49 protein-coding genes and 2 pseudogenes (2 of these 51 cut by a window edge) are annotated in these 57671 nt (G+C 47.4%); 15 read left to right on the top strand and 36 right to left on the bottom strand.

The genetic code is table 11. The features are described 5' to 3' along the window. From pruA to nadE, 6 genes and pseudogenes are all read right to left on the bottom strand, one after another. Positions 1 to 1083, bottom strand: the 5' portion of a protein-coding gene (pruA, locus tag R5H20_RS02155; RefSeq protein ID WP_006640147.1) for an L-glutamate gamma-semialdehyde dehydrogenase. 465 nt of this gene lie to the left of the window's left edge; only the first 1083 of its 1548 coding nucleotides appear in the window; the start codon lies at positions 1081 to 1083; its stop codon lies beyond the left edge, outside the window. 24 nt (positions 1084 to 1107) lie between these two features. After that, positions 1108 to 2019 carry a proline dehydrogenase family protein gene (locus tag R5H20_RS02150; RefSeq protein WP_317907761.1) on the bottom strand — a complete coding sequence of 304 codons (912 nt, stop codon included), beginning with the start codon at positions 2017 to 2019 and terminating at the stop codon, positions 1108 to 1110. 356 nt (positions 2020 to 2375) lie between these two features. Next, positions 2376 to 3143 carry a nucleotidyltransferase domain-containing protein gene (locus R5H20_RS02145; protein ID WP_040348751.1) on the bottom strand — a complete coding sequence of 256 codons (768 nt, stop codon included), beginning with the start codon at positions 3141 to 3143 and terminating at the stop codon, positions 2376 to 2378. Next, a pseudogene (locus R5H20_RS02140) lies at positions 3140 to 3744 on the bottom strand (CatB-related O-acetyltransferase). The gene R5H20_RS02145 and the pseudogene R5H20_RS02140 overlap by 4 nt, the downstream one beginning before the upstream one ends. A gap of 104 nt (positions 3745 to 3848) precedes the next feature. Then, positions 3849 to 4406: a shikimate kinase gene (locus tag R5H20_RS02135; protein WP_006640143.1), complete on the bottom strand. Its 558-nt coding sequence runs from the start codon at positions 4404 to 4406 to the stop codon at positions 3849 to 3851. A gap of 122 nt (positions 4407 to 4528) precedes the next feature. Further along, positions 4529 to 5347, bottom strand: coding sequence for an NAD(+) synthase (gene nadE / locus R5H20_RS02130; RefSeq protein ID WP_006640142.1), 819 nt, complete (start codon positions 5345 to 5347; stop codon positions 4529 to 4531). 205 nt (positions 5348 to 5552) lie between these two features. Here nadE and R5H20_RS02125 point away from each other — a divergent pair, with 205 nt between their 5' ends. Further along, positions 5553 to 6872 (top strand): amino acid permease, encoded by a 1320-nt coding sequence (locus R5H20_RS02125; RefSeq protein WP_006640141.1) that lies wholly within the window; start codon positions 5553 to 5555, stop codon positions 6870 to 6872. Positions 6873 to 6874: 2 nt separating this feature from the next. On the opposite strand, the gene R5H20_RS02120 is transcribed toward R5H20_RS02125, so the two are convergent. The 3 genes from R5H20_RS02120 to R5H20_RS02110 form a co-directional block, all read right to left on the bottom strand. Continuing rightward, positions 6875 to 7513: a LysE family translocator gene (locus R5H20_RS02120; RefSeq protein WP_006640140.1), complete on the bottom strand. Its 639-nt coding sequence runs from the start codon at positions 7511 to 7513 to the stop codon at positions 6875 to 6877. Between the two features lie 119 nt (positions 7514 to 7632). Next, positions 7633 to 9252: an L-lactate permease gene (locus R5H20_RS02115; RefSeq protein WP_006640139.1), complete on the bottom strand. Its 1620-nt coding sequence runs from the start codon at positions 9250 to 9252 to the stop codon at positions 7633 to 7635. Positions 9253 to 9278: 26 nt separating this feature from the next. Further along, positions 9279 to 10232 carry an L-lactate dehydrogenase gene (locus tag R5H20_RS02110; protein WP_006640138.1) on the bottom strand — a complete coding sequence of 318 codons (954 nt, stop codon included), beginning with the start codon at positions 10230 to 10232 and terminating at the stop codon, positions 9279 to 9281. A gap of 516 nt (positions 10233 to 10748) precedes the next feature. Between R5H20_RS02110 and R5H20_RS02105 the strand changes: the two are divergent. Next, positions 10749 to 11953: pseudogene (locus R5H20_RS02105) on the top strand (nitrate/nitrite transporter). 46 nt (positions 11954 to 11999) lie between these two features. Here R5H20_RS02105 and R5H20_RS02100 read toward each other — a convergent pair. After that, positions 12000 to 13433, bottom strand: a complete 1434-nt coding sequence (locus R5H20_RS02100) for a YfcC family protein (protein ID WP_006640137.1) — start codon at positions 13431 to 13433, stop codon at positions 12000 to 12002. A gap of 158 nt (positions 13434 to 13591) precedes the next feature. Here R5H20_RS02100 and R5H20_RS02095 point away from each other — a divergent pair, with 158 nt between their 5' ends. Continuing rightward, a complete protein-coding gene (locus tag R5H20_RS02095) occupies positions 13592 to 14743 on the top strand; it encodes a M20 peptidase aminoacylase family protein (protein ID WP_006640136.1) in 1152 nt (383 codons plus the stop codon). A 43-nt stretch (positions 14744 to 14786) separates the two neighbouring features. On the opposite strand, the gene R5H20_RS02090 is transcribed toward R5H20_RS02095, so the two are convergent. The 16 genes from R5H20_RS02090 to R5H20_RS02015 form a co-directional block, all read right to left on the bottom strand. After that, a complete protein-coding gene (locus R5H20_RS02090; RefSeq protein WP_006640135.1) occupies positions 14787 to 15668 on the bottom strand; it encodes a glycine betaine ABC transporter substrate-binding protein in 882 nt (293 codons plus the stop codon). Then, complete coding sequence (gene opuAB, locus R5H20_RS02085; protein WP_006640134.1) at positions 15668 to 16513, bottom strand: glycine/proline betaine ABC transporter permease subunit OpuAB; 846 nt, start codon at positions 16511 to 16513, stop codon at positions 15668 to 15670. The genes R5H20_RS02090 and opuAB overlap by 1 nt, the downstream gene beginning before the upstream one ends. Continuing rightward, complete coding sequence (gene opuAA, locus R5H20_RS02080) at positions 16514 to 17773, bottom strand: glycine/proline betaine ABC transporter ATP-binding protein OpuAA (RefSeq protein ID WP_006640133.1); 1260 nt, start codon at positions 17771 to 17773, stop codon at positions 16514 to 16516. Between the two features lie 358 nt (positions 17774 to 18131). Beyond that, positions 18132 to 19226: a toxic anion resistance protein gene (locus R5H20_RS02075; RefSeq protein WP_006640132.1), complete on the bottom strand. Its 1095-nt coding sequence runs from the start codon at positions 19224 to 19226 to the stop codon at positions 18132 to 18134. A gap of 14 nt (positions 19227 to 19240) precedes the next feature. Beyond that, entirely contained in the window at positions 19241 to 20845 is a 1605-nt protein-coding gene (locus tag R5H20_RS02070) for a YceG family protein (protein ID WP_006640131.1), read from the bottom strand. Next, positions 20802 to 21071: a helix-turn-helix domain-containing protein gene (locus R5H20_RS02065; protein ID WP_006640130.1), complete on the bottom strand. Its 270-nt coding sequence runs from the start codon at positions 21069 to 21071 to the stop codon at positions 20802 to 20804. The genes R5H20_RS02070 and R5H20_RS02065 overlap by 44 nt, the downstream gene beginning before the upstream one ends. Positions 21072 to 21077: 6 nt before the next feature. Further along, on the bottom strand, positions 21078 to 21899 hold the full coding sequence (locus R5H20_RS02060; RefSeq protein WP_006640129.1) for an HAD family hydrolase: 822 nt from the start codon (positions 21897 to 21899) through the stop codon (positions 21078 to 21080). Next, positions 21896 to 23005 carry a cysteine protease StiP family protein gene (locus R5H20_RS02055; protein WP_006640128.1) on the bottom strand — a complete coding sequence of 370 codons (1110 nt, stop codon included), beginning with the start codon at positions 23003 to 23005 and terminating at the stop codon, positions 21896 to 21898. Before R5H20_RS02055 ends, R5H20_RS02060 begins: the two co-directional genes overlap by 4 nt. Further along, on the bottom strand, positions 22998 to 24320 hold the full coding sequence (locus tag R5H20_RS02050) for a phosphoribosyltransferase family protein (RefSeq protein WP_029419425.1): 1323 nt from the start codon (positions 24318 to 24320) through the stop codon (positions 22998 to 23000). Before R5H20_RS02050 ends, R5H20_RS02055 begins: the two co-directional genes overlap by 8 nt. Then, positions 24310 to 25500, bottom strand: coding sequence for an HpcH/HpaI aldolase/citrate lyase family protein (locus R5H20_RS02045; RefSeq protein WP_006640126.1), 1191 nt, complete (start codon positions 25498 to 25500; stop codon positions 24310 to 24312). The genes R5H20_RS02050 and R5H20_RS02045 overlap by 11 nt, the downstream gene beginning before the upstream one ends. Before the next feature lie 102 nt (positions 25501 to 25602). Next, on the bottom strand, positions 25603 to 26376 hold the full coding sequence (locus R5H20_RS02040; protein ID WP_006640125.1) for a TerC family protein: 774 nt from the start codon (positions 26374 to 26376) through the stop codon (positions 25603 to 25605). Between the two features lie 64 nt (positions 26377 to 26440). Beyond that, the gene (locus tag R5H20_RS02035; RefSeq protein ID WP_006640124.1) at positions 26441 to 27019 is read right to left on the bottom strand and encodes a TerD family protein; all 579 of its coding nucleotides are present in this window, start codon (positions 27017 to 27019) and stop codon (positions 26441 to 26443) included. 78 nt (positions 27020 to 27097) lie between these two features. Beyond that, a complete protein-coding gene (locus R5H20_RS02030) occupies positions 27098 to 27679 on the bottom strand; it encodes a TerD family protein (RefSeq protein ID WP_006640123.1) in 582 nt (193 codons plus the stop codon). Positions 27680 to 27709: 30 nt separating this feature from the next. After that, the gene (locus R5H20_RS02025; RefSeq protein WP_006640122.1) at positions 27710 to 28312 is read right to left on the bottom strand and encodes a TerD family protein; all 603 of its coding nucleotides are present in this window, start codon (positions 28310 to 28312) and stop codon (positions 27710 to 27712) included. Positions 28313 to 28717: 405 nt separating this feature from the next. After that, positions 28718 to 30610: a DUF2207 domain-containing protein gene (locus tag R5H20_RS02020; protein WP_254726479.1), complete on the bottom strand. Its 1893-nt coding sequence runs from the start codon at positions 30608 to 30610 to the stop codon at positions 28718 to 28720. A gap of 112 nt (positions 30611 to 30722) precedes the next feature. Then, positions 30723 to 31310 (bottom strand): TetR/AcrR family transcriptional regulator, encoded by a 588-nt coding sequence (locus R5H20_RS02015; RefSeq protein WP_006640120.1) that lies wholly within the window; start codon positions 31308 to 31310, stop codon positions 30723 to 30725. A gap of 153 nt (positions 31311 to 31463) precedes the next feature. Between R5H20_RS02015 and R5H20_RS02010 the strand changes: the two genes are divergently transcribed. Beyond that, positions 31464 to 32351, top strand: coding sequence for an ABC transporter ATP-binding protein (locus R5H20_RS02010; RefSeq protein ID WP_006640119.1), 888 nt, complete (start codon positions 31464 to 31466; stop codon positions 32349 to 32351). Further along, positions 32348 to 33160: an ABC transporter permease subunit gene (locus tag R5H20_RS02005; RefSeq protein WP_006640118.1), complete on the top strand. Its 813-nt coding sequence runs from the start codon at positions 32348 to 32350 to the stop codon at positions 33158 to 33160. Before R5H20_RS02010 ends, R5H20_RS02005 begins: the two co-directional genes overlap by 4 nt. A 48-nt stretch (positions 33161 to 33208) precedes the next feature. Here R5H20_RS02005 and R5H20_RS02000 read toward each other — a convergent pair whose 3' ends face one another. Then, positions 33209 to 34561 carry a C40 family peptidase gene (locus R5H20_RS02000; RefSeq protein WP_006640117.1) on the bottom strand — a complete coding sequence of 451 codons (1353 nt, stop codon included), beginning with the start codon at positions 34559 to 34561 and terminating at the stop codon, positions 33209 to 33211. A gap of 337 nt (positions 34562 to 34898) precedes the next feature. Here R5H20_RS02000 and R5H20_RS01995 point away from each other — a divergent pair, with 337 nt between their 5' ends. After that, on the top strand, positions 34899 to 35897 hold the full coding sequence (locus R5H20_RS01995) for an LLM class flavin-dependent oxidoreductase (RefSeq protein ID WP_006640116.1): 999 nt from the start codon (positions 34899 to 34901) through the stop codon (positions 35895 to 35897). Between the two features lie 53 nt (positions 35898 to 35950). On the opposite strand, the gene R5H20_RS01990 is transcribed toward R5H20_RS01995, so the two are convergent. Next, positions 35951 to 36379 (bottom strand): cell wall hydrolase, encoded by a 429-nt coding sequence (locus R5H20_RS01990; RefSeq protein WP_006640115.1) that lies wholly within the window; start codon positions 36377 to 36379, stop codon positions 35951 to 35953. Between the two features lie 159 nt (positions 36380 to 36538). Here R5H20_RS01990 and R5H20_RS01985 point away from each other — a divergent pair, with 159 nt between their 5' ends. Beyond that, positions 36539 to 37381 (top strand): sulfurtransferase, encoded by an 843-nt coding sequence (locus R5H20_RS01985; protein ID WP_006640114.1) that lies wholly within the window; start codon positions 36539 to 36541, stop codon positions 37379 to 37381. A 295-nt stretch (positions 37382 to 37676) separates the two neighbouring features. On the opposite strand, the gene R5H20_RS01980 is transcribed toward R5H20_RS01985, so the two are convergent. The 3 genes from R5H20_RS01980 to R5H20_RS01970 all read right to left on the bottom strand — a co-directional run bounded on the left by R5H20_RS01980 (position 37677) and on the right by R5H20_RS01970 (position 41039). Then, complete coding sequence (locus R5H20_RS01980) at positions 37677 to 39080, bottom strand: YcdB/YcdC domain-containing protein (protein ID WP_006640113.1); 1404 nt, start codon at positions 39078 to 39080, stop codon at positions 37677 to 37679. Between the two features lie 96 nt (positions 39081 to 39176). Continuing rightward, complete coding sequence (locus tag R5H20_RS01975; RefSeq protein WP_006640112.1) at positions 39177 to 40175, bottom strand: DUF1835 domain-containing protein; 999 nt, start codon at positions 40173 to 40175, stop codon at positions 39177 to 39179. Between the two features lie 90 nt (positions 40176 to 40265). Further along, positions 40266 to 41039 carry a glucose 1-dehydrogenase gene (locus R5H20_RS01970; RefSeq protein WP_006640111.1) on the bottom strand — a complete coding sequence of 258 codons (774 nt, stop codon included), beginning with the start codon at positions 41037 to 41039 and terminating at the stop codon, positions 40266 to 40268. 176 nt (positions 41040 to 41215) lie between these two features. Here R5H20_RS01970 and R5H20_RS01965 point away from each other — a divergent pair, with 176 nt between their 5' ends. The 3 genes from R5H20_RS01965 (at position 41216) to R5H20_RS01955 (ending at position 45033) form a co-directional block, all read left to right on the top strand. Beyond that, entirely contained in the window at positions 41216 to 42172 is a 957-nt protein-coding gene (locus R5H20_RS01965; RefSeq protein ID WP_006640110.1) for a trypsin-like serine peptidase, read from the top strand. 123 nt (positions 42173 to 42295) lie between these two features. Further along, the gene (gene glcD, locus R5H20_RS01960; protein WP_006640109.1) at positions 42296 to 43708 is read left to right on the top strand and encodes a glycolate oxidase subunit GlcD; all 1413 of its coding nucleotides are present in this window, start codon (positions 42296 to 42298) and stop codon (positions 43706 to 43708) included. Next, positions 43705 to 45033, top strand: a complete 1329-nt coding sequence (locus R5H20_RS01955; RefSeq protein WP_006640108.1) for a (Fe-S)-binding protein — start codon at positions 43705 to 43707, stop codon at positions 45031 to 45033. The genes glcD and R5H20_RS01955 overlap by 4 nt, the downstream gene beginning before the upstream one ends. A gap of 56 nt (positions 45034 to 45089) precedes the next feature. Here R5H20_RS01955 and R5H20_RS01950 read toward each other — a convergent pair whose 3' ends face one another. Further along, a complete protein-coding gene (locus R5H20_RS01950; RefSeq protein WP_006640107.1) occupies positions 45090 to 46805 on the bottom strand; it encodes a serine hydrolase in 1716 nt (571 codons plus the stop codon). 184 nt (positions 46806 to 46989) lie between these two features. Between R5H20_RS01950 and R5H20_RS01945 the strand changes: the two genes are divergently transcribed. Continuing rightward, complete coding sequence (locus R5H20_RS01945; protein WP_006640106.1) at positions 46990 to 47259, top strand: GlsB/YeaQ/YmgE family stress response membrane protein; 270 nt, start codon at positions 46990 to 46992, stop codon at positions 47257 to 47259. A gap of 125 nt (positions 47260 to 47384) precedes the next feature. Continuing rightward, positions 47385 to 49205 (top strand): oligoendopeptidase F, encoded by a 1821-nt coding sequence (gene pepF, locus R5H20_RS01940; RefSeq protein ID WP_006640105.1) that lies wholly within the window; start codon positions 47385 to 47387, stop codon positions 49203 to 49205. 35 nt (positions 49206 to 49240) lie between these two features. Here the strand turns inward: pepF and R5H20_RS01935 are convergent, their stop codons facing one another. Further along, positions 49241 to 50749 (bottom strand): amidase, encoded by a 1509-nt coding sequence (locus R5H20_RS01935; protein WP_006640104.1) that lies wholly within the window; start codon positions 50747 to 50749, stop codon positions 49241 to 49243. 112 nt (positions 50750 to 50861) lie between these two features. Here R5H20_RS01935 and R5H20_RS01930 point away from each other — a divergent pair, with 112 nt between their 5' ends. Beyond that, positions 50862 to 51314 carry a GNAT family N-acetyltransferase gene (locus R5H20_RS01930; protein ID WP_006640103.1) on the top strand — a complete coding sequence of 151 codons (453 nt, stop codon included), beginning with the start codon at positions 50862 to 50864 and terminating at the stop codon, positions 51312 to 51314. A gap of 40 nt (positions 51315 to 51354) precedes the next feature. On the opposite strand, the gene R5H20_RS01925 is transcribed toward R5H20_RS01930, so the two are convergent. Beyond that, complete coding sequence (locus R5H20_RS01925) at positions 51355 to 52482, bottom strand: type II asparaginase (protein ID WP_006640102.1); 1128 nt, start codon at positions 52480 to 52482, stop codon at positions 51355 to 51357. Positions 52483 to 52667: 185 nt separating this feature from the next. Continuing rightward, positions 52668 to 53834: a M20 family metallopeptidase gene (locus R5H20_RS01920; RefSeq protein ID WP_006640101.1), complete on the bottom strand. Its 1167-nt coding sequence runs from the start codon at positions 53832 to 53834 to the stop codon at positions 52668 to 52670. A 128-nt stretch (positions 53835 to 53962) separates the two neighbouring features. Here R5H20_RS01920 and R5H20_RS01915 point away from each other — a divergent pair, with 128 nt between their 5' ends. Together R5H20_RS01915 and R5H20_RS01910 are read left to right on the top strand one after the other, a co-directional pair. Continuing rightward, the gene (locus tag R5H20_RS01915; RefSeq protein ID WP_006640100.1) at positions 53963 to 55363 is read left to right on the top strand and encodes a YfcC family protein; all 1401 of its coding nucleotides are present in this window, start codon (positions 53963 to 53965) and stop codon (positions 55361 to 55363) included. Between the two features lie 644 nt (positions 55364 to 56007). Continuing rightward, positions 56008 to 57081, top strand: a complete 1074-nt coding sequence (locus tag R5H20_RS01910) for a DUF5105 domain-containing protein (RefSeq protein WP_040348762.1) — start codon at positions 56008 to 56010, stop codon at positions 57079 to 57081. Positions 57082 to 57118: 37 nt separating this feature from the next. Here the strand turns inward: R5H20_RS01910 and R5H20_RS01905 are convergent, their stop codons facing one another. Continuing rightward, on the bottom strand, positions 57119 to 57671 hold the end of the coding sequence (locus R5H20_RS01905) for a class I SAM-dependent methyltransferase (RefSeq protein WP_254726482.1). 1343 nt of this gene lie beyond the right edge of the window; the window shows 553 of its 1896 coding nt (coding positions 1344–1896); the start codon falls outside the window, past its right edge — the gene reads right to left on this strand; its stop codon occupies positions 57119 to 57121.

Raw genomic sequence — 57671 nt, 5'->3', positions numbered from 1 at the left:
AGGTCCCATGTAGACATCTGCACTGTCAGGAGCGCCGACCTTTTTCGACTCGGTGATTTCGATGACGCGCTTCAATACTTGGTCATAGACTTTTTCGTGAACGACCGCACGGGAACCTGCTGAACATTTTTGGCCGGCAAAACCAAAGGCAGATGTGAAAATCGATTGAGCCGCCAATTCAATGTCACAGTCTTCATCAACGACAACCGTGTCTTTTCCGCCCATTTCCGCAATCACCTGTTTCAGGTGGGTCTGCCCCGGCTGAACCTTGGCTGCCCGTTCAAAAATGCGGATTCCGACTTCTCTTGAACCGGTAAATGTGATCAGACTTGTTTTCGGATGATCAACAAGGTAATCCCCGACTTCAGCGCCGCTGCCCGGAACATAGTTCACGACCCCTTTTGGAAGCCCCGCTTCTTCAAGCACTTCGACGAACCGCGCGGCGATGACAGGCGCCGCGCTCGCCGGCTTCAGCACAACCGTATTTCCCGTAACGATCGGTGCCACTGTTGTACCTGCCATAATCGCAAAAAGGAAGTTCCAAGGCGGGATGACGACCGTTACGCCAGTCGGTGTATAGACGTATTGATTCCGTTCCCCTTCACGGCTGTTGACAGGTTTGCCTTTAGCAAGCTCAAGCATTTGCCGTGCGTAATATTCCATGAAATCGATCGCTTCAGCTGTATCCGCATCAGCCTCATTCCACGGTTTGCCCGCTTCTTTGACCAAGAGCGCCGAAAATTCATGCTTTTTGCGGCGAACTTTTGCTGCCGCACGGAATAAAACTGCCGCTCTTTCCGCCGGATCAGTGTATCTCCATGTTTCAAACGCCTTCGCCGCCGCCTGAATGGCCTTCTCGGCATGATCCTGCGTCGCTTTTGACACCGTCCCGACGACTTCATCTTTGTTTGCCGGATTGATCGAAACGATCTTGTCTTCAGTTTCGATTCTTTCCCCATCGATAACAAGAGGGTATGATTGACCCATCCATTCATTTACCGTATCCAGTGCTTTTTGAAATGCAGCCCGGTTTTCTTCTCTCCCGAAATCTGTAAATGGTTCGTGTTTGTAAGGTGTTGTCATTCTAAATCTCCCCTTTTTATCGTTTTACTTTTTGGTCATTCCTTTAAATGCAAATGCGATATTGGCAGGCCGTTCGGCAAGCCGTCTCATAAAGTATCCGTACCAGTCATCCCCGTACGGAAGGTATACGCGCATGTTATAACCCTCTTTGACTAATTCAAGCTGGGTTTTATTGCGCATGCCGTACAGCATTTGAAACTCGAAGCGGTCCTTTCCGATTTGGTGCTCCCTCGCAATTTCTTTGGTGAAATCAATCATCTTGTCGTCATGAGTTGCGATGGCTGTATAATGGCCGCTAAGCAGCTGCTTTTTAATGAGCTTTTTATAATTCTCATCAACATCCTTCTTATCCGGAAACGCCACCTGGGGCGACTCCTTATATGCTCCTTTCACAAGACGGAAGAACGGTTTGTACGGGTTTAACTCTTCCAAATCCTGTTCTGTCCGGTACAAATAAGCCTGTAAAACCGTACTGACATATTCGTAGCGCTGTCTGAATTCCTTAAACAGATCAAGCGTTTTCTGGCAGCGCACCTCATCCTCCATATCGATCGTCACCATCACCTGATGCTGTTCAGCGGTATCCAGAATGCCGGTCATGTTTTCTCTGACTAGATCAAGGTCAATATCAAGACCCAATGAAGTCATTTTTAAGGAAACATGTGACTCAAGCTTTTCCTGGGCGATCAGCTGAATGACCCGAATGCATTCTTGTGTGCGTTCCCTTGCCACTTCCCTGCTGTCCACAAACTCGCCTAAATGATCAACAGTAACAGTCAGCCCTTGCTCATTCAACTTTCTGATAATCGGAATCGAAGATTCAAAATCCTTTCCTCCGATAATTTTTCCAGTTGCGACAGAACTCCCCCAATTTCTCGCCAGGCGATTCAGGATGCTGCTTTTAGATAAGAATAAAAAAAAGTCCCTTGTTATCACTTCCATTATCACACCCCGCCATCTCATGAAATATTTCTTTATATTCTTAATTTTATAAGAGCTGAGGGCTGATTCACAATATTTCGAAAAAACAAAAAAGCTGACGATTTTTGTGTTTTTTCCACAATGTTTGACAACCGCCCGCATCCAAACAGAAACTTTCTTCCTAAAAACATTAAAGCTATACGACAATAGGATTAAAAAGAAGTTTTTCAAAAGAAAAAGGCGCAGATCGGACAGCAGCTGTGAATATAGCCATTATCTCCTTCTAATGAAAACGTTTTCTTGTATATTAAACCATTCCCGCTGACAACAAAGAAAAAACCCCTTAAGAAAATACTTAAAGGGAATATATTTTATGCCCACACTTCGTCAAGCGTTTCTCGAAACAGCCTGTCAAGAAGGGGAGTCAGATCTTCTGTATTCGGTTTGCTTGCTTTTGCCGCCGGCTGGAGCCGCTTCATCTCGTTTTTGATAAATTCCAGCAGCACAGGGTGCTGGGGCTCAAGCTGAAACTCCTGCCCCTGCTTTTTCCGTTCAAGCAGCTTAAGAATTTCCGTTTTCAGGCGTCCGTCTTCAAGAAGCTCAATCAGCACTCGAATTTCGATCGGAGGAACCGTCTGGCGGGTTTCAATCCACTTGCAAGCCAGCAGCGGACGGAGCACATAAAAATACTTCTTTATTTTCACCTGTTCCCGTTGAAGTTCACGGCGAACATTTCCTGAAGCCATATTTAAATAATGGTGCATGCAGGCCGGCGGAGAAAAAAACCGCTGGCGAAGCTTTCTCATCTTTTCCGCCAATGAAAAAGCTTCATAATAAACCATTTCCGATGAAAGCCATTCAAGAAGCGGAGGATTTGATTTTCGGAACAGCCTCAGCGCTTTTGTCAGCTCCCAGCCGCTGATGTCAAGAGATTCATGAATCGGGCGCTCGATGACATCCCGCTTTTCATCAATGGAGAGGTACCAGTCTTTTTGATGAACATAAATAAACCTGACATCGTAATCGCTGTCCTGCGAAGGAAAACCCCAGGCCCTGCTTCCGGACTCCACCGCAAAAAGGATTTTTACGTGATTCATATTTTCGATGTTCGCCAATTCTTCATTAATACGTTGCTTCAGAAAAGATCACCGCCTCTTTTCGTATGGTCGCGTGCGCTCAGATTCAGGTCGCCTTTCACAATGTCATCCAAATGTCTATTGATTTTCCCGATATCCCAATTCCGCCACTTGATGGCCGGCGAGGCTTCGATATTCTCATCGGAAAAACGTTTTTTTATTTGCCTGGCGGGGTTTCCCCCGACGATTTTAAGGAGGCACATCCTACTGAATTCGCCGCTATAACCGCTCCATCACCGATTGTAACGCCGGACACTATAACGGCATCCATACCGATCCGTACATCATGTCCGACTACCGTATCTCCTTTTAACGGCAGCTCATTCAGAGCCGGCGTGTGCCTTTCTCAGCCATGGCCGAAAATATTAAAAGGATATGTGGAGCCGTCCATTCGGTGGTTGGCTCCATTCATCATAAACCGGACGCCTGGGGCAATCGAACAAAATCTTCCGATGATCAAACGGTCGTCCAATCCCTTATAGTGATATAATACTTGCTCCTCAAAAGATTCGCCATGTTTTGCATCATAATATGTGCAGTCGCCGACGATGATATTCGGTTTGGTAATCGTCTGGCTGACAAACTGGACATGTTGATTTCCTATATCTTTCTTGGATCAGGGCCATTCACACCGATCGCTCCTTACTCAATCAAAAGGTCGCAGCTCCTTATTTTATATGAGAAATCCGGGCTTCATCAAACGTTTGTTTAAGGCTGATGCAGCTCCCAGTCAACCTTGAGCATGTCCACAATGTCTTCAGCCACTTCCTCCGGCTCCCGGTTGTCCGTCTCAACTCTTGAATGATGAAGAGCGTATATGCTCCTCCTCTCATTGAACAGCTGTTCCATTTCATCGATTGTACGATTATGCAGAACCGGGCGGTTTTCAATCAAGAGATCCAAGCGCTGCTTCCAATTCTCCCATGATACATCCAAGAAAATCACAATGCAGCTTTCCAGGCATTTCTTTCTGATGTCCTCCTGCTGAAAAGAGCCCCCTCCAAGAGAGACGATTTTGCATGTTGTGTTTTCACATATATTCATAATATATTCTTTTTCCGTTTTCCGAAAAAACGCTTCCCCTTTTTGTTCAAACATCTCGGGAATCGTCATCCCAAAGTCCTTTTCGATTTCCTGGTCGATATCGATAAAGTCCCTGGATAATGTCTTGGCCACAAGCTGTCCGATTGTCGTTTTTCCGACTCCCATAAACCCGATCAGCACGATATTTTTTTCGCTCGCACGAATGGCTCTTCTATCATTCATCTCTAGATTTCATCTCCTTGGTTAAAGGAATCACAAATTATATTTAGTATATGACAAATCAATGTGCAATGATATAACCGATATAAACAAAAGAGGCTGTGTTTTCACAGCCTCTTTCGAATTTATTTCCACCAGTCGTCAAACATGGAAGCCGGCACTTGGCGCTTATGTTCTGACGCAAGGTACCTCTTCCCGATCGCATCGGCCACTTCGCGGGAAACCGTTTTTCCTTCCAGAAAATCATCAATATCGTTATAAGTCAGACCCAGCTCTGTTTCATCAGCCTGCTGAGGTTTTTCATCCAGCAAATCCGCCGTCGGCGCTTTCGTATAGAGCCGCTCCGGGGCGCCCAGCTCCTCAAGCAAGCTGCGGCCTTGCCGTTTCGTCAGCCCTGTCAGCGGCAAAAGATCTGCTCCCCCGTCGCCATACTTGGTGAAAAACCCGGTAACAGCTTCTGCCGCATGATCTGTGCCGATGACCAATAATCCGTTTTGTCCGCCGATTGCATACTGGGCAATCATCCGCACCCTTGCTTTCACATTTCCTTTATGAAAATCGGCAAGCGACTCCCCTGTAACAGATTGAAATTGGGAGACAAAAGAGCTAACCGTTGACGAAATATCAAAAGCCAGCGATTTGTCAGGCTTAATAAATTGAAGAGCCAGCTGAGCGTCGTCTTCATCCTGCTGAACGCCGTGCGGAAGCCGGACCGCGATGAATTCCGCCTGCACTCCTTCTTCCCTCAGTTCCTCCACTGCAAGTTGGGCCAGTCTGCCTGCAAGCGAAGAATCCTGTCCTCCGCTGATTCCCAAAACAAAGCCTTTCGCGCCTGTTTTTTTCATGTAGCTCTTTAAAAATCCGACCCTCTTCTCAATTTCCTGTTTCGGATCAATAGAAGGCTTTACGTTCAGCTCCTGGATAATTTTTTCCTGCAAAGTCATCCGTCATTCCTCCTGATATAAGAGAATTATGTTTATTGTTATCTTTTGTCTGAATGAGCCGTTTAACTATGAGATCTCCTTTAACTATAGCACAGTTTTCGTTCTGAAGTGAATAACAAGGAGCGCACAATGACAGTTTCAGCGCCGCCGGAATAAAAGCGGTTCCTGCTGGCACAATAACGAGTAGGTTAGAGGAGTTGAATTCATGAAACAGCAAACGGCAAAAGGAAAGTTAAAATGGTGGCAGCTGTCATTGATCGGTGTCGGCTGCACAATAGGAACAGGTTTTTTTCTGGGATCAAGCATCGCTATTAGGAAAAGCGGTTTTTCCGTATTAGCCGCCTTTCTTCTTGCTGCACTTGGAACGTTTCTCGTTTTTCAGCAGCTGGCAAAATTGACGGCCGACCATCCTGTTGAAGGGTCTTTTTGCTCTTATGCCAGAGAAGCGTTCGGCGACTGGGCGGGCTTTAGCAACGGCTGGGTTTACTGGTCATCTGAAATGCTCATTATCGGAAGCCAATTAACGGCGATTTCACTTTTCACGCGCCATTGGTTTCAGCAGATCCCGCTTTGGGTGTTTGCTTCGATTTACGCCATTCTCGGATTGATCATCATTTTCACAGGACGGGGCAGCTTTGAAAAAACGGAAAACATGCTTGCCGTTCTCAAAACGGCCGCGATTTTGATGTTTGTCATCATTGCCATTCTGGCCTTATGCGGCGTTCTCCCCGGTGAAACACCGGATGCCCAGGTGCCGGACCGCCTTCATGAGCTGTTTCCTTTCGGTTTCATGGGATTGTGGACAGGCTTGATTTACACGTTTTACGCCTATGGCGGCATTGAAGTTCTGGGGTTGATGGCGGTTGATTTGAAAGACCCGAAAGAGGCGGGAAAGTCAGGCAGTTTGATGCTGATCACGCTTGCATCGGTTTATGTCATCTCCATCGGGCTCGCGCTGCTGCTTATTCCGGTCGGCGCCTTTACCGAACAGGATAGCCCGTTTATTACATCATTAAAACCGTTCAAGCTCGACTTGATCATGCACATTTTCAACGGCATTTTTATCATCGCCGGCTTTTCGACGCTGACCGCTTCATTATTTGCGGTGACGACGCTGATGGGGACAATGGCGAAAAACGGTGATGCACCGGCGTGCTTTTCTAAAAAAGAAAACGCCAAAGTATCATGGCCGGCGCTGGGGCTGACCGTGCTCGTGCTCGCTGCTTCGATCATCCTGTCTTTGCTTCTTCCTAAACAGCTGTATGAACATATGACAACGGCCGCCAGCTTGATGCTGCTTTACAATTGGATGTTTATCCTGTTTTCTAGCAAAAAACTGACAAAGCCGAAGCTGAAAGGGAACGTTCAAATTGCAGCGGCGCTGATCCTGATTGTCTTCGCCGTGTCAGGCACATTATTTGAGAAAAACAGCAGGCCGGGCTTTTTCGTCAGTCTTCTGTTTCTCGCTATTATCGCCGCTGTGACACTGCTGATGAAAAAGAAATGGACCAGCTCGCGGTCGTAAGATCAGCGGGCTGGCCGGATCAATTCCTGAATCCCTTGATAGCCGAAATAGCAGCCGAAGATGATTAACGTGATGCCGGCGATCCATGTCGTCACCTGGATCATTCTCGGGCTCAAAAACGTTCTGAATGTCCCTGCTAGAAAAGACATGGCCAAATCCCACAAAAACAGCCCGATTAAAATGCCCGAGCTGCATAGCAGCAGCTGATATGAAGCATATGACTCAATCGTCTTCGCAAGGATGCTTCCGTATATGCCGAGCCAAAACATGATGCTGAGCGGGTTGGATAGTGAAATCACCAGCCCGGAAAAGAAGGATTTGCGGTACGATTCCTTCTCCTTTTGGCCTCTCATCAGCGAGACTTCCTTGGCTTTGACCAAGCTTTCGATTCCCGTATAGGTCAGAACAAAAAAACCGAACAGCCATAAAAACGTTTTTAAAAATGGCATAGTCAGAAATTGAGCAACACCGAAATAAATCAGCACCATGTACACAACATCAGCTGTTACCGCCCCTAAACCAAACAGCCAGGCATGGAAAAAACCGCCTTTCATTCCCCTGTCAATCTGTGCCGCATTGACCGGGCCGACCGGTGCAGCCAATGACAAGCCTAAAAACACATAGCTGAGAAAAATGTTCAACATACCGCGCTTCCCCCTTCGCGATAACTTGTACAATGTATTCAAAAAAAGGGATGGTTAGAACATCTTCAAATCAAAAAGCCTTTTCCTTAATCGGAAAAGGCTTTTTTTACGCTATATCATCCGAGATTTGACAGCACAAGCGTCCAAATACAGATGATCAGGAGCAGAACGAGGCTGTATTTTACCGTTTGACTGAACAGCTTTGATTCCCGGCCTGTCTGCTGAACCGCCGCCGCGGCAATTGCAATCGACTGCGGGGAAATGAGCTTGGCCATGACTCCGCCCGCCGTATTGGCGGCAATGAGCAGCGCCGAACTCGTACCGATCTGTGCTCCGGTGACCGCCTGCAAATGACCGAATAAAGCGTTATTGCTGACAACTGATCCGGTGATGAATACGCCGATCCAGCCCAGCACAGGACTGAGGAATGGGAACACTCCGCCCGCTTTGGCAAGCGCCAAGCCGATGGAAGAGCTTAACCCCGCGTAGTTTGCCAGATTGGCAAAGCCCATTACAAAACAAATCGTAAGAATCGGCAGCCATAATTCACGGCTTGTGTCCTTCAGGCAGCTTAGGCCGCCCCGGATATCAATGTTTCGGCTCAGCAAAATGGTGATGACCACCGCGAGCAGAATGGCAGTGCCCGTCGCCGAAATCAAATCCAGCTTCAGCACGGCGTCAAGCGGTGCTGCTTGCGGGGAAATCGGCGGTGTTTTTAACACTTCCTGATGCAGAAACGGCATTTTGATCAAAAGCGTTGTTTGCTTCAGCAGGCCGCCGTCCTGGAAAAGCCCTTTAAAAGCGGGGAGGCTCCACAGGGCAATGACGCCGGTCAAGATGTAAAACGGAGACCATGCTTTCACTACCTCTAGCGCACCGTACTTGAGAGCCGGCTCCTGTTCGTTCCCAACTTCTCTATAAATACGCCGCGGCTGCCATTTTCTTAAGAACAGCGCGAGTGCTCCCATGCTGATAAGCGCCGCCAAAATGTTGGCGAGCTCAGGACCGAGCACAAGCATCGTAAACGTCTGCACTGCCGTATAGCTTCCGCTTACAACCAGAAGGGCGGGCAGCGTTTCTTTTATGCCCTTGAACCCGTCCAAAATGAAAACGAGCAGGAAAGGAACGAAAAAGGCGATGGCCGGAAGTGTTAAGGCCAATGTACGGGACAGTTCAAGAGGAGTCATATCCCCCATCTGCGCCCCCGTAATGACCGGTATCCCGATCGCGCCGAACGCACCGGAAGCCGCATTCGCGATCAAACAGAGGGATGCCGCTTTTAACGGTTTAAACCCGAGCTCGACAAGCAGTACCGCACTGATCGCAATCGGAACTCCGAAGCCGGCCGCTCCTTCCAAAAAGGCGTTGAAGCTGAAGCCGATCAAGAGCAGCTGAAGCCGCTGGTCGGATGAAATTCCGGCGATGCTCGCTCTGATCACTTTGAATTTTCCTGTCTTGACAGAAATCTTATAAAGCCAGACGGCCATCAGCACAATGTATCCAATTGGCCACAGCCCGTTTGCTATTCCGAGGAACACCGCGGAAACAGCTTTTGCCACCGGCATGTGAAAACAGAACACTGAAACAAGAAAGCTGACCGCAAGCGTTAAAAACGCTGCTAAAATCCCTTTCATTTTAAATACGGTCAGCGCAAGAAGAAAGAATAAAATCGGCAGGATTGCAACAAAAGCGCTGATATACTCATTCCCAAACGGATCGTAAACCTGCTGCCACATGTTCATCATCTCTCTTTTTTGTTGGATTAATTCGCAAAATGTGGTTTTAAAATCCCTTTCAACACGCCTACGCTATGCTTGAACTGCTCTTTTTCTTTTTCATTCAGGTTAAGCTCGATCACTTTCGTGACCCCATTACGGCCGACAACCGCCGGAACGCCGATACATACATCATCTTCTCCAAATTCCCCGCCAAGATAAGTGCTCACTGTTAAAATCGCTTCTTCATTGCGGAAAATGGCTCTCGTAATCCGGGCCAGGCTCATGGCTACGCCATAGTATGTCGCTCCTTTTTTCTCAATGATGTGGTAAGCGGCATTTTTCACATCGTCAAACAGTTCATCAAGTTCTTCCTGTTTGTAGTTCTCATTCTTTTTCAAAAGCTCGCTCACCGGAACTCCGGCGATATTCGCATGGCTCCAGACAGGAAGCTCGGTATCCCCGTGCTCACCGATGATATAGCCGTGAACATTATGGGCAGCTGCGCCGAAGTACTCGCTCAGCATGTAGCGGAACCGGGCAGTATCAAGTGTCGTACCGCTGCCGATGACCCGCTCTTTCGGAAGCCCGCTGAACTTCCATGTAGCATAGGTCAGAATGTCGACCGGATTTGTGGCGATTAGGAAAATACCATCAAATCCGCTTGCCATGACTTCGCCGACGATTCCTTTAAAAATCTTGAGGTTTTTTTCAACCAAATCAAGGCGGGTTTCACCAGGCTTTTGGTTGGCCCCGGCGCTGATGCAGACAACATCGGCATCTTTGCAATCATCATATGTGCCGTACCACGTTTTCACGGGATGAGGCGCAAATGCTTTACCATGGTTCAAATCCATTACATCGCCCATTGCTTTGTCTTTATTTAAATCAATGATCACTAGTTCGTCTGTGATTCCTTGGTTAATTAACGTAAATGCATAGCTGCTTCCTACAAAACCGGCACCAATTAAAACTGTACGATTGACTTTTTGGTTTGCCATTATTCATCATCCTTTGCCGTTAGTTTTAATTCTAAGTTGTTTGTGAAATTCTTCACATTTAGATTGTGCAATATTTCACATACCTTTTCAAGTCTTATGCATTTTTAATTGTGAATATTTTGTGTCTCTAATCATTTCTTCTCTAATTTTGTACAAATTCTGGTAGATATATGCCCTATTTTTAGATAAAACACCTAAATATTATAAATATTCATCCATGAATATCCAGCGGGTTGAAGGAAGGATAAACCAAGGCAATATCTGAAGGCTGTTCTCTCTCTCAACGGCTCTGCACTGGCGCCGGGCCGGTTGTGGCTGTTTTTTCATTCCCTTTCTCTCTCCCACCGGCTACCTGCTGCGGAATCGTTTATATCAGCAGCTGCTTAAGGCTTCCAGCGGAATAGTAATTTAAAAATTCAAACTTTTAGTTTGTAAGTAAAGCTAACAAAAATACTGTCAGCCTTCTTTCATTTTGTCATCATAAATTGAAGAATATGCGTATAGGGAGTGTTGCAAGTGAAATTGGCGGATTTGAGGAAGAGCGGACATGCTCCTTCCCTGTTGTCATCTTTTTTATATTTTGATGTCAGCTTTATGATTTGGGTCCTATTAGGAGCGCTCGGCGTTTATATCACGGCGGATTTTGACTTATCGCCTTCCCAGGTGGGATTGATTGTGGCCATCCCTACTTTGGCGGGATCGTTTTTCCGCATCATGTTGGGTATTTTTGCCGACCGCTTCGGTCCGAAAAAAACGGCCGTCGGCGGAATGCTTGTGACCATGATTCCCCTTTTGTGGGGATGGCTGTTCGGAGCGACGGTCGCAGAGCTGTATATCATCGGTATTTTATTGGGCGTGGCGGGAGCGAGCTTTTCCGCCTCCCTCCCCATGGCGAGCCGCTGGTATCCTCCTCATCTTCAAGGGCTTGCCATGGGCATCGCAGGAGCGGGTAACAGCGGCACCCTGCTTGCCACGCTGTTCGGCCCCCGCATCGCGGAGCATGTGGGCTGGAATGGCGTAATGGGTCTTGCCCTCATTCCTTTGACACTCGTTTTGATCAGCTATTTTTTGATGGCCAAAGAACCGCCGAACCAGCCTTCTCCCAAGCCTGTAAAAGAATACTTCGCTGTTTTCAAAGAAAAGGACACCTGGTATTTTTGCCTTCTTTACAGTGTGACATTCGGGGGCTTTGTCGGCCTTTCAAACTTTTTAAGTTATTTTTTTGCCTCACAGTATGCCATTTCTCCGGTCAGGGCCGGGGAATTCGTCACCCTTGTCGTGGCCTCGGGAAGCTGCCTTCGACCTGTCGGCGGATTGTCGCCGATAAAATCGGCGGTGTGCGCCTGCTGCAATTTTTATTTATCGGAGTTGCCCTTTGTATGTTCACGGTGAGCACGCTGCCGTCGCTTGCGGTTGTTACGGCCGCGTTGTTTATCGGTATGGGGTGTCTCGGCATGGGGAACGGCGCCATATTTCAGCTTGTGCCCCAGCGCTTCCAGCAAGAAATCGGGATGGTGACCGGTATCGTCGGGGCCGCAGGCGGAATCGGAGGTTTCTTTTTGCCGAATATTCTCGGAACGCTAAAACAAGTCACAGGCACTTATTCGAGCGGGTTTCTCACGTTTTCCGCGATCGCTTTTATAGCATTGGGCCTCCTTTTGTTCGTCCAAGCCGGATGGAAAAAGCAATGGAAAGCCGCCGGGAAATCCATTAGAATTTAATGCAAACAGCCGTTATGCCGACCGCCGGACATAACGGCTGTTTTGATTAATACGGACCCCAGCCCGTCATCACTCCGATACAAATGAAGACTAGTCCGATCACGAACCAGATAAATGCAAGGGGGATCATGAACCGGAGCCATTTCACATACGGAATGCCGCTTGCGGCCAGAACCGCCATCAAGACACCCGATGTCGGATTTATACAGTTGACGACGCCCTCGCCGAGCATGACGGCTTCGACAGCAACCTGTCTTGTGATGTTCATCAGATCGGCAAGCGGGGCAAGAATCGGAATAAAGACAACCGCCTCTCCTGAACCGGAGGAAATCAGAAAATGCAGGAGACCGCTCGCAATGTACATGCCGATCGCTCCAGCCGCCGGACTGAATCCATCCAAAAGACCGGCCAGTCCGTTCACAACGGTATCAAGGAGCTTCCCCTGTTCAAGAATGACTGAAATCGTCCGTGCCATGCCGACGATTAATGCGCCGTATACAAGACTTTGACAGCCGTTGATAAACGTTTTGGCAATATCGTTGGCTTTCATGCCTCCGATGATCCCTGCAGCAATCGAAATAAAGATAAACATGCCGGCCATTTGATTATCCGTCCAGCCGAGCTTCAAAGCGCCGTATAAAAAGCCGAGCAGCGACAGTCCCGCCACTGCCAAAATCAGCTTATGACGCCCGGTAAATGAGGCCTGCCCCTCATCCGCGTCACCGCCAAGCCCTTTTCCCGGAAACCAATTCGCACCAAGAATACTGGACTCAGGCGACTTTTTTAATTTCCTCGTATAGAAATAAATATAGATTAAGCTGGAAATGACAAAGCAGAGGTAGATCGCGATCCTTAGACCCAGACCAGAAAACAGCGGGAGATCGGCAATCTTTTGTGAAAGTCCAAGCGGCGACGGCGACAATATGGTAGCATTGAATCCCGCGTAGCAGCCGATATAAATGACGGCGGCCCCGGCGGCCGCATCCCATTTCAATGACCTCGCGACAATAAGACCGAGCGGGATAAAGCCGATAACAGAGTTGACCACGACTCCTGTCGTCCCAAGAATCGAGAAAAGGCCGCCGACAATGCAGATGAACAACAGCTGCTTCGAGCGGAAACGGCTGATAACATGATGGATCAAACCGCCGACGGCTCCTGTTTTTTCCAAAATCGCAAGCGCGCCGCCTGTAAATAAAATTAAAAAAATAATGGATGAAGACCCGACCATTCCTTCCTGAATTGCTGTAAAAAAACTGACAACCCCCACAGGGGACTGATCTACCTTATGATAGCTTCCGGGTACGGCTGTTACGACTTCACCTTTTGTCACTCTGTCAAACTCCCCTGCAGGAATGACATATGTGGCGAGGGCACAGACAACGGCAACCATAAACAACAGCACATACGCATCCGGCATTTTCAAGCGAAACTGTTTCTTATTAGGCGAGGGCGATGATTTTACGGCAGGTACGGTCATGTTTTCAATCTCCTCCTTCAAATAATGCAGCAACTATTTTCTAAAATATCCAATTATTCAGAAAAATAAATACATGTGCTATATTATAGACAACCTCATTCTCCGGTTTCAACTGATTTTATGAAATGTCATAAATAAAACGATTAGGAGGTTTGACGATGGCATCATTAACAGACCATATCAAACAAAAGATGATCAACATTTTCGAACACCTGCACAAACACCCGGAAGTCAGCTGGAAGGAGCATCAGACAACGGCATTTCTCAAGGAACAATTAGAAGAAAACGGCTGCCGTACAAAGACATTTGCAGACTGTACCGGTGTCATCGGCGAAATTGGCGAAGGCTCACCGGTAGTAGCTGTCCGTGCTGATATCGACGCCCTCTGGCAGGAAGTCGACGGAACATTTCAGGCCAATCATTCATGCGGGCACGATTCCCACATGACGATGGCGCTTGGAACTTTAATGGCCTTGAAAGAGCAACGGGAGCTGCCTAAGGGAACGATCCGCTTCATTTTTCAGCCGGCGGAAGAAAAAGGCGGAGGCGCTTTAAAAATGATTGAAAAAGGCATTTTGGACGATGTCGATTATCTTTACGGCGTTCATGTGCGCCCTGTCCAGGAAACATCGAACGGGAGATGCGCCCCTGCGATATTGCACGGCGCAAGCCGGCATATTGAAGGGACCATCATCGGGGAAGAAGCCCACGGTGCGCGTCCGCATCTCGGAAAAAACAGCATCGAAATCGCGGCGACGCTCGTCCACAAGCTCGCCCACATTCACATCGATCCGATGACGCCGCATACTGTCAAGATGACAAAGCTTCAGGCAGGCGGAGAAAGCGCCAATATTATTCCGGGTAAAGCCAGTTTCAGTCTGGATTTAAGGGCTCAGACAAATGAAGCGATGGAAGCACTGGAAAGAGAAACAGAACTTGCCTGCCAGGCCGTGGCCGAATCATTCGGGGCAACCATCGAACTACATAAAGAAGACAGCCTCCCGGCGGCCGTTAAAAACGAAGCGGCGATCGCCATTATGGCGGAGGCGATCAGTAACGTAATCGGCGCAGAGAACCTCGATAAGCCGCTCGTCACAACGGGAGGAGAAGATTTTCATTATTATTCTGTGAAACGTCCTCATCTCAAGGCGACAATGCTCGGGCTCGGCTGCGGCCTCATACCCGGCCTCCATCACCCGAAGATGACCTTTGACAGGGATGCCATGTTTACCGGAGCCGACATTTTAACCGAAGTAGTGTTGAAGACGTTTGAAAAAATCGGCAGTGACATGGAAGTCAGCGTCAGCTAAACTTCACGAAAAAAACCTCTCAGCCGGAGCTGAGAGGTTTTGTTTATTTCTTCAGATCTTCAATGGAATTAACGTTTTTCATGTACTTCGGTACGACAAGCCCCATCTTCACGCCTGTCATGCTGATGCCGACATCGTCATATTTCCCTTTGTACTTAGCCGCGTACGCTTTGTGGGTGTTTGGCAGCCAAGCTGACAGAGAGGCATCCGCGCTGCCGGTGGCAATGGCCGTCCACATTGGTCCTGCTTCGACTTGAGTCAATTTCACATTGTAGCCCAAATCTTCGAATACTTTTCCGACAACGTTTGTGCTGGCAATTTCACTGTCCCATGCGACATAAGCGAGGTTGATTTTGTCTCCCTTCACTTTTTTAACGCCTTTTGTCCACTCGGCAATCTGATCGCGGTGCTTTTTCACATAGCTGGCCGCCGCTTTTTTCGGATCTGTTCCGTTTTCTACCTGAATCATCACTTCCGCCATATCGTCTTCCGTCCATTTGAACTGGCTGAGAAGCTTATTCGCATTAGGCTGCTCTTTTCCAAAGCCTTTACGTGTAATCGTATGGATCTGCTCCGCAGTACCGTACGATTTTTTAGGATCGTCCAGATATTTCAGATCATATCTCGAAAACATCCAGTGCGGCGTCCAGCCCGTAATAATAATCGGTTTTTTTCTGTCGTATTTTTTCTTGAGGGTGGCGGTCATCGCGGCGCCGGACGCTGATATAAGCGTCCAATCGTCCAGCTTGTAATCTTTCATCGCCTGTCCGGTAAGCGCCATGATTCCGGAGCCCGGGTCAATCCCGACAATTTTATGATTGACCTGGTCTCCTGCGGAAGCATTCTCATCCGTTTTTGAACCGCAGGCCGCAAGCGAGAAGAATAAAGCGGCCGCAGTGCTGATGCCGATGATTTTTTTCCACATCAAGCATCACCTCTGGTCTTCTTCAGTCTAATATTTTGCGTGATCCGGTCCAAGGTAATCGCCACGATGACAATGGCGATACCGGCTTCAACGCCGACACCTGTTTTCAGCTGAGTAACCGCGCTGTATACTTTTTCTCCAAGGCCGGGAGCTCCGACCATGGCCGCAATGACAACCATTGACAGCGCAAGCATGATGCTTTGGTTGATACCCGCTAAAATGGTTTTCGCGGCAAGCGGCAATTGTACTTTAAATAAGCGCTGCGCCGTTGTTGAACCGAATGCTTCGGTTGCTTCGATCAAGTCTGCCGGCACTTGCTGGATCCCGAGAACCGTCATGCGGATCGTCGGCGGCATGGCAAAAATAACAGAAGCGACAACGCCCGGTACGACACCGATGTTAAAGAAAAAGATCGCGGGCAGCAAGTAAACGAACGCCGGCATTGTCTGCATTAAGTCTAAAATCGGCGTCACGATTCTGCGGACCGTATTTTGCTGTGATGCCCAAATGCCGACCGGCACACCGACAATCACCGAGATGACGACAGATGTGACGACAAGCGCCAATGTTTGGAGCATAGGGTCCCAGTAGCCAAGATAATCGATAATAAGAAAGCCGATTAATGTGAAAAGTGCGATTCCCCGCGTACTGATGAACCAAGCTAAGGCACTGAATATCAAGATGAGCAGGATGGAAGGAACGGCTCCCAATCCGAAGACAATGCCGTCAACGACATTTTCAAGACCGCTGGCGATCCCGTCAAACACTCCGCCAAACGTCAAAGTCAGCCAATCAACAAACCGGTCAATCATATCCGCTAATGGAATTCTAGGCAGTGCGCTCATTTAGTTCACCTCCTCAACGATGGCATCTTCCTCAGATGCGCTTTGTTCATCCGGCAGATTAATATATTGGTTGTCTCCGGAAAGAGCGCCGATCAAAGCACCTCTCACGACAATGCCCTTCATTCTGTTTTTATCGTCTACCACGGCAATTGGAATGTTGGCGTCAGAAACCGGTTCGAAAATCTCAGTCAATACCGTATCTTCATGGACGGTCGTCATTTCTTTTTGAAGAACGGCTTCTAAATCGTTTCCTGATTCCGCCGCTTTTTTGGCAGATTCCGCGGAAATGACGCCTAATAGGCGCTTATGTTTATCCACAGCATAGATGGATGAGATTCCCAGGTTTTTCATCAATGTGAGCGCAACCCTCGGACCTTTGTCAATGCGGACCGTTTCAGCGCGTTTCATAATATGTCCCGCCGTTAATACTTTCGATAAATCGACATCTTCTACGAAACGTTCAACATACTCGTTGGACGGATTCATTAAGATTTCTTCAGGCGTGCCGATCTGCACAATGTTTCCATCTTTCATCAGTGCGATTCTGTCGCCGATTCTGAGCGCTTCATCAAGATCGTGGGTGATGAAAATAATCGTCTTTCCGACAGAGTCGTGAAGCTCCAACAGTTCATCCTGCATATCTTTTCTGATCAGCGGATCAAGCGCGCTGAACGCTTCGTCCATAAGCAGAATGTCAGGATCATTTGTAAGCGCCCTGGCAAGGCCTACGCGCTGTTGCATTCCTCCGCTCAATTGATCGGGAAGCTGGTCTTCATACCCCTCAAGGCCGACCAGGCGAAGGGATTCAAGCGCTTTTTGTTTCCTTGTTTCTTTATCTACACCCTGCAATTCCAGTCCATATTCGGTATTCTGCAGTATCGTACGGTGGGGAAATAAAGCAAACTTTTGAAAGACCATACTGATTTTTTTACGCCGAACTTCGCGAAGCTGGTCTTTTGACATATTTGTTATCATGTCACCATCAATATAAATTTCGCCGGCGGTCGGTTCAATTAACCGATTCAGCATCCGCACCAAAGTGGATTTTCCGCTTCCTGATAGACCCATGATGACAAATATCTCACCGTTATACACATCAAAGTCAGCCTGGTTGACCCCGACTGTCGCACCAGTTGCTTTTAATATTTCTTTTTTTGTTTTACCGTTTGCCAGCATTTGTGCGGCTTTTTTAGATTGTTTCCCAAAGATTTTAGATACTTTTTTAACTTTTATTTTTATATCTTTATCTTCTATACTCATTCTATCCCTCCATTTTAAGCATCTTTTTAACCGTAACATGTTTTTGGTGTTTCATTCAAACAGCATATTCAGCTTAAATTGCACAAACTATACTGAAATGTTATTTTCATAGTTAACAATCGCTATATATACTCCAAAATCCTCCCATATACTTATAAATACTCTTTAAACGATAAAATCCGATTAGACGAGACCAGTGGTAAAAACGCTTGGAAACCGGGACTTTTCTCACCAATTTCTGTCCATTTTCATTTGATGAAGTAAAAAACATGCATATATTATCGTATTGCATCCAACTAGCATTTTATGAAACTATTTATGAGTACAAAAAGCCCCCCTTGAAACGGGCGGCTCCTTATTATCCGTTCAGCGCGGTTCTTTTCATATTGTTCTGCAGCTCCAGAATACGCTTTGATCCTTCTTCGCGAAGGCGTTTGTTTTCTTCCTCGATCTGCTTTGTCTCCTGCATGCCTTTTACAATCGTATTCCATGATTGTTCAATGGTTTCAATATCGATGCTCGGTCTGCCTGACATTCTCGCAATCTCGACGGATTGATTTGAAATGTTTTCCGCGTTGCGCTTGAGCATTTCATTTGTACGGCGGTCGAGTTCGCTCATAGAATCAGCGACAAGCTTTTGGCGCTTGGCCGTAACAGCCTGGATGATGCCGTTTTTGAAAATCGGTATCGTAATGATGAACGCGGAGTTGATTTTTCCGATCAGCTTTGTATTTCCGCGCTGGAGCAGGCGGATTTGCGGTGCGGTTTGGATCGCGACCATCCGTGCCATGTCGAGATCATACACCCGCTCTTCCAGCGCTTGAATGCCGTTTCTCAGCGTATCAAGCTCCATCTGCGCCATCTGGTTGCCGCTTGCAGCTTTCGCTTCATATTCAGGTACAAGCTGCTTCAATTCCTCTATTTTCATTTGGCCGGCTACAACGTATTTTTCGAGTTCCATATAGTAGTTGAGGTTGTTCTCATACATCTCATCAAGTGTGATTGTCGATTTGGTCATTTCATCTTTATATTTGGAAATCTCGACATTGATCTTTTCGATTTCTCCGCCAAGCGTCTGATACTTTTTAAATATTTTTTCGATCATGCTGTTTCCGCGCTTAAAGATTTTTGACAGCAGGCCTTTCGGTTCTTCAAAATCGTTTTTGTCAAAGCGGTCCATGATTTTGCCGAGCTGCGTCAGCATGGCCCCTGAATCTGTCACACTGTTTGTTCTCATCATCGAGAGAATGCGGTCGGAGAACTTCGAGATTTCCAGAGCAGGCTCCTTCCCGAATTCCAGCAGCGCCACCTGGTTTTTGGCGTCAATCTGCTGGGCGAGGCTTTGCACCTCAGGCTCCTGGCGCAGCTTGGCGCGGATGTCCTCCGCTTTTTCAATCGAGATTTCTTCCTCTTTGTTTATATTGACGAGGCTTGTTTCCGTTTTATTTGCCATTTAGATGGCCCCCTTCAAAAAATTTTATTTATGAATTTCCGTACAATTGACGGCTCTTTGAACTCCTGATTGAAAGACATTTCATCAAGCCAGTGGGTATCAAACTGCTGATCATCAATATAATGATCAATGCACTTGTGTCCCGGCGGATTATAAACGATGATATCGACGCCGATTTCATTTAATAAGAGCAGCGCCGCGGCGTCTGAGCGAGACAGCGCTCCGGTCTGTTCGGTGTGATACAGGATCAGCTTCGGCACGGTTTGCGCATAGTCAAACGTTTGAATGACGTTCAACAGCACAGCCGGCAGATTGACCGCCTGGGTAAACAGGTAAAGCTGGACATCCGTTTCGCTTTCACCGTTTTGCGGCAAGAGCTTCGCACTTTTGCACATTCGTGAGACAGCTTCCGCGATTCCGCGCTGAACACCCTCAGGCAAATGTTTATAACGCCATATATGGCTCTCCATCAGTCGGCCGGGATTGATTTGCCCCGTCTGATCAAGGGCATCGCTGTAGTGAAATTGATAATTTGCGTTCACTTCCTCTGTAAACGGGAAGCGCCTGATCGTGTGGGATTCCTTGTACTCCGTTAACGTCTGCAAACGATCCCAGTACTCTTTTTCATTGGCTGATTTGCCCATAATCATCGCAAATACATTTGGAATCTCGACCGTATGTGTGCCCGCCTTGAAATTCGGGCGGATAAAGGCGCGTTCCTTCGCAATTAAAAACAGCTCATCATACGTGGTCTTCAGCGTAACGGAGACCGGTGTGTGCTCCCTGAATTGCCAAGGCTTAAACATCAGGGAATCTTCATTGTGCAGCACGCTGTCCAATTCTTTCGTTGAGCGGTATGCCACCGTTGACTTCCGCTGCGGTTTTTCCGTCGGGAACGGTACCAGCGCCGAGGTTCCCGGATAAGTGTACACAAAAGAACATGTTTGATCCGGGTCGATCACTTGAAATTGATCCTTTCCTTCCGGATGAAAAATCAGCACATCGCACCCGATGAGCATCAGGTAATATAAAAAATAGATCTGGCTTTTTGTAGCATCCCCGTACCAAATGACCCGCGGCATTGCTTTTTCAATATCGGCCGTTTTCAGCCAAGGCTCAAGATGATTGCCCATCCATTTCACAAGGTCCAATAGTACCCTGCGGAAGTCAGGATGGTTAAAGCCTTGTTCATGGAAAGATTGAAAAGTTTTCAGCACTTCGATAAAAGCCTGTCGCAAATGCCGGTGCATCCCGGGATGGGAATGCTTAACAATGAGCTGCTCTCCGTCGAGGAAGGCGGCAAATCGGTTGACCGACAGCCCCTTTTCCTTCTGGTTGATCATATGGATGTGCTGAACGGCCTGAAATCTTTCCTGATCAATTGTTTTATCAAGCGTCTCGCTTAAAATGTGAACATCTCCAGATTCGTACAGTTCATGCAAATAAATGTAGTAGTCTGTTTCATCATGCGGCGTTCCCAGTATCCGGCCCGCAACACGAGTGATCGTCAATGATCCGCCTGTTTCATAAGGGGTTCTTTCTGACAACGGCTGATGGATCACCTGTTTCCATTCATCATCTTTGATCTGTGCGGTTTGAATGTTGACCTGCTGATTCATAGCGCTCAGTCGCCCCCCTTCTTTCCGCTTGATTTTCGTTGCTGCTGCCGAATACGGCGCACATGCCCGCTCTTGTCACCGCATAGGTAGTCCCAAACTTTCTGATTGTGCCTACCGGAAAATCATGGACTCTTTTGCGCAGCGTTGACGAATCAATCCCCCATTCCTCACAGGCTTGCTGGGAACTGAGAATCTCGCGGCTGCTGAGATCGATTATTTTAATCATGACTGATCATCCTAAAATATTGTTTGGTTTTGTCGGCCGGGCGGCGCCAAGCTTCACAATATGCTCTGTGATTTCATCCGCCGCTTTCATGCCCGGATGCATTGTCGCATTGAGATCTGGATAGTGGTGAAGCACCTCTCCGTGAGCGGGCGAAACACCGTAGTCGGCTTGAGCGATCAACTCAAAGTCCAACAGCGAATCACCCGCGGTATACACTTCATCAATGTTCAACTCGCGTTTCAAATAATCAACAGCTCTCCATTTATTCAGCGGCTCCGGGATAAAATAGAGCTTCCTCCCTTGCAGGGACGCCTGCCATCCTTTATCAGCGGCCCACGCTTTTACGCAAGCGGCGTTGATTCCCCTGAGGCCTTCCTCCCCTAAAATCAAATAAACGAAATAATGGTGAGCCGTCCGGATTCTTTCCGCCGCTTCCGATAATGGGAGCTTTGCGAGCTCCCCCAGCATGTCTTTCATCGGCATGCAAGACTGAAGCCGGCTTTCGATAAAGCTTGACCATTCCCTGATCGGACTGCCATTTTGCAAAATGCAGCCGCCATTGGTTGTCACCGCGTATTCAGGAATGACCTCCTTTTGAAAAAACGCGATTCTTTGATATTGCTCCGTCGTCCTGGTTGTCACTGGAATAAAGTACATGTCTTGATGGATTTTGCGGAGATGCCGGGCCGTCTTTCGCGATATATAGGAAATCTCTTTGCCGTCAAGGGTTTCGGTCAGCTCATAGTCCTCACGGTCCGCCCCATATAGCTCAATCATTTTTTTTGAATAAATCAATGTTCTGTCCAAATCACTCGCAAAAGCTTTCATTTGCCCCTCCCGACCGGACGTATCAACCCGCAGCAGCTGTAGGACATATCGGTGTATTCCTCAACAGGAACACCCCTGTCTTCCGCAAGAAGCAAGATATGTGTAAGCCTTGTCCGGGAGCCCGGCTGAATTAAAATTTTCCAGGGCACTCTGCGCAGCAAAACCCTCGTCGTCTCACCCACTCCGGGTTTGATGAAATTCGCGTTATCAATGCCGAAATCATGCTGAATATTTCGGACTGATGTAAGGCCGCGCCAATCCGGTTCCTCCCTTTGTTCGAGAAGCAAGGCGGCCGTTTCCGCGGCTTTGGTTTCAACGGCGGGAAATTCAGCGGCGATTGTATCGACAAAGAGGTTTGATACATCTTCCGCCAATAAATTTTCGTAAAATTTCGCTCCGTGGAAATCTTCTTTTCCAATCCATTTGCCGTTCAAAACGGTTCTGCTGACCAAGCCGGACACGGTGGAATTCAAGCAGGCGCTTGGAATGAGAAAGTCCTCCCTCGTTCCAAATAAAGAAGAGCAATATCCCGGATCGGCGAGAACCGCCAGTTCGGAAGAAAGCCTTGTTCCAAATGCTTGATAAAAACCATCGAGAGACCGCATCAATTCCTTGGTAATCGCGCCTTTCCCCGTCCAGCCGTCGATAAATGCAAGCGAGTCCCCCGGGTGATGACGCAGAATATAATGCAGGGCGTTTTCATCAATGCCTCTGTCCCGGATAATCGAGATGCTGTAGTGGGGAAGAGCCGCCTCATATTTAAACTCAATGTACCGTTTAATCAGGACGCCGATTGGCGTACCGGCGCGCGCCAAGCTGCAAAGCACTGTATGTAATCCCCGTTTTTGAACGATTTGTTCAGCAACAGTCCCGACAGCCTCCGCTACTTTTCGCTTGCTTTCCTCCAGCGAAGCGTAAAACAGGTTCATGTACTCTTCAGTCGGTTTATATTCAACAGGCAGCATTTCTGAATAATGTGTACCGCTTTGAATCAGGCTTTCTCTTTCATCTGTGCTTTTCTCAATCGAAATGACTGACAAGTCTTTCAAAAGAAACGTGACATCAGAAGCGGGATAGCTGCCCATTTTCGCAGGTGCATCAGCCATTTCCGACACTTCCTTTAGAAAAAGCCACAATGTTGACATTCTCTATCTCTCTATCACTGAAAATCGCAAGAATCGGCCGCAAGGATTCTTCCGCAACAAATGTTTCGACGAACAAAAACACCTCATCATAGCCCCGCTTCGGCAGGTTATAGATAAAATGCTGCACTGACTCGTTTTCCGGATTCGGAAAGCAAAATCGGTTCCTAACCGCATATCCTTCGTCATCGGATGGATGGATCGGGCTTCGCGTTGTTGAATGATAAGCAACATGCTCCCCCATAAGAGACGCGATCTTCAGCGGAAGATACATGAATTCCCCTGTTCCAAGGCACAAAACGCGCTTGCCTTTCCGCAAGGCATTGAGGCGTCCTGCGGCTTTCTGACAAGCGGTCTCGACCCCGCATTTGTCTTCGTGAGAAAGGCCGAAGCGGCCTGTCTCTTTCACAAACGGCGCCGCCCCTGTCTGTTCAGAGCGATAGGGAAGCGCTGTGAAGCAGTCGCTGATGTCGATCCGTCGGACGGAAACATTCATTTCGCGGTGATGAGGCTGGTCATCGTATAATGATTGATCAAGCGGTTGCCCTTCGCAGGCGACAGATCCGGATAACAGAGCGATCGTCGAAATAGTCGCGCCCAGTTCAGACTCGGCTTTCCTGAATTGTTCTTTGTGCTCCTCAGACCGCCAGTCTAATAGAGAAAGCACCGCATATTCCCGGCGCGGGTGCTTGCGCTGAATATCCCTGATGATGTTCAGCGCCGTTTTGCCTGTTGTGATTTCATCATCCACGAGAATGACGGGTCTATCCGCAGCGGAGAACAATGGTTCATCCGTATAGCAGCGCTGATCGACGGCATGGGAATGTTCTTCTTCAAACAGAAGAACGGGATGCTTGTCCTTTAAGATTTCTCTTGTTGTATGGATAAAAGAAGCGCCCTCTAGACAGTCGAATACGCCATGGCCAAGAGCGGTTGCCGTTTCTGCGAAGCCGATGACAATCGGAGGATCCGGAAGCTGAAACCGCTGTTTGTTGAGAAGATCATAAGCTTTTTTGATGCTTTCATGATCCTCCGCCAAAAATCCCGCCGTCACCTCGTCCTTTCCATCTATCCTCAAACCGGATGTCTTTTCAGCATATTCGATTGCCAAAAGACCAGAAGCGAGCAGCGGCTTTAAAGGGCTTACCGGAATGTGCTTGCCGAGAACCTTGCTGACAAACAAAAAGCCCCTCTTTTTATTGACTCTGGCCGCCATCTCAAATAAAGCCGGAGGCGGAATGGAAAGCGGATTATCCGCAACCGTCAAATCAACCTCCATACGATCCAATATTGGGGACCTGTTGTTCTGCTGTAAGTATGTCAATGTAGCTGCGGTTTTCATGATACACCCCATATATTTCTGACTTTAGCAGTATTTTTTTCGCCCAGCTTAAATGCGGTTTAATTTCGTTCATTTTATTGGAAAAAGAGCTTTTCACAATACCTCGGGTGCCGTCCGCGCTTTCGATGATGCTTACAGCATCCAAGTAGTCTTCCATTGTAATGACGTGCAGGCTTTGCACCGCCCTTATATGTGTCGGATGAATCACGGTCTTGCCGTGGATGCCGTTGGCGAGATCAAGAAGCGTTTCATGAATCAGCCCCTCTGTATACGGACCGAACGGCAGCGGCAGACTTTCACCGGCATTCGCACCCCAATACGGAGTCCGCTGCGGCAAAGTGGCGGCATGGGAGTCTTCAAAGTACTCCCAGACGGGGCCTGATATGACAAACTGCAGGCCAAAATAATTAATGATATCTTTGATAAAATCGGCGATGACCATAATGTCGTAAATCGGCGTCTGCGGTTTTCGCCTTAATCCGTAAAGGCCGCACACATCTGTGGCGCCGATCCGGATATTCAGGATCACATCTTGATAAAAGACGAGCGTTGATTTTAATTCCTGCAGCGCCTTTGTCCTCGTTTCCATAGCCATTAAATCCGGCGTCTCAAAAATCGGCATTCCATAAAGATTGATGCCTGATTCTTTTGACAATTTCACTAAAGTATCGAGGTAGCGTTCAGCATTGAATGTTGAAAACTTAGGAAACACAAAGCCCGTAAACAAGTGGAGCGCCCTGCCGAGCTTATTCCCCAATTCAAGCATTTGCTCAGGCTCACGCACACGGATGAACATTAAAGGCAGCGCATCACGGCTGACATTCTGCAATTTCTGAGCCTGATAAATGATATCGGCTTGACTGACAAGATTGTTTTCAGCTTGAAGAACCTCGCAGTCGCCAATCGAGTCTTCAAGACAGAAAACGACGGAACAAAGATCAGGGTATTTTCGCTTAATGATCAAGTCCGCAATGTCGCTCCTGTTTCCCGGTACATAAAGGGTGGCCCCCAGCGCATATTCGAGTAAATGTTTCGGGGAATCCTTCGTCACCTCGCCGGGCTGTTTAAAAAAGACGTCTTCTTTTTGATCAGCCGATAAAAAATCAAAGTACTGCAAATCGATCACCTTCTTCTGCTAAAGGACAACTCTAAAACCGCCGTCTGATTGTAAAGGAAAAAGGAGTGAAGCAGATATCTCTCCACCCCTTCGATTTTCTTTTTACTCTTCCTTTGAAGCGGCCGTTTGTTCTTTGACAGCTTTTTGTTTGTTCATATAGTGAATGACGAACGTTGCTGCAAAAGCAATAACCAAAATGATAAAAAATACGCTGTGCGGCATTTCAATGTGCCATACGCTTGCAGCCATTTTCAAAGCGATGATGCCGATTAAAATAAATGCCGTTGTTTCAAGCTCAGGCACTTTATCAATCAGGGTCAAGAAGAATTTCGCTACGGTCCGCATCATGAGGATGCCTAGCATTCCGCCGATTAACAGCACCCATACTTTTTCAGATATCGCAAACGCGGCAAGAATGCTGTCTACTGAGAACGCAAGGTCCATTAACTCAACGGTGATGACAGTCGCCCAGAACATCCCGAAAACGCGAACCATCCAGCTGTCTTTTTTGATGCTGTTTGCATCATCATCGCCTTCTCCGATAAAGAAGTGCTTAATCACGAGCCATGCGAGATAAGCGGCGCCAAGGAGCTTGATCCACCAGAATTTAATTAAAATCATGCCGAGCCCGATAAACAGGAATCTAAAGAAATAAGCTCCGACCAAACCGTAAGTCAGCGCTTTTTTGCGCTGCTTTTCCGGAAGGTGCTTGACCATGACGGCGAGAACGAGCGCATTGTCCGCCGACAAAAGCCCTTCCAGTACGACCAGAGATCCGATCAGCCCCCAGGAAACGGGATCTGTTAATACCTCGACCCACATGTTCCAGTCGAAGAACGAGGCGTAAATTGAAATAATATGATTGAATAAATCCACTATTGGTTACCTCCTAATAATTGAAAAGCAAGACTGAACCACGAATCGTGATTCAGCCGGAAAACTAGACCTGCAGGCCGTAATTGCGGCAAAGCGAGGCCAATCCGCCTGAAAATCCGCTGCCGATGGCATTGAATTTCCAGTCCCCTCCATGCCGGTAAAGCTCACAGACGACAACGGCCGTCTCGATCGAAAAGTCTTCGCCTAAATCAAAACGAAGCAGTTCCTCATTTGTCGAATCATCGACAAGCCGGACAAAAGCGTTAGATACTTGTCCGAAATTCTGGCTGCGGCTTTCTGCATCATGAATCGTAACGGTAATGCCGATTTTCTCAACATGGTCAGGGATTTTTGTAAAATCGACAATGATTTGCTCATCATCGCCTTCCCCTTCTCCTGTGCGGTTGTCGCCCGTATGAACGACGGCGCCGCTCGGATGCTCCAAATTGTTGTAGAAAACAAAATCATGGTCATTCACGCATTTATCGTTCGCATCGACGAGAAAAGCAGATGCATCCAAATCAAAATCCGCTCCGCCCGTATATTTGTTTGTATCCCATCCTAAACCGATCAGCGCTCTCGTTAAGCCCGGATTCGTCTTCGTTAAGTCAATTCGCTGTCCTTTGGATAATTGAATAGCCATATGATGGAATCCTCCCTTACGAAATGTCAGGTCTCGGACAGACGGGCGAAAGCAAGCACCCCGCCGTCCGATGGTTCATTAACCGACTTGCAAACCAAAATCAGTGGCGATCCGGGCCAGTCCGCCCTGGTATCCGGAGCCGATCGCAGAGAATTTCCACTCTCCGCCGTGACGGTAAAGCTCCCCGGTGATCAAAGCCGTTTCAATTGAGAAGTCCTCCGCAAGATCATAGCGGATTAATTCTTCGTTTGTCTCTTCATTGATCACGCGGACATAGGCATTTGACACCTGGCCGAAGTTTTGGCTGCGGGCTTCCGCCTCATGAATCGTAATCACAAAAGAAATTCTGTCAATATTCGACGGCACGGCGTTCAAGTCGACTTTCACCTGCTCGTCGTCGCCTTCGCCCAAACCCGTCCGGTTGTCGCCCGTATGTATGACAGAACCGTTGCCGCCTTGTGTCTGGTTATAAAAAATGAAGTCTTTTTCAGAGGTGCATTTTCCAGCGGCATCAAGCAAAAACACGCTGGCATCAAGGTCAAAATCCGCTCCGCCGTCATATTTATTGACGTCCCAGCCGAGTCCCACGATGACTTTTGACAGGCCCGGATTCGTTTTGGTTAAATCGATCTTCTGTCCTTTTGCTAATGAGATTGCCATGTATACCCTCTCCTTTTATGTGTTGTCGGTTTAGCTGTAGCGCTTGACGACTTCCGTAATGCTCGTATCGTTTGTGCCTTCTCCGACGGCCGTAAACTTCCATTCGCCGCCATCGCGGGAAATTTCGCCGGCGATCAGGCTTGTCCGGCCTGAATAGTCTTCTTTGAGATTGTATCTGACCATTTCCCGGCGGTTCGCCATATCGACAACGCGGATAAATGCATTTTCGATCATTCCGAAGTGCTGGCTGCGCTTGACACAGTCATAAATATTCACGACAAATATCAGCTTGTTGATATGAGCCGGAATCTTTTGAAGGTCGATGATAATTTGTTCATCATCACCGCTTCCTTCCCCTGTCAGATTATCGCCCGTATGCTCGATACTGCCGCATCTGCTTCTTAAATTCCCAAAATAAATGACATTCTTGTTTTCTGTGACTCTTCCATTTTCAAGCATCAGAACAGAGGCATCACAATCAATATTCGGGGCGCCCCCTCCGAAAAGCTTTCCAAAAAATCCGCCGCCTCCTGATGAAACAGGGTCCCAGCCAAGGCCGACCATCATTTTAGAAAGCCCCGGATTTCCTTTTGTTAAATCAATACGCTGACCCTTCTCTAAAGAAATAGCCAAACTGTTCACTCTCCTATACATCATAACCTTATTGGATATCGCGTGAGATTAAGAGTTTTACATTCCGAATATCACGCCGGCGTGATTCATTATATCAACAATGGCTAAATATATGACTAATGAATCAATATTTAACTTGCTTAACTATATATACGGGCGACTCCAAATGAAAGTTTCATATAAATGAATATTTTTTTATAATCTTTTGCGACTAAGCATAAAAAATGTTTTTCGTTTTGGGGGCTAAAAATGTATCTTACATTTAAGATACATGAATTCAGGGGCTGTGTACAAGAAAAACCATGTCGGCCCTGGTTGAACCGGCTACAGTAAAGCGTCTCCATCCGCAAATAAGCTGAGGCTGCCGCTTCCGACAGCCTCAGCCACATTTTTTCAATTGTTTTATCAAAAAGCCCCTGCCCCGCTGCCTCCGTCCGAACCCGAACTGCCTGCATCATGCGTCCCTCCGTTTGCCTGAGAGGCTGTGTGCTGCCAGCTGGAAAACGGATAATAAAGATACCCGGCTGCAGCCAGGCCAAGTACAGGGGAAGCGTGGGGGTCCAGCCTGTTGGCCGATATGTCGACCGATGCTCCAAATTGATCTTCAACTTCAAGTACAATCGCGTAAATCATGTTTTTTTCATATTCAAAACGGCTGCTTCCTCCAGGATGTTCACCCTTTTTCAGCCGATGTCTCCAAAAAAGAATCGATCTTCGATATATGGAAGCGCTTATGCTTTCCTTTAAAGACGGAATAAAGGCTATCAGCATGATCGAGAGCGTGATGCTCCCTCCGAAGTACATCATGGTGTACTTATTGTCGGTGAACAGAGATACGGTAAACAGCCCGATGAAGAACAAAATCGAATACAGTTTAAATTTGGCAAGAACAATACCGGCCGATAAGGCAAATCCGAATATGATGCACGCAGTCATAAAGCCGGCTTGGGGCGCTATATCCGTATAAAGGATATTGAGCAGGAGCCCCGTATGGACAAAAAGGAGGGAAAGCGAAATCATTTTGAGCCAGCGGTTCTCTTGGAAAAATTCTTTGTACACCGGATCCTGTTTTACGCTTTCCGTCCATTGTTGAACAACATTCTGAAGAATGATTCGTTTCCGTTCGTATTTTTCAAGATCTTTCTGTTGTCTGACTTCCTCTTCTGTCGGCCCGCTAAGCGAATCAAGCCTGAATGAATAGGTATCATTCCCGGTTTGTTCAAACAGCTTTTCGATTAGCAGCCGATCCGGTTTCGGCAGATCAAGCTTATGTCCTGAAAAATCGAATTGATAAGTCTCGTTCGGCGCTTTTTTATCGTGGAGAAACCTGTCCTCCGCCTTCACTTTTTTCATGGTGATGAGCCCCCGCTGATAAAGCGACAGCAAACCGGCCAGCAGATCGCGGTCCCTGAATACCCCCTTTTTATAAAGGAAGGCAACAAGAACCGGATCAAAAGTTTCAAGCTTTTCAATCGGCACCAGCTTTCTCCTTTTCTTTCCTGCCAGCGAAACAATCAGGGTGATAGCCAGTGCCAAACCGACGAGTCCCGCAGATATCCATAGCAGCCTGTCCGTGTTTTCCATTCGCTCATGATATTTGGTATAGCGCACAGCCTCGCTTTTTTCCTTCGCAAGCAGCTCATCTACAGGCTGAATAGACGGATGGCGGACCGCCTTGGAAAGAGCGTTTTGCGGGAAGTAAATTCTCAGCTCGGAGCTTGTCCCAGCCGGATAAAGCCCGCTTTTGTAAGTCACGGTCCGGCCTTGGATGTTTGCGATCTTCCCGTGTCCTTTTTCATGCAAAAACGCGTGGATATCGTGAGGAGGCTTGACCGAATTCGGAAGGTGCACCTGAATCGTCATGTGATGGAAGTCTTCATTTGTCTTTTCATAAAAAGAATGAAACAAAACGGCTGTATCTTCAAACTTTTGAGCTGCATCCTCAACGATATAATGGTACCGCACTTTTTTCGTTTCGTCTTTTGATGCCGTATACACCAGATACGCGCCATCTTTCCATTTGGTTTTTAACGGCCGCCCACCGCCCCGCTTTTCGGAAAGATACGCTTTAAAATCTTTGATGCTGCCGGCGGTCTTCCCGCTGAACGATCTTGTCGTTCCGTTAAAAGAACCCTTGAAATCGTATGTATACACCTCCTCGACATCCAAATCGCCATTTTCTTTCACCGTTGCTTGAATATCAACTTTATCAATTGAAAAGGATTTTTCCGCTTCGGAAAAACCCGAAACAAGAAAAAGGGCAATGAACATCAAAAAGAAAAACGAACGCTTCATCATTAAGTAAATCCTTTCATTTTTTTATCTCTGCCTTATATACGGAAAAGCAGGGAAATTGTTTCAGGTGTTCACAGAAATGACAGAGGACACCCAATCGATCGGTTTCCGCCTGCTACGGCTTTCCGCAAAGACCATAGAAAAAAATGTGAAGCATTTCTTCCGTAAAACGGCTGTTTTTCTCAAACGCCTCGCCCAGCTCTTTTGAATGCTGAATGATCATGTTCATGTACACGATAAAACTTTGCGCAGTAATGTTTGGGGAGATCTCACCCGACCGGTGACCGTCCTCAATCATTTGAAGCATGAGGGGAATGATTTTTTCGTCATACTGCTTCTGAATATAGTCCATCATTTCATTGTCTTCGATCATCAGCTCTCTGATCATCGCGAGCGTAAACTTTTCTTTATTGGCCTCTTTCTTTTGCAAAATGATGTGTTCGATCTTTTCCTTTACGGATATATCTTTTTTCATATAGTCCGCGAATTCATTGACGGCTTGGTCTATATAATCCTTGAAGACGTCCTCGAGCAGCGCCTCTTTGCTGCCAAAATAATTATAGATCGTCACTTGCGAAACATTGGCTTTTTTGGCTATATCCGTGATCCGGATTCTCCTCGGTTCCCACGTCTTCAACATCTCCAATGTCGCTTTCTTAATCTTTTCTTTAATTAATGAAGCCCTTTTTTCAAATCCGTTCATCCAACCATCCTTACCTCTGGAACTCTCATAATGAAATTATAACATAAAAAAATTTCATAATTTCCATTGACAGAAAAGTTCTTATGAACGTAAAATTTATTATGTAATTTATAATCAAAAATCTTTCATATTTTTCATTTGGAGGTTGTCACCATGCTGACAGTTCAAGGCTTGACCAAAACATTTCCGAACGGAAAAGGCATATTTGATGTATCATTTTCCATTCAAAAAGGAGAGGTTTTCGGATTTCTCGGTCCAAACGGGGCCGGAAAGTCCACAACGATACGCCATATCATGGGATTTATGAGGCCTGATCAAGGCGACATCACGATCAACGGAATGGATTCATTAAAAAACCAGGGTGAGATTCAGCGGCATATCGGCTACCTTCCCGGAGAAATCGCCTTTATCGAAGGAATGACAGGGAAATCGTTTCTAGATTTTATGGCTGACATGCAGGGGGCCAAAGATACCGCTAAGCGCAATCAACTGATCGACCGGCTGCAATTTGACGTTCATACCCCCATCAGAAAGATGTCAAAAGGGATGAAACAAAAGGTCGGGATTGTCGCCGCATTGATGCACAACCCTGAAGTGGTCATTCTTGATGAACCGACATCAGGGCTTGATCCGCTCATGCAAAAAGTGTTTATTGACATTGTGCTCGAAGAAAAAGCGAAAGGAACAACATTTTTAATGTCTTCCCACAGCTTTCCGGAAATTGAGAGAACCTGCGACAGGGCGGCGATTATTAAAGACGGCAGAATCATCGCTTTAAAAGATATTCACGAGCTCCAGACCATGCAGCGAAAAGTATTCGAAGTAACGTTTGAAAACGAGGCGGACAGCGCGGCTTTTATCAATTCCGGCCTGGAAATCGAATCACGGCAGGACAACCGAGTCAGGGTCGCCGTTTTAGGGAATCATGATCAATTGATAAAAGGGTGCGCAAAATATCGGATCCGCCATATCGATGTATCAACGCAAAGCCTTGAAGAAGTGTTTATGAACTACTATGACAGAGAGGGGACAGTACAATGAATCTTTCCCTGTACAAACAAATGATGAAAACAAATTTGAAAGGTATCATGAGCTATGCTGCGGGCTCGGCTTTTTACATCCTTTTGATACTGGGCATTTACCCAAGCATCGCAAAGAATACAGGAGATTTTGAAAGCATGATCAAATCAATGCCTGAAGGATTTTTAAACGCCTTTGGTTTTGAAAACGGGCTGGGCAGCCTTGAGGATTTTATGTCAGGGGAATATTACGGCTTAATCTTTATCATTATTTTATCCATCTTTTCTGTTATGCTATCGACAAAGCTCCTGGCAAAGCTGGTTGACCAGGGTGCAATGGCTTATATATTGTCAACGCCGACAACAAGGGTTAAAGTCGCCTTCACCCAAGCCGCCGTTTTAACAACAGGGTTGTTCATAATTATGGCTGTGACAACAATCGCCGGGCTTGCCGGATATGTATGGATGATCGGGGATGAATACGATTTTGATGTATCAAGGTTTCTTTTATTAAATCTGCTTGGCTTTTTGCTCTTCTTTGCGATCAGCGGGATCTCGTTTTTGATTTCAGCCGCTTCAAACGATGAAAAAAAAGCGCTCGGCCTATCTGGAATGATTGCATTTTTATTTTTCAGCCTCGACTTGATCGGAAAACTCAGCGACAAGACGGAGTGGCTGAGAAATTTCTCCATTTTTTCTTTGTTCAGACCGGGCGAAATCGTGGGAGGAAATGCCGACGTTTTGCAAACGGCGCTCATGCTTGCAGCCATCGGTTTGGCCGCCTTTGCCGCCGGGATAGCGGCCTTCAAACAACGCGATTTGCCGCTGTAATATAAAAAACCGCCGTTCCTTTTCAGGACGGCGGTTATTGTTTGTCTATTATTCAACGACCCGTCTAACGACTCCGCTGAAATGCGCTTTCCAATAAGGGTTGCTCATAGAATCGACGGATACTCCGCGTGAGCTGTTGTCATTTAGGAATTGTCCGTTTCCTAGATAGATTCCCACATGGCCGTTTGTTTTGTATGTGTCAAAGAAGACAAGGTCTCCGCGTTTCATTTCAGATGGGCTGACAGCGCGGCCTTTGCCGACAAGCGTGCTTGTCGTCGCACCGAATCCCAACTCTACGCCTGCTGATGCATATGCCCAGCGAACGAATGATGAGCAGTCAAAAAGGCGGTTGTTGATGTCAGATTGAGAGCGTCCGCCTCCCCATTTGTACGGAGATCTGCCGACGATGCTTGATCCTGTGCTGATCGCTGTTTCAATCGCGCTGCCGTTGTTGCTTACAGCAGATCCGGAAGAATAGTCCCGGGATGAGCTGCTTCCAGAGTTGCTGCTTGATGAAGCTTTGTGAGAAGATCCGCTTGATTTGTCTGCTGAGCTTGAATTATCAGATGAAGGTTCTGATTTTTTAGCTGTAGATGACTCTTCTTTTGCTTTTTCAGCTGCGGCAGCCTCTGCTTTTTCATCGGCAATTTTTTGCGCAAGAGCAGCTTCCTCTTTTGTAAGTGAGCCTGATTCTTTTTTCAAGTCGTTCAGTTCTGATTCCGCTTTGTTCTGTTTATCCTGCAGCTGTTTAGCAATGCTGTCCTGCTCTTTCAGCTGCTTGTCAAGATCCTTTTTAAGGGTTTTCAGATCGGCTAATGTTTTTTGGATTTCGTCCAGCTTCGTATTTAAATCAGCCATTGCTTTTTCAAGCTTGTTTTTATCTTTTTCCTGCTCTTCAAGAAGGTCTTTGTCTGCATCGACGATCGTTGAAACAGCGGTTGCCCGGGTGATGAAATCACCAAAGCTTTGCGCGCCGAGAAGGACGTTGATGTAGTTTTGTGATCCGCCGTTTTCCTGCAGGCTGCGCACACGTTTTTTAATAACTTTTGAACGCTCTTCAATTCTCTTTTCTGTTTCCTTGATTTCTTTCTTCAGAGCTTCCACTTCTTTTTTCATTTTTTTGTTTTCAGCTTGCTTGTCTTCAATTTTGTTGCTTGTTTCAAGCGCTTGTTTATCAAGCTCTTTCATCTTGTCTTCAAGCTTTTGCTGTTCCTTTTGCAGCTTTGCGATTTCCTGTCTTTTGCTGTCGATGCTTGAATTCACTTCAGAGCGTTTTTTCTCCACTTCCTGCTTTTGCTGTGATGCACTTTCCGCCGATGCAGTGTTGTTCAATAAAGGGGTGAATAGACCAGCAGTTCCGATAACCGATGCCAAACCAAAAGCGTAAACTTTTCTTTTCACTTTCTACTCCTCTTTCCTTTATGTATTTTTGTTTTTTATTATGTAAATTCGTTAAAATATTAAAATGTTAAAAAACCAATCTTCCATACTTATGACCTATGATAAAAATCTTCCAACTTATGTACAGACGTTATTATACCATCTAATTTCGACATTTGGTGCCAAGTTATATTACATTTATATTTCGTTTTTATTTCAAACCTGTCATGTTTTGACTGATCCTGTTAAATGAACGGCTTTCCGTTACCGGTCTGTTCAGTTGACCATACTGTGAATATTTCCTATGCTTGCTTTTACGAAGGGACACTCATTTTACGGGAAAGGAAGTCCGAAGACGATGCTTAATCTCAGCATTTTAGACCAGGTTCCGGTCTCAAAAGGATCAGACCCGCATACGGCGCTAAAGCAGTCAGCCGAACTGGCCCGATTGGCTGATGCATGGGGATACAAAAGATACTGGTTTGCCGAGCATCATAGCACAAGGGGGCTTGCAAGCACCGCTCCGGAAATTTTAATCGCCCATATTGCGGCAAAAACCGCGAACATCCGCGTCGGTTCCGGCGGCGTCCTGCTGCCGCAGTACAGCCCATTTAAAGTGGCTGAAACGTTCCGGCAGCTGGAGTCGCTTTATCCCGGCCGGATCGACCTCGGTTTGGGCCGATCGCCCGGCGGCACCGCAAAAACCCGTCTGGCGCTGACAGACGGGGTAAATAGGAGCTTGCGGGATTTCCCGAGACAGCTTCAGGATGTAATGTACTACCTGACCGACGCCATCCCGGCGGATCATGACTATGCCGGAATCAAGGCCGCTCCCATTACGCCTTCTTCACCTGGTCCATGGCTGTTGGGGCTTGGGGAAAACAGCGCCGAACTGGCGGCAGGCACCGGATCCGGATATGTATTCGGTCATTTTATCAACCCTGAAAGAGGGGAAAATGCCTTCAGAACCTATCACGAACGTTTTCAGCCCTCCCCTTTCTTTGACAGGCCCCATTCTCTGGCCGCCGTTTTTGTCGTCTGCGCCGAAACCGATGAAAAAGCGGAAGAGCTCAGTTTAAGCCAGGATCTTTGGCTGCTTCGGGTGGAGAAAGGACTGGACAGCCGCGTTCCCAGTATTGAAGAGGCCAAATCAGCCGTTTATACGGATGCCGATAAAGCCAAACTGCGCAAAAACCGCTCCCGCATGGTCATCGGCTCGCCGCAAACGGTCAAACAAAAGCTGCTTGAGCTGTCTGAGCGCTACAAAACAGAAGAAATCATGGTCTTGACGAATGTTTACAGTTTTGAAGATAAAAAGCGGTCCTTTGAAAGACTCGCGGACTTGTTTTTATCATAAGCAAACATCCCTTTTCAGATGGCGCCCGCCTTGTCTGGAAAGGGATGTTTTAATTAAAACGTATTATACACATTTTGACATTCTTCTGCTCTCGGTTCGTAAAAACAATGCGACTTGTAGCGCCCGACATGCGGCTGGTTATACCACTGCGCCGGACATGCCCCCGCCGGCCTGAAATACCATAAACTAAATTTGGCCGGCCAATACCGCTCCCCGTTCACAGACCTGCGGGCCAAGCGCTTTTCTTTTTCCCTTGCCCTCTGATAAAAATATCCGTGTATTACAGCTTCAAAGGCATGCGGCTGATGAATCATCTGCGGAATGGTGCGCAGTCCAACAAAATCCGAACAATTTGCTCTGATGCGGTTGATTCCGACATTTCCGACAAGCAGCATTCCTCTTACACCTTCACCTTCGGCTTCCGCTCTCAACAGCCTTGCCAAAAGAGCAATGTCCTTGGATGAAGCCTGAACTACCGACATGTTGCCACCCCCATTTTGCTATCATCTTTATCATATTCTTTTTCATGTTGGTGATGACCATTAAATCGCCTTTCACAGGTTATCTTTGACATTCTGCGTGGAATCGGGATATTCTTCTATTAATCAGAATTGTAAAAAAATGAAACCGGGGTGGTGCAAATGTCAGCAATCGTGAGCCCGGAATGGGTTTCACAGCGATTGACGGAAGATCCGGACCGGACGGTCATCGTCGATGTCAGATTTCACTTAACAAAACCTGAAGAAGGCCGTGAAGCCTATTTAAAAGGGCATCTTCCGGGAGCCGTTTATATTGATTTGGAGCAGGATTTATCGGGAGATGCAGGAAAACACGGAGGAAGGCATCCCCTGCCTGCGCCTGAACACATGTCAAAAAAGCTTGGCGCGGTCGGCATCGATCACCGCACGACGGTTGTCGTATATGATGCTCACGGCGGCATGTTTGCCGCACGCTTTTGGTGGCAGCTCCGCTATCTCGGCCATGACAGTGTGTATGTGCTGGACGGCGGCTTGACGAACTGGGTCAAAAAAGGGTATGACCTCACATCCGACATTCCGCGGCCTGTTCCGCGTGAATTTGTTCCAAAGCTTCAAAAGGAAGAACTCCTTGACGCAAAACAAGTAAAAGACCGAATCGGCCGCACAGGTTCCGTCTTGATTGATGCGCGCGAAAGGGCAAGATACGCGGGGGAAACCGAACCTCTTGATCATAAGGCCGGGCACATTCCAGGCGCCAAAAATTATTTTTGGAAAGGCAATTTTCGTGAAGACGGCAAATGGAAGAATCCAGAAGAACTGAAAGAGCACTACGTCCTATTAGATCGGGACAGCGAAATCATCGTCTACTGCGGGTCAGGTGTATCCGCCTGTCCAAATGTGCTGGGTTTAAAAGAAGCGGGATTTCAGCGTGTCAAGCTGTATGCCGGAAGCTGGAGCGACTGGATCAGCTACACGGAGAACCCTGTTGCGACCGGGGAAGAGTAAAGATGAAAAGCCTGCGCTTCACGCGGGCTTTTTGTGTGAAGACGTGACACCGGATCATTCGTACATTATAGCGGGATTAAAATTGACTGCCTTGCCGCATGCCTGATCAGGGACGCCGGCAGGCCTCATCAGGCGATGAAACGTCAGTCCCAGCAAGTGCGCTGTTTTGAGATCATGATATCTGTATCGGTTCACGTTGTGATTTTAGCGATGATGGGACAGGTTTACATCCGGAAAACGGCAGCTGATCGAAAAAACCGCTGAAAGCCGCCGCCATGGCAGAAAGATGACTTTATCATGTTCTTCTCCTGAAAACCGTCCCTTTATGCGCATCGATAAAAGCGGGACAGACCGGACGGTAGACAAGCCTGTACGCGTCATTTTCATCCCGTTTGCAGTCCTTTTGCCATTGCAGCTTCAAATCAAAGGCGGAAGCAAATATGGCATTCGCTTGCTCGGCGGATATGTCAGGCGACGGGTTCAATGTTTCCAGCGATTCCGGGTCAATATCGGGAGCCTGGAAGCCGACAACCCGGCCGTTTGTCCGGTTGATGCTGATATTTGCAATACCAAGCCTTAACGGCACCCCTTCATATGCAAGGTTGAACTGAAAAAAAGCGATTTGCTTTTCCTCAGTGTTGTCCAAAGGGTACATCCGGAAAAATCGATCCGCCCGTGGGTATAAACGGAAAAGAAACTGTATGGCCCGTTTGAGGCACGCTTCCTCCGGCCAGACTGCAGGCCCTGTTTCTTTTATAAAGGATGCCACACCCCGAAGCTTACCCGTCTTTTTAACCGTGATGACTTTGAGCGTGTTTTGGCTGCGCTTTGCAATATAACCGGCTAAATCGTTCCCGGCCGGTTCAGGTTCTTCTCCTTTCCGCCAAACCGTCCCAATGGAAGTCCCGAAATCTGTTTCGCGGATTTTCCTGAATAAAGAAGGATCGAAGCCGATCATGTCGTTGATATCCATAGTTTCATTGCGCTCTGGCTCCGTCAATAAAGGAAGCGGGATGGTTTCTTCGTCATCTTCGTACACCTCGGCTTTTGCGAGATCACATTCCTCTGACAGATCAGCGGGATAGCTGTACTTCGGCAAAACCGCTTCATAAACGAGGTGAGGCTGATCATCTCCCCCTTCATACATGCCATGATGAATATGTTCAATGACAAGGTTGAGTTCGATGCTGTCAAGGTAACGCGAGATCACAGATTCCTTATCAACCATTTGTGTTGGAAGGGCATACGAGCTTGTTCCGCCGTCATAGCGAAATTCGATTACTTCTCCGCTTTTTCCGATCGTCACGGAAAATCCCGTTTGCGGAAGCGGAAGATCGAGAACGGTCTGGGCATATGTATACTGAACAGCGTGTTCCTTGACCTTCTTCCCCTGAAAAACAAACTCTTTGACCGCATCAGGGTAATGGTATTCGACAAATTGAAAAGCCTTTTGCTGCAGCACTTCTTCCGGAAGCGTTTGTTTTTCAAAGGGAAAGTTTTCTTTTGTCAGGCTGATTAATCGTCCATCATGATCCAATTCCACCGCAATGTCTCTTTCTTGATGTTCGGCATCAGCCCAAACATAAAGCGCCCGGCCTTGTTGTTCATTCCTGCACTCTTCGATCATGAGTCTATAATGGCTGGGAATCGAACCGATGCGATGAGCTTTTTGCTTTAACTGTTCACTGTTCAAATCCATTTCTCCCTTTCTTTTTTTTAGTTTATACGGAATAGTCTTTTAATAGTTTCATAAAATTGAGATAATTTGGATTTGATTGGTGAACAGTATTCTGGATTACGCCAGTCTGATGCTGTAAAATCTCATCGCCTTGGGAACGCCTTTTATTTCAAAAACGCCTTTATAAATCAGCTCTCGGATGCGGTATTCAATGAACTCATCGCCAATGTATTCATTCAAATGGCCGAGAACCTCGCCAACGACCCGCGGACAAACGATGAAATCCTTTTGTGAACGGTTTTTTTGAAGCTCCCTCGTTTTATCAATAATAAGCGGATCAAAAAAGCTTTCTTCTACGCTCTTTATCTTTTCGTTTTTCCATATTCTCAGCACATGTTTTCGCTTTGAAAGCTCCTCCCATTCCATGGCGAGACAACGTTTTTCTTCAGAAGTCAGCGGAAATGGGGAGTCTCCTTTTTCATACACGGTTTCTAGCTTTTCAGGAACGATTTCTCCTGTGTGCAGATAAACCGGTGAAACCTTTGATGTATTGATGTGGAACATAGCGTTTGGCCTGTTTTGCAGTAATTTGTGGACGAACCTGAGACCCGTTTGTTCATGTGCATTGTTGGCCGTCCAGATGACGATGGAGGCATGTTCCGGAATGCTGTCCAATTGGTGTATTTCCGCTTCAAAACGATTGTATTGGTCCTCCAGTTCGGCAAAATAATCGTTGATATGCTCTTTCATCCATTCATAACGCTTTAGCCGGCCCTTTTCCGTCTCCAGTTGAAAAAGCGGTCCGATTGAAAATATGCCGGGGAATGCAATCACGCCTTCTTGGCCATCCCTCCCTGCAGCTTTTAGCACCATCTTCAAGCTGCCGGCGGCGGATAGGCCGAAAACAATGTGAACGACCTGATTCGACCGCTTTTTGTGCAGCTGTTCCCGCATTTTCTGGAATTCATCAAATATATCGATCATTTGTTCATAAAACCCGTCTTTTGAACCGTCGTCATTCCGATGCATGTTAACCGTCAGCAGCATGTTCAGCAAAATGCTTTTCGCTTCCCGTTCCGTCAAATTGCTAATGATTTTCTTTAACTCTTGTTCCATATCAAAATCTCTCCCATCAAGCCGTTTCGTTTGGATTATTCTCTCATTTTCCATTGGGAAATAAAAGCCTGACGGGAGAGAAAGCGGCCCTTACTCCAGCTGGGATGGATACAGCGTCATACCGCCGTCAACAAAAAGCGTCGTCCCGGTGACATAAGCAGCCTCCTCTGAAACGATCCAGGCCGCCGCTGCTGCCACTTCTTCAGGTTTTCCAAAAGCCTTCATCGGAATCTTCTTCAGCTGGGCTGCTTTATGGCTCCCTTCGAGATCATCATTGCTTTCAGTCGCAATCGTTCCCGGAGCGATCGCATTCACGCGGATCCCCTTATCGGCATAGTTGATGGCAAGAGTTTCCGTCAACTGCTTCATTCCCCCTTTAGAAGCCGAGTATTGAATATTTCCCGGCCGCGGAATTTGCTGGTGGACGCTGGATATATTGAGAACACTTCCCTTTATATCGTGGTCAAGCATGTATGCTATCGCTTCTCTTGAACCGAGAAATGCACCTGTTAAATTGACATCGATCACTCTTTGCCACTCATCAAGGCTAAGCTCGTGGGGAAACGCATTTTTACCATTAAAGCCTGAATTATTCACCATGATGTCAATCGTGCCGAAGTGTTGAACGGCAGCGTTAAGAAGCGCCTTTACCCCCTCTTCCTCTGAGACATCCGCTCCGACTGCATAAGCGTTTCCTCCGCTTTTTTTAATATGTTCAACGGCTTCAATTGCGCCGGCGGGATCGCTGTGGTAGTTAATAATGACATTCATTTTTTCTTTGCCAAACCGGTCTGCTATCGCTCTTCCTATTCCCTTCGAGGAGCCTGTGACGATTGCCGTCTTCCCTTTTAAACCATTGTACATCGTAAGCCCTCCTTCTATGTCTTGCGTTTCATATTGTTGCATTACCCGCAGCGGCCATTTTTTAAAACCGAGACATCATATAGATCTTTAGGATGATCTTTCTTTACATTATGGAAAATTCAGAATTATTTTGCTAATATCTAACTGTACCGACAACAAAATAAGGAAGTGATAGGATGAAAAAAAGTGTGACACGCGTATTAATGGCCGGTCTTATTGGAATATCTATTTATTCTATGGGCATCGACTCCGCTCAAGCTGCATCATCGCCGCATACTCCTGTCTCTAGCGATCCTTCATACAAGCCCGACTCATCCGCAAGCTATGATCCTGCTATTAAAACCAACAAAAACGGCGCCTATTCAAAAGCATTTGAAGGTACAGGAAAACTAGACGCTCCCCTTTATCAGGAAAAAAGCAAACCAACCAAAAAGTCCCCTGCCGGACCACGTTACAGCCCCAAATCCGTGATTGGTTCTGATGAACGGACGAGAGTGACAAACACTACCGCATATCCATACAGAGCGATCGTGCATATTTCAAGCAGCATCGGGTCTTGCACCGGCTGGCTGATCGGTCCGAAAACGGTGGCAACGGCCGGACACTGCATTTATGACACAGCGAGCGGGTCATTCGCCGGAACCGCTACCGTTTCTCCGGGACGGAACGGTTCAACATATCCGTACGGATCAGTTACATCAACCCGCTATTTCATCCCGTCAGGCTATCGAAGCGGAAATTCGAATTACGACTACGGAGCCATAGAGCTCAGCCAGCCGATCGGCAACACCGTCGGGTATTTCGGATATTCCTACACCACCTCGTCTCTCGTTGGGACAAGCGTTACCATCAGCGGATATCCAGGCGACAAAACATCGGGCACCCAATGGCAGATGTCCGGAAATATCGCCGTCTCAGAAACATATAAACTGCAATATGCGATCGACACATACGGAGGGCAGAGCGGCTCTCCCGTATATGAGGCAAGCAGCTCCAGAACGAATTGCAGCGGCCCATGTTCGCTGGCCGTTCATACGAATGGGGTGTACGGAGGATCTTCATACAACAGAGGCACCCGGATTACAAAAGAAGTATTCGATAATTTGACAAACTGGAAAAACAGCGCCCAATAGTCTTCGATACCAAACGGTCCGTTCCATGTGGAAACGGGCCGTTTCATTGTTTAAAAGTGTAAAAGAATCATGTTTTGTAAACGTTTCATTTTGTATAATGGGTGGTAAAGGATGTGATCATAAATGATTTCCGCACAAGTAAAATCCAGATTAATTGATATTGTCGGTCCGGAAAACTATGATGATTCAAATGCCGGACGACTTGTCTATTCCTATGATGCAACTCCGCAATTTCAATCAATGCCGGATGCCGTTGTCGCACCGCGCAGCACAAAGGAAGTGTCGCGCATCCTGAAGCTTTGCAACACCCATCGCATTCCGGTTGTCCCGCGGGGTTCCGGAACCAATCTTTGTGCAGGCACATGCCCCACCGAAGGCGGTATTGTCCTCTTGTTCAAGCATATGAACCAGATCCTCGAAATCGATGAAGAGAATCTGACCATGACCGTTCAGCCCGGTGTGATTACTCTTGATGTCATTCGCGCCGCAGAAGAGAAAGGATTGTTATATCCCCCTGATCCCAGTTCGATGAAAATATCGACCATCGGCGGAAACCTCAATGAAAACTCAGGGGGGCTGCGCGGTCTGAAATACGGTGTGACCCGCGACTATGTAATGGCACTGGAGATTGTGCTGGCTAACGGCGACATCATCCGCACCGGCGGAAAGCTCGCAAAAGACGTTGCCGGCTATGATCTGACACGCCTGTTTGTCGGCTCTGAAGGGACCTTGGGCGTCATCACCGAAGCGACTCTTAAATTAATTCCGGCTCCTGAAACAAAGAAAACCGTCCTTGCCCTCTATCAAGATATCGATTCCGCAGCAAAATCAGTCTCAAACATCATCGCCCGAAAAATCATTCCGACAACACTTGAATTTCTGGATCAGCCCACGCTTCAGGTCATTGAAGACTATGCAAAGATCGGCCTTCCGGTTCACGCCAAAGCCGTCCTTCTGATTGAACAGGATGGCTCAGAAGAAGCAGTCAACCGGGATATCCGCATCATTGAAGACATTTGCAAAAAAGGGAATGCCGTGTCCGTCCAAACAGCGCAGACGGAAGCCGAAGCTGAAGATCTGCGCAACGCCCGCCGCGCCGCGCTTTCCGCATTGGCCCGCCTTAAGCCGACCACCATCCTGGAGGATGCGACAGTCCCGCGTTCGGCCATTGCCGACATGGTAAAAGCAATCAACAGGATCGCCGAAAAATATCAACTCACCATTTGTACGTTCGGCCATGCGGGAGACGGAAATCTTCACCCGACATGTACGACCGATGTACGGAACAGTGAAGAGATGGAACGGGTGGAACAGGCATTTGCCGACATTTTTAAAAAAGCAGTCGAACTGGGCGGCACGATTACCGGGGAACACGGAGTCGGCGAAATGAAAGCACCTTACCTGGAGCTTAAGCTCGGCGAGGCCGGAGTGGCGGCAATGAGAGCGGTGAAGCAAGCTTTTGATCCGAACAACATTATGAATCCGGGCAAGGTTTTCGCAAAAGACTCCCGCAAACGGGTGGTGATGACAAGATGACGACAGCAAAAGAAAAAAGCGCCATCCAAGAGCGGTTTAAAGAGCGGATGGATGAAGAAGAACTGCTCAATTGCATGCGCTGCGGATTCTGTCTGCCATCCTGCCCGACTTACATAGAATCAGGCTTTCAGGAAAGCCATTCTCCCCGCGGACGCATCGCCTTAATGAAAGCCGTCGTCGATGGAGTGATTGAACCAGACGAAGATGTCGAACGTTCCCTTGAGCTTTGCCTCGGCTGCAGGGCATGTGAACCCGTCTGCCCCTCAGGCGTCAATTACGGGCGCCTATTGGAAGAGGCGAGAGACATCATTCAGCAAAATAAAAAACACCCTGTTCCGGTCAGGATGCTGCGCAGCGCTGTATTCAAAGGGCTTTTTCCTCATCAAAACCGCGTTCGGGCGCTGACCGGGATGCTTGGCATCTATCAGCGTTCAGGTTTGCAAAGAGCGGTTCGAAAATCGGGAATCCTGCGGATGCTGCCCGATCACCTCGCAAAAATGGAAAGCGTTTTGCCCAAAGTGCCGGATCTGAAGCGCCTGAAAAACCGCCCGAACCGCCTTCCGCCGATCGGCCGGCGCAAAAAACGGGCCGCTTTTTTCTCGGGATGCCTGATGGATACCTTGTTTTTAGACACAAACATGGCCACCATTAAGCTCCTCCAGCTGTCAGGATGTGAGATCATCATTCCCGAGACGCAGGCCTGCTGCGGCGCCCTGCACGGGCACAGCGGAGAGAAAGAGCTGGCCGTCCAATTGGCCAAACGAAACATTCAGGCATTTGAGAATGCAGACGCAGACTATATCGTGACAAACGCGGGTGGATGTGGGGCATTTTTAAAAGAATACGGCCACCTCCTCAAAGATGACCCGGATTGGCGGGAACGGGCCAAATCTTTCACAGCAAAGCTGAGAGATTTTTCCTCCGTCCTTCTTGAGCTTGATTTTGAACAAAAATCGCTAGAGCTTCCGCGGCAGATCGTGACATATCAAGACTCATGCCATTTGCGGAATGTGATGAAAACAGCGGCCGAACCAAGGCGGCTGCTCCGCAGCATCAAAGGCATCGAATTCAAAGAAATGAAACATGCAGACAGCTGCTGCGGATCTGCCGGGATTTACAATATTGTCGAATCTGACATGTCGATGAAAATTCTCGACTCTAAAATGGAAGCTGCAAAGGCAACCGAGGCGGCAACGATCGTCACCGCAAACCCGGGCTGTTTGCTGCAAATGCAGCTTGGGATTGAACGGGCCGGCCTTGCAAACCAAGTCAGAGCCGTCCACCTCGCCGACCTATTATTAGAGGCTATGACAGAGACGAATTAACATTGTCGCTGCCCGTGTATATTTCTCGGGAAATAAATCGAAACATGTCTTTGCCGCTATTTCCGGACAGCTGGAAACTCACCGTTTGGCTGAATAAACCGCAGGCCTTTCACCTGTCCGGAATCCCCGGCTTCAAACCGCACGCTGAATCCCTGAAGATTCTTGATGAGAAATGTCATCTCACGGTATGGGACAAGCTCATAATCAGGCTGCTCCGGCAATGACAACCAAAGCGTCCGGTTTCCTCTGAGAGAAACGTCTGCCTCAGTCCCGTCCTCCAACACATATTTCCCAGTCAGCAAAGCAAGAAATTCAGGATCGTATAATTGCTGATCAGGCTTTCTGACAAATTCGATTTCCTTTGCTCCCACCGCCATTTCAAACGGTACGGAGAAGCGGCTGATATGCCCCTGCGAATCCGCGGTGAATGATGTCAGCATTGTCGCCCCGGTAAGCGCCAATTCCATCTCAAAAGTATCGTAATGGTAATGTTTTAAAGGCATGGCAAACGAATTGAATGTCGCCTGCAATGCGCCGTCAGCGAGCTCAATTTTCAGTTCACCGTAGCCCGGATGTTCATATACCCCTGAATAATCATCTAACGCATGGGAAGGATGTGTTCCTTCAATTTTGCTTACATCTGCGTTCCGGTCCACTCCTAAGGCGGCTTTCATAATTTTTTCAGCTTTCCCTTTCAATCTGCCGCTCCAGTCGATTTCATCGAGTCCAAGCAATCGGTCAAAGATATTGTAGGTCAGAACATTTGGCAGAAAACTGCCATTCATATTGGTTAAGATGACAACTCCGATTTTTTCGTAGGGCATGAAAGATACAAGTGATGAAAAACCATCGATATTTCCCCCGTGATGAATCATGTGATGCCCCCGGTAAGGCTCGATCATCCAGCCGAGGCCGTAGCTGCAAACCGGCAGTTCCTTCGCTTTGAACAATGAATCACAGGAAATGCATGGCGTATGCAGCTCATTGAGGCTGCTCTCGGATAAAATCCCGGCGAACTTGCTGCTGCCAAGCTGAAGCTTCACCCAATTGGCCATATCCACGACATTGGAATTGATCGAACCCGCAGGTCCAACGGCATCAATATTGCGAAAAGGAATTTGTTCAACAGCTCCGTTTTTCTCCTGATATGGCATGGCATAGTCGGAAAGCTTTTGCATGTCTTCCACCGAAAAATTGCTGGACTTCATATGTAAAGGCTTGAACAGCCGCTCTTGAATAAACTCTTCCCATGTCGTTCCGGCGACTCTCCCAGTAAGATAACCGGCTGTCATGTACATGAGATTCTGATATTGCCATTTCGCCCGAAAATCCTCATTCGGCTCCAAATAGCGAAGACGGCGAAGCAGCTCTTCCCTTGAAAAAGGAGAATTGTACCACATCATGTCATGTCTCGGCAGACCTGAGCGGTGGCATGCCAAATCCCGCGGAGTCAGCCGTTCGGTCGCAACCTGATCGTACAGCTTAAATTCCGGCAGATACTCCCCGACAGGCTGATCCCACTCCATTTTTCCTTCATCGGCCAAAAGCGCCATCCCGGCGGTCGTAAATGCCTTTGTCGCCGACCCGATCGCAAATACCGTCTCAGGGTTCACTTTGCATTTCCGTTCTTTGTCCTTAAACCCAAAGCCTTCTGCCATAATGACTTCATCTTCGGCTACCACTGCGATCGCCGCACCGGGCACTTTCCACTCGTTCATTTGTTGCAAAACAAAATCGCGAAAGCCTTTCCATTCTGTTTTAGGGTTTTTCATCGATTTTTTCCTCTCTTTCCAGGAATCTTGTACCTTACTGTCTGTCCTATAGGTGATACGTCTGATCAGCCAAATGGTTTCAATTTCCTGTACTCGGAATATTTTCGTATATTTTTTCAAGGATTTCAGAAGCTAACCATGAGGAAGAAATTGTCTACAATCGAAAAGGAGGTAGTTGATCCATATGTTTGGTTTTATTTGGTCTTTAATCATTGGAGGCATATTAGGCTGGCTGGCGGGTCTTATCATAAGAAAAGATGTGCCCGGAGGAATCATCGGCAATATTATTGCCGGGTTTATCGGTTCTTGGCTAGGATCAGTCATTTTGGGGCGGTGGGGTCCGACGATCGGCGGCTTTAATCTCATCCCTGCTTTGATCGGGGCGATCATCCTGATTTTTATCGTAAGCCTGATTATGAGAAGTGTAGGCGGCAGAAACAGCGGCGCCCAATAAACTGATCTGTCTGTTTTTAAGGCGGCTTCATCGGAAGCCGTCGTTTTTTCTTTATTTCATTCACTCCCCTTCTCCTATATAATTAATTAGGAACACGAAATTTTTCGAAATAGGAGGACATACATTTGGAGAAATTGGCAGAAAACAGATGGAAACGTTCAGAAGTGCCGGAAGAACTGACTTGGAACCTGACGGACTTGTTCCCCTCAAATGAGGCATGGGAAGCCGAGCTGCTTCAGATTGAACAGGATATTCTGGCAATCGCCGTTTATAAAGGCAGACTTCATGAAGGGGCGGGAACTCTTGTTGAGTGCCTGACTAAGCAGGAAAGGCTCATGGAGCGTTTCACCCGTGCCATGACCTATACCCACCTCAAAAAAACCGAAGATGTCACAAATCCCATCAACCAAGCGAATGCCTCAAGAATAGCCGCATTGCAGGCCAGAATGAATGCAAGCCTGTCATTTATTCAATCAGACATCCTCGATCTTCCCGAAACTTCAATTGAATTATACATAAACAGCGAAGCTCGGCTTGAGCCCTTCCGAAAGATGCTGACGGAGATGGCAGAGCGCAAACCGTACAAGCTTTCATCCGAAACGGAAGAAGCGTTGGCCGCACTAGGCGAAGTGCATCAAGCTCCCTATAAAATTTTCGGTATGGCGAAGCTAGCCGATATGCAGTTTGCCCCGATTCAAGATCAGGACGGAAATGAGCTGGCCAATTCCTTCGCTTTATATGAAGGGAAGTATATGCTCTCTCCTGACACAAGTATCCGCAGAAAAGCCTTTGATTCCTTTGTCGAAACATTGCAGCAGTATCAAAACACAATAGCCGCCGTATATGAAACAGAGGTCAAAAAGCAAGTGGGCATCTCACGGTTGCGCGGATATGAATCAGTCACCCATATGCTTCTGCAGCCGCAAAATGTCACACTCGACATGTATCACAATCAGCTTGATGTGATAAAAACCGAGCTTCGCCCGCATATGCGAAAATATGCAAGCTTGAAAAAACGGGTGCTGGGCCTTGAGCAGCTGCGTTTTTGCGATTTGCAGGCTCCGCTGGATCATGATTTTAATCCCAAAACCACTTTTGAAGAAGCGACCCGCATGATCATTGACGCTTTAAAAGTGATGGGGCCTGAATATGTGCAAGTCATGGAAACGGCCTTGACCGAAAGATGGGTCGACTTGGCCGACAATATCGGCAAATCAACGGGCGCATTTTGTTCAAGCCCGTACGGCGTTCATCCATACATCCTGATGACCTGGACAGATACGATGAGGGATGTCTTTACCCTTGCACATGAGCTCGGTCATGCCGGTCATTTTTACTTTGCGAACAAACATCAAAGAATCATGAATGTCCGTCCGTCATTATATTTTATTGAGGCGCCTTCTACTATGAACGAAATGCTGCTCGCCCAGCACCTGTTCTCCCAAACAAACGATCCGAACATGAAGCGCTGGGTCATTAATCAACTGCTGGGAACCTATTATCATAATTTCGTCACCCACCTCCTTGAGGGGGAGTACCAGCGGAGAGTCTATCATTTGGCTGAACAGGGAGCCGCTCTGACCGCATCTGTTCTGTCAGACCAAACAAAGCAGGTGCTGTCCGAATTCTGGGGTGACGCGGTGGAGCTTGATGAAGGAGCAAGTCTGACATGGATGCGCCAGCCCCATTATTACATGGGGTTATATCCCTACACCTACTCAGCCGGGCTGACGGCTTCAACACTTATCTCGCAAATGATCAAGCATGAAGGCCAGCCGGCTGTGGACAGGTGGCTGGACGTCCTCAAAGCGGGCGGAACGATGAAGCCGCTTGCCCTCTTAAAACATGCCGGAATCGATATGTCGACAGACGCGCCGATCCGCCAGGCCGTCGCATATGTCGGAACGTTGGTCGATGAGCTTGAGACGTTATACGAAAAAAAATAAGCACGGCCGCTTGACGGCCGTTCTTTTTTCTTCCGTTACATTGAGCCTTCCGAAGCAAGCATCGGATTCCCTTTCATGCCAACCCACAGGTCAGACTGCTCCAAGCTATAGGCCATTCGAAGCAGCCAATGCTCCTTGCCCTTTGGCGCTGTAAACTGGACGCCGAGCGGAAGCCCGTCTTTTGTAAGATGGACCGGTACGCTCATCGCCGGCTGTCCTGTCAAGTTTGCAAGCTGTGTGAACGGTGTATAAGTGAGGCTCTTCAAAAACATGTCATATACAAGGGCCTGCTGCTCGTCTTTTTCCATTCCGCTCACTTTCATCAGCTCTTCGGCTTCTTTTTGGGTATGGGTCAGCTCGCCGATCTTTGGAGCCTGAAAAGCCGCAGCAGGTGTAACGTACATATCAAACGTTTTGTGGAATGCCGCCATTTGTGCGGCCGCTTTATCCCAAGAAGCGAGACTTGCTGTAAACTCCGCCGCTGTCACTTTTTTCCCGGCTTCATTGAGCACCCATGTGACAATTTCAACATCCTCTGCCGTGATCGGCCTCCCGAGCGTTTTTTCCATTCCTGCGATCATAGCGGAAATTTCTCCGCAGTTCATCAAATAATAATTTTCCATTAAGCGGAGCCCATCGACGTCATGGGTTTGCTCCTCAATATGATGCCCCTGTGCTTCAAGCCATTTAACCGTTTTATGGACAGCGTGTTTCGCCTCATCACTGACTGGCGTCCCGACTGGGGATTCTACAGAAAAGGCGATCTTAAGGCAGCGATTCATCCCCTCTTTCATATCTTCGACATATCGTCCCGGGAATAAAGGCGTCTGAAAAGCCGCTTCAGGCTGAATAACCTGGAGAATATCAAGCAGTGCGGCACTGTCCCTGACCGTTCGCGAAAGAACAAAATCAATCGACGCTCCCTGCCACTGCCGTCCCGTTCCGGGTCCTACCGGCGTTCTGCCCCTCGTCGGTTTCAATCCGAAAAGCCCTGTAAAAGAAGCCGGAATCCTGATGGAGCCTCCCCCGTCGCTCGCACCTGCCACAGGCACGATTCCCGCAGCGACCGCGGCTGCCGATCCACCGCTTGAACCTCCGGCCGAATATGCTTTGTTCCAGGGATTTTTTGTCGGACCGTACAATTCAGGCTCAGAAATGTTTTTCAGTCCGTATTCAGGCGTATTCGTATGGCCGATAAACAAGAAGCCGGCTTCCCTCATTCTGGCGACCCAATTTGAGTCCTGCTTCGGAATATAGGTTTGCAAAAGCTTTGCACCCGCTGTCAGCGGCTCTCCTTTTACAGCCTGGGAAATATCCTTGAGAACAAACGGCACACCGGCAAACGGCTGCCGTTCGATGTCAATTCCCCCAATTTCCTGAAGGACTTTCTCTTTTCTCGTCCGAATCACAGCATTAAGCTCCGGGTTTACTTCTTCCAATCGCGAAAAGGCGGCATCAGTCAATTCGAGCGCCGATACTTCCTTTTTTTTGATAAGCTTAGATAGAGCGACGGCGTCATGCGCCATATATTCAGATATGTTCATACCAGTTCCCCCTCTTTTCGGTTCGCTGTTTACTATTGTGCATGAGCAACCGCAGGATTTCAATGGATTGAACTGCATCTGGATACCATTAAAAAGAAAAGGAGAAAGCGGAATGGAAATTAAAAAGCTTCCTTCAGAAAGCGCGCTGCCGATGGATTTGCTGCTGTTGGCGGACCCTTCGGAAAAAATGGTGAAAGCCTACATCAAAAGAGGCCAATGTTATATAGCCGAAGCCGCCGGCCGGATCATCGGTGTTTACGTGCTGCTGCCGACAAGGCCTGAGACGGCTGAGCTGGTCAATCTTGCAGTGAAAGAAGACCTGCAAGGCAATGGAATCGGAAAAACATTAATCAGGCATGCCATCCGGACCGCGAAAGCGCAAGGCTTCAAAACGGTCGAGATCGGCACGGGCAATTCAAGTATTTCTCAGCTGGCGCTCTATCAAAAATGCGGATTTAGAATTACAGGGGTGGACCGAGATTTCTTTAAGCGGCATTATTCAGAACCCATTTATGAAAACGGAATCGCCTGCATTGATATGATCCGCCTGTCGATGGATGTATAAAAAAGCTGCCGGATAGCCGGCAGCTTTTTTTGCTGTCTGATCAATATTCGTTAAAGTATGTCTGGATTTTTTGGGGGTCGTTTGTTTTGGTCAGCGCAAGCATCAGCAATATTCGCGCCTTTTCCGGATTAAGCGAATTGGAGGCCAGCAGCTTCGCTTTTTCGAGCTCTGGATTTGGCGTGACAACACCGTTTTTGGTGCGGCTTGAACGAACGACTGCCAGGCCTTTTTTCATGGCAGCGGCGGCGCCTTTCTTTGCCTCGTCTGAAATGGAACCGTTTCCGCTGCCGGCATAAATGATGCCTTTTGCACCGGCTTTCACCGCTGCATCAAACAAATACCGACCATCGCTTTGATAGCCGTAAATAATATCGACTTGCGGCAGCCGAGCGATTTTTGCAATATCGAAATCGGTTTCCTTTGTGTGCTTTTTCGCGATATCATTAAAGAAATAAATGTCATTTGCAATCACGCCGAGATTGCCCATCTCCTCGGATTTGAACGTATCCGGCGTTGTTGTATTGGTTTTGGTTACATACCGTGCCGAAGCGATGCGGTCGTTCATGACGACCAGCGCTCCTTTGCCCTTGGCTTCCTTGCTCCCGGCCACTTTTACGGCATTGTATAAATTGGACGGTCCGTCAGCTCCGATTGCCGTTGAGGGCCTCATCGAGCCGACAATAACGAGCGGTTTATCGCTTTTGATGACAAGGTTCAAGAAGTAAGCCGTTTCTTCCAACGTATCTGTGCCGTGTGTCACGACGATTCCGTCGACATCGTCTGAAGCCAGCAGTTCCCCTGCGCGCTTGCTCAATTTCAGCAATGTTTGATTGGTCATGTTTTGACTTCCTATATTTGCGATTTGTTCACCGCTGATATTGGCAATATCCTGGAGTTCGGGTACGGCTTCTATCAGGGCGTCAACCCCGACTGCGCCCGCTTTATAATTGGTTGTCGACGTTTTAGACTTATCAGCGCCGGCAATCGTTCCGCCTGTTGCCAACATTCTGATGTTAGGCAGATTTTTCTGTTTTTGATCAGATTTGGCCGCAGCGTTTTCCGCCTTCGCTTCAGCCCTGGTCTCATTTAAAGGCTCATTGGCCCCGGCGCAGCCCGTGATCATCAATAGCAATCCTAAAACAATAAACAGCATTCGCTTCTTCAACATCTTTTTGATCTCTCCCCGCTCCATATGTCAGTTGATTCAGTTGTATTTTCTCTTTCTGCTTGCCTTTAATACTAGTTTAAATTTTCGCAATATTAAGTCTTTATTTTCGTCAGATTTTCTGCTGTACTTTTCTAAGACGCCAAAAAGGAGAAAACCTTGTTTTCCCCTTTCTTCATTCGCCGCTATTATGTTAAAAGACGGAATTCTTCTTTGACTTTTTTCAGGAGCTCCTCATTCGTCATCAGGTCATAGGCGGTAAACGCCATCGATTTGGCTCCCAGCATCAATCCTTCAAACCCTTGACTGCTCATGGCCGCCTCCCGGAACTCCGGTGTATGGCATGCATATGGCTTATCGCAAATTTGCACATACGGGTGGATGGACGGTACAACCTGGCTGACATTCCCCATATCAACCGAGCCTCCTCCATCGGCTTTTTCGTGAATCGAATCCGGGTCAACCCCTAATTCGATCATGTTTTTTGTAAAGATATCTGATAAGGCTTCATTCGTTTTCAAATCATCATATGACAGCTCATAAAAAGAGCATTCAAGCCGGGCACCCGTCGCTAAAGCAGCCGCTTTGGCGCAGTTTTTCACTTTTTCGAGCAGTTCATTGACATAGCTGCGCTCTGCCCCTCTGACATAGAATTGGGCGACCGCATAATCCGGAACGACATTTGCCGCTTTTCCGCCTTCAGGTATGATGCCGTGAATCCTTGCATCAGGCAGGATATGCTGTCTGAGTGCATTAATGCCGTTGAATGTCTGAATCACCGCATCAAGCGCGTTGATCCCCTCATGCGGCGCGCCTGCGGCATGTGAGGCCTTTCCGAAAAATTCAAATTGAATCGCATCCATCGCCAGAGATGTTCCGCTTTTTTCGTGCCGGCAGTAAGGATGAACCATCATGGCTGCGTCAAGATGGTCAAAGATCCCCTGTTCGGCCATGGTCACTTTGCCGCCTTTTGTTTCTTCGGCAGGCGTTCCGTACACATACACTTTGCCTCCGCACGATGTCATGACTTTGCTGAGTCCGATGGCGGCTCCGACGGCCATCGTGCCGATAAGGTTGTGGCCGCAGGCATGACCGATGTCGGGAAGCGCATCATATTCCGCCATAAACCCGATGGCCGGACCGGGATGGCCGCTGTCATACACCGCAGTAAAAGCCGTCCGAAGGCCTGCCGTGCCCATCTCTACTAAAAAACCGTGTTTTTTCAGCTCTTCTGACAGGATCTTCGAAGCCTTGAACTCTTCATGCCCCAGTTCGGGATGATGGCCAATATACTGGCTGATATGCCATAAATCCGGCCGCACGTTTTCAATTTCTTTTTCAATTTGATTTTTCATCGTAGTGCTCCTTTCTCTTTTTACTGTTCCAAACCTTTCGGGGGGTTGACAAACCGATGCTGATCTATTAAAAATGTTTAAATATATATAACTATGAATAATAATACATTATAAAGGAGAGCACCCCAATGAGCAATGATACCTCTCAAAAAACCGGATTCCGATTCCCCCACACGTATGCTTTGATTTTTTTCATCATCATTCTTGCCGCTTTAGCCTCTTATTTGATTCCCTCAGGTGAATTTAAACGGATTGAAAAAGACGGCCGCACCGAAATCGTTCAGGGAAGCTACAGTCAAACAGACGCCGGTCCTGTCGGTATTTTCGATCTATTCAAAGCCGTACCGGAAGGAATGATCCAGTCGGCCGATATTATTTTTTACATCTTTTTGATCGGCGGGGCGTTTGGCATCATCCATCAGACCGGAATGATCAATGCCGGCGTCAATCTGCTCGTACAGCGCCTGAAAACAAGAGGCACCCTGCTGATACCCGTGATCATGACCGTGTTTTCTCTCGGCGGCGCAACGATCGGGTTGTCTGAAGAGACGATTATCTTCGTTCCGGTCGGCATCGCTGTTGCAAGAGCACTCGGCTATGATGCATTGACAGGAATGGCGATGATCTCCCTCGGCGCTGCTGCCGGCTTTACCGGCGGCATGCTGAACCCTTTCACCGTCGGAATTGCTCAGTCTATCGCAGAAGTTCCCCTTTTCAGCGCGTTCGGCTACAGACTTTTTGTATACTTTTTAATACTCGGTTTTGCGATTTTTTATGTGATGAGGTACGCGAAAAACGTTAAAGCCCATCCGGAAAAAGGGCTTTTGCACGGAACTCCGGCAGGTATGAACGAAGAAATTGCCGCCGGGCAGCAGATTGTGCCCTTCCATTGGCGGCACGGCCTCGTTCTTCTGATTGTTGTTTTAGGCTTTTCAATTAATATTTTCGGTGTATTTAGATGGGGCTGGTTTTTAAGTGAACTGTCGGCGGGCTTTCTCATCATCGGGTTTGCTGCGGGCCTTGCCGGAGGACTCACCATCAATGAGACATTCGAATCCTTTGTCGACGGCATGAAACAGGTCGCGTACGGAGCGCTCATCGTCGGGTTTGCCCGCGCGATTGTCGTCGTATTGGAAGATGGTCAGATCATTGATACGATCATCAACAGTCTGGCTTCGGCAATCGGCTCCCTTCCAAACGAAATCGGCGCCCTCGGCATGTACGCCGTCCAAGTGATCATCAATACGTTTATTCCTTCAGGAAGCGGGCAGGCGGCCACAACAATGCCTTTGATGGCTCCGCTGGCGGATTTATTGGGATTTGAACGCCAGATTGCGGTGTTTGCCTTTCAGTATGGGGACGGGATTACCAATTCGATCATCCCGACTTCAGGCGTGCTGATGGCTGCGCTGGCGATTGCCGGCATTCCTTATGACCGCTGGCTCAAGTTTGTCTGGAAGCTGATCGCCGGCTGGTTGATCATAGCCGCCGCGGCGATCGTGATCGCGATGATGATCGGGATTAAGTGAAAAGCCTTTACGGCTTTTCACTTGCCTGCTATCCCGAGAATTCTTGGTGCTCGTCGTTCATCAAGGATTTTCCGGGCAAACGGTTTTCTTTACATGTTATAAAATTCCACCCCGAAGTTTTACACTCTATTATTCTCAATTCGCATGACAAACTTTTTTATTTTACTGAACTTTTCACTCAAATAAGCGCCCCTCAGAAATCAGGACTATTGATTCACCAATTTCCAATTCATAGGAACGATGCTTCTTTTTTGATTCTGCACTCTGCGATCTCATAGTTTTCAGTCTATTTCTGTTCATTTCAGCACATGAAAACCGCCCCTCAATTTCCATTAATTTCATCTTCAGGTAATCCTTTTGGTGTAGTCTATTTATACCAACAAATCTTTGCAGTGATGCCTAAACTTGCAAAACATTGCCCAAAATTAGTATTTATAACCTATTCAACAATGATCCTTTAAACCTTAAAATGAGTACTGTTGTTTCTGTTTTTTTAAAGAAACTCAGGAAAAATGAAGATTTATAATCAAATTTTCACTGTTTCGCAAAATGGAACGACCGGGACTTCAGTCATTCTCATGACACGCAGCCAGCCTTTCATTTTGACAACAATGAAAAAAATAATAGACAAAAAGGAGACAGACATGCGCAGCAAAAAGTTATATTTGATGATGCTTTTGATGATTGTAGCCGTATTGTCAGCCGCATGTAGCGGAGGCAGTAAAAGTGCAAGCGCTGACAAAGACGAAGCAAAAAAAGCGGATAACGCAGAGATCAAAATACTCAGCACAGAATATACACTCCCTGATGATTCAACCACAAAATTAGCTGATGGTGAATTGATTTTAAAAGTGAAAGTGTCCATAAAAAACACGGGAAAAGAGCCATTATCCGTCACCCGCAGATCGTTCAACCTTTATCATGGCGATTCTAAAGTGACTGATGTGAACATTTATGATGCTCAGAATGAAAGATTGACGACTGCAACGCTAAACTCTGATAAATCAGTCGACGGATACCTGTATTACCAGGTTGAAAAAGGGGAAAAGTATCAGCTCGAATATGCGCCTGAAACGTATGGCGACGAAAAAATCGAACCGATTGAATTTGAAATAGACGGCGGCAGCAGCGCCATGCTGGAGTCTGCTAAAAAACTTGACGATCCGGCAAAAGCTTTGCTGGCTTATACAGACATTACGCTCTTCGGCAAGGATAATGAGGACTTCGAAAAATTGACCGGCGAAAACAAACGGGAAATCGTCACCGATTATATTGAAGGCGGCCAAAAATCGCTTATCAAGTCCATGGGCATCTATAATGAAGAAGATGTCGATAAAAAGAAACTGAACAAACTGATCAGCGCCATCCAAAACGCCTACCAAGATAAAGCGAAAGTCAAAGCGGTTACAAAAACGATGACTAGCGAAGAAGCAAAAGTCGAAGCAACCATCACACCAATCGACAGCTCAGACACGCAAAAAAGAGTCCAAAAGAGAATGGAAGAATACGTGAAAGACAGCGGGAAAAATTATATGTCCCGGGAAGAACTGATCAACCCTACCATCGATGTCATGGCGGAAGAACTCAAAAAAGTGGAAACCGCCTCAAATGATAAAACCGTTGAAGTCACGATGAAGAAGACGAAAGACGGCAAATGGCAGCTTGATCTTACTGATTATGATACCGAGGATTATTTCTCAAGCTTCTTTAAAAACTAACAGCAAAAAAAGCACCTTTCTTTAGGTGCTTTTTTTGCTATCGTTTTTCAATGACAATAAAACAAGTGCTGTCAGGCAAAGTAGCTTCTTCTCCATTCACGTCTGTTAATTCAATTTTGGGAGAGAGATGCTCCTCATACCCTTCTTGCAAATAATGCTCAAAAACGAGGATATTCGCACGGCCGCCCAGTTCATTCTCAATACAGGCCCGAAACTCAGAAGGGGTAAAATAGCCAAACTGCTCCTGGACTTCATGCGGATACGCCTCTTCCCCCCATGTGTATGTATAGAGAAATTCCATCGCATCATTGGCATAAAGTAAAGCCGCATCCTTCTCGATCTCAAGAATCTCTATCTGCCGTCCTTTAAAGTCACGGACATATCTTCCCAAGAAAGCCATTCCATCTGGATCTTTAAAGCGGATCCGGCGCACCTCCTCCTTATCCTCGGTCATAATGCCGTCCCTGATGATGATCCTGCCTTTAGGCCTCAGCACGTCAAACGAACTTGTTAAGGCTTTGGCGATGACTCTGTGATTAAATTTTCTGCCTTCATAAGGAATGTAGGAAAACAATTCATGAAGAATCGAT

It is taken from the genome of Bacillus sp. KICET-3 (genome assembly GCF_033261025.1).
Taxonomy (GTDB): domain Bacteria; phylum Bacillota; class Bacilli; order Bacillales; family Bacillaceae; genus Bacillus; species Bacillus sonorensis.
This window is presented reverse-complemented; position numbering and strand designations above follow the sequence as displayed.

Bases quoted from the DNA above. Each gene is read 5' to 3' on its own strand.
- R5H20_RS02135 (WP_006640143.1), bottom strand. From the start codon at position 4,406: ATGAATGATAGAAGAGCCATTCGTGCGAGCGAAAAAAATATCGTGCTG.
- nadE (WP_006640142.1), bottom strand. From the start codon at position 5,347: ATGACTTTGCAGGAAAAAATTATCCAGGAGCTGAACGTAAAGCCTTCT.
- R5H20_RS02125 (WP_006640141.1), top strand. From the start codon at position 5,553: ATGAAACAGCAAACGGCAAAAGGAAAGTTAAAATGGTGGCAGCTGTCA.
- R5H20_RS02115 (WP_006640139.1), bottom strand. From the start codon at position 9,252: ATGTGGCAGCAGGTTTACGATCCGTTTGGGAATGAGTATATCAGCGCT.
- R5H20_RS02110 (WP_006640138.1), bottom strand. From the start codon at position 10,232: ATGGCAAACCAAAAAGTCAATCGTACAGTTTTAATTGGTGCCGGTTTT.
- R5H20_RS02100 (WP_006640137.1), bottom strand. From the start codon at position 13,433: ATGACCGTACCTGCCGTAAAATCATCGCCCTCGCCTAATAAGAAACAG.
- R5H20_RS02095 (WP_006640136.1), top strand. From the start codon at position 13,592: ATGGCATCATTAACAGACCATATCAAACAAAAGATGATCAACATTTTC.
- R5H20_RS02090 (WP_006640135.1), bottom strand. From the start codon at position 15,668: ATGTGGAAAAAAATCATCGGCATCAGCACTGCGGCCGCTTTATTCTTC.
- opuAB (WP_006640134.1), bottom strand. From the start codon at position 16,513: ATGAGCGCACTGCCTAGAATTCCATTAGCGGATATGATTGACCGGTTT.
- opuAA (WP_006640133.1), bottom strand. From the start codon at position 17,773: ATGAGTATAGAAGATAAAGATATAAAAATAAAAGTTAAAAAAGTATCT.
- R5H20_RS02075 (WP_006640132.1), bottom strand. From the start codon at position 19,226: ATGGCAAATAAAACGGAAACAAGCCTCGTCAATATAAACAAAGAGGAA.
- R5H20_RS02070 (WP_006640131.1), bottom strand. From the start codon at position 20,845: ATGAATCAGCAGGTCAACATTCAAACCGCACAGATCAAAGATGATGAA.
- R5H20_RS02065 (WP_006640130.1), bottom strand. From the start codon at position 21,071: ATGATTAAAATAATCGATCTCAGCAGCCGCGAGATTCTCAGTTCCCAG.
- R5H20_RS02060 (WP_006640129.1), bottom strand. From the start codon at position 21,899: ATGAAAGCTTTTGCGAGTGATTTGGACAGAACATTGATTTATTCAAAA.
- R5H20_RS02055 (WP_006640128.1), bottom strand. From the start codon at position 23,005: ATGGCTGATGCACCTGCGAAAATGGGCAGCTATCCCGCTTCTGATGTC.
- R5H20_RS02050 (WP_029419425.1), bottom strand. From the start codon at position 24,320: ATGGAGGTTGATTTGACGGTTGCGGATAATCCGCTTTCCATTCCGCCT.
- R5H20_RS02035 (WP_006640124.1), bottom strand. From the start codon at position 27,019: ATGGCTATTCAATTATCCAAAGGACAGCGAATTGACTTAACGAAGACG.
- R5H20_RS02030 (WP_006640123.1), bottom strand. From the start codon at position 27,679: ATGGCAATCTCATTAGCAAAAGGACAGAAGATCGATTTAACCAAAACG.
- R5H20_RS02020 (WP_254726479.1), bottom strand. From the start codon at position 30,610: ATGATGAAGCGTTCGTTTTTCTTTTTGATGTTCATTGCCCTTTTTCTT.
- R5H20_RS02015 (WP_006640120.1), bottom strand. From the start codon at position 31,310: ATGAACGGATTTGAAAAAAGGGCTTCATTAATTAAAGAAAAGATTAAG.
- R5H20_RS02010 (WP_006640119.1), top strand. From the start codon at position 31,464: ATGCTGACAGTTCAAGGCTTGACCAAAACATTTCCGAACGGAAAAGGC.
- R5H20_RS02005 (WP_006640118.1), top strand. From the start codon at position 32,348: ATGAATCTTTCCCTGTACAAACAAATGATGAAAACAAATTTGAAAGGT.
- R5H20_RS01995 (WP_006640116.1), top strand. From the start codon at position 34,899: ATGCTTAATCTCAGCATTTTAGACCAGGTTCCGGTCTCAAAAGGATCA.
- R5H20_RS01990 (WP_006640115.1), bottom strand. From the start codon at position 36,379: ATGTCGGTAGTTCAGGCTTCATCCAAGGACATTGCTCTTTTGGCAAGG.
- R5H20_RS01985 (WP_006640114.1), top strand. From the start codon at position 36,539: ATGTCAGCAATCGTGAGCCCGGAATGGGTTTCACAGCGATTGACGGAA.
- R5H20_RS01980 (WP_006640113.1), bottom strand. From the start codon at position 39,080: ATGGATTTGAACAGTGAACAGTTAAAGCAAAAAGCTCATCGCATCGGT.
- R5H20_RS01975 (WP_006640112.1), bottom strand. From the start codon at position 40,175: ATGGAACAAGAGTTAAAGAAAATCATTAGCAATTTGACGGAACGGGAA.
- R5H20_RS01970 (WP_006640111.1), bottom strand. From the start codon at position 41,039: ATGTACAATGGTTTAAAAGGGAAGACGGCAATCGTCACAGGCTCCTCG.
- R5H20_RS01965 (WP_006640110.1), top strand. From the start codon at position 41,216: ATGAAAAAAAGTGTGACACGCGTATTAATGGCCGGTCTTATTGGAATA.
- glcD (WP_006640109.1), top strand. From the start codon at position 42,296: ATGATTTCCGCACAAGTAAAATCCAGATTAATTGATATTGTCGGTCCG.
- R5H20_RS01955 (WP_006640108.1), top strand. From the start codon at position 43,705: ATGACGACAGCAAAAGAAAAAAGCGCCATCCAAGAGCGGTTTAAAGAG.
- R5H20_RS01950 (WP_006640107.1), bottom strand. From the start codon at position 46,805: ATGAAAAACCCTAAAACAGAATGGAAAGGCTTTCGCGATTTTGTTTTG.
- R5H20_RS01945 (WP_006640106.1), top strand. From the start codon at position 46,990: ATGTTTGGTTTTATTTGGTCTTTAATCATTGGAGGCATATTAGGCTGG.
- R5H20_RS01935 (WP_006640104.1), bottom strand. From the start codon at position 50,749: ATGAACATATCTGAATATATGGCGCATGACGCCGTCGCTCTATCTAAG.
- R5H20_RS01930 (WP_006640103.1), top strand. From the start codon at position 50,862: ATGGAAATTAAAAAGCTTCCTTCAGAAAGCGCGCTGCCGATGGATTTG.
- R5H20_RS01925 (WP_006640102.1), bottom strand. From the start codon at position 52,482: ATGTTGAAGAAGCGAATGCTGTTTATTGTTTTAGGATTGCTATTGATG.
- R5H20_RS01920 (WP_006640101.1), bottom strand. From the start codon at position 53,834: ATGAAAAATCAAATTGAAAAAGAAATTGAAAACGTGCGGCCGGATTTA.
- R5H20_RS01915 (WP_006640100.1), top strand. From the start codon at position 53,963: ATGAGCAATGATACCTCTCAAAAAACCGGATTCCGATTCCCCCACACG.
- R5H20_RS01910 (WP_040348762.1), top strand. From the start codon at position 56,008: ATGCGCAGCAAAAAGTTATATTTGATGATGCTTTTGATGATTGTAGCC.